This window comes from Bradyrhizobium sp. 33ap4 (assembly GCF_032654765.1).
Classification (GTDB): Bacteria; Pseudomonadota; Alphaproteobacteria; order Rhizobiales; family Xanthobacteraceae; genus Bradyrhizobium; species Bradyrhizobium australafricanum.
Genome location: NZ_JAUMTJ010000006.1, coordinates 1 through 54,360, shown reverse-complemented (window position 1 = coordinate 54,360; position 54,360 = coordinate 1). Strand labels below are relative to the sequence as shown.

Below are 54,360 nucleotides of genomic sequence, written 5' to 3'. Positions count from 1 at the left end.
AAGATCGCCGATACGCTGACGAAAGAGAAGGCGCAGCTCTGGATCAACCACGACAAGGCGCAGCGCGACGGGCTGAAGCTGTCGCCGGAATTCTACGACTGAGCCGCCGTGGCGGTGTTCGCTTTCGACCAGTTTCGAAAAATCTGCGCGGTCTCCTCGTCCATCGGAAAGAAGCTCTCGATGCGCAGCTCCTGCAGCGTGACGTCCTGCGGCGTCCCCAGCGTCGCGATCGTGGTGAACAGCTGCAGGCTGACGTCGCCCTTGCGGAACAGCATCGGCAGCACCGGTCCGGATGCGGGACTTGCCGGCGCGGCCAACGCGGCCTCGACACCGTCATAGGCCAGCAGGCGCTTGAGCAATTCCGCCGTCGCAGTGGTGCCGTCGGCGGCGGCATCGGCCTCGACGCTGCGGACGAAGTAGCCGGCAACCTCGGTCCAGTTGGTGAGATAGGGGCGCAACACACCGGGCGCGACCAGCGCATCGGCGAGGTTGACCGCCGTGCCTGGCGCCAGCGGCCCGACCAGGAATTCCACCAGTTGGCTTGCGCCTGCATTGGCGAGCAGCAGATTCCAGTGCCGGTCGACCACGACCGCCGGGAAGGGCTCCTGCTGTGCCAGGATGAAATCGAGCGCGTAGCGGATCTGGGCGAGCTCCGGCGCGGCGAGGTCGGTTTGCCGCCAGACCGGCGCGAAGCCGGCCGCCACCAAGAGCGCGTTCTGCTGGCGCAACGGCACGTCGAGCGCCGCGGCAAGCCGGATCACCATGTCGCGGCTCGGCGCGGCGCGGCCGAGCTCGAGAAAGCTGAGATGCCGCTGGGAGATATCCGCGCGCCCGGCGAGCTCGAGTTGCGAGTGCCCCTTGCGCTGCCGCCACCAGCGCAGGCTGGCCGAAAAATCGCGCTGCTGCGACATGAATACCTGTGAAGTAGTTGCCGGAATGATCTCGCCGGGCAAGATGCCACAAGCGAACCGAAAACGCATGGGGATCGGGATGGGCGAATGGATCGGCGTTGCGATTGCACTGGTCTCGAGCTGCCTCGGCGGCACCGCCGCGGCGATCACCCGTTACCTGGCGGGCAATGCCGACCCGATCACGCTGGCGATCCTGCGCTGGGTGATCGGCTTTCTCTGTGTGCTGCCCGCCGCGGTCCTGCTCGGGGCGAAGTGGCCGCGGCGTGACGACTTGCCGGCGGTCGCGGCGCTCGGCGTCGCCTTCTTCGGCGTGTTCTTCGTGCTTTATAATCTCGCGATGTCCTACACGACGGCGGCGCGCGCCAGCCTGGCGCTGGCGACCTTGCCGCTCTCGACGATGGTGGTCGGCGCCTTGCTCGGCTTCGAGCCGCTGACGATGCGCAAATCGATCGGGGTCTCGATCGCGGTGCTCGGCGCGGCGGCGGCGCTGGCATCCGGGCTGGCGGCGGCGCCAGTGGGCGCATGGCGCGGCGAACTGATCATGGCCGCCGCAGTGCTCTGCATGGCCTTCTACAACGTGCTGTCGCGGCCGTTCATCCGCCGCTCCAGCGCGCTCGGCTTCCTTGCCGTCGGCATGGGCGCCGGCGCGGCCGCGCTGGTGGCGGTGGGATCGTTCACCGGCAGCCTGGCGACGCTGCGCGAGTTCGGCACGTCGCAATGGATCGCGGGGCTCTATCTCGGCATAGCCGGCGGCGCGCTGGCTTTCATCCTGTGGGTGCTGGCGCTCGAGCGGGCCTCGCCGACCCGCGTCGCCAACACCATGACGGTCAATCCGATCGCCGCCGCGCTGCTTGCGAAGCAATTGGTCGGCGAGCCGATCACGGCCAATCTGGTCGTCGGCCTGATCGCGGTCTTCGCCGGGATCTGGATCGCGACGTCGGAAACCAAATCGGTCTGATCAGCCGCGCGGCGCGGCAGGCGCGGCCGCCGGCGGGGCAGGCGAGTGCGTCGGCTTCAGCGTGCCGGCGTAGAACGACAGGACGAACACCAGGATAAGGCCGACAAGATAGACCCCATAGGATTGCGGCGGGGTGATCGCCCATTGCATGAGGCGTCGGATCGGGTTTGGCGGGCCAGCGTCGTTGTCCATGCGCTGTTGTGCGCGAAGGCCCGGACAAAAGGAAGCGGAATCGGCGCCATTCGGCGGCCGTGTTCCGCGCGAAATGGTGAGGCGGGCGGCCTTGCAATGCCGCATTGGCGTTCGCATCTGTCACGCGACGACCAACCCTTCCTCCCGCACCAATTGCCCGGCATAATCCAGCTTATGGAACTGACGCCCCGTTTGCGCCTCATGAATTGGCTGGTCCGCCAGGGTTTGACGGGCCTGCCGGAAAACGACCTGCTGCGCGGTTTCTGCGAGCGCTGCCGGGCCGCGGGCATGCCGCTGTCGCGGGCGATCGTCTTCATCGATACGCTGCATCCGATCTTCGAGGGACGCGGTTTCCGCTGGAACGACGGCGAGAGCAACGAGGCCGACATCTTCGAATACGGCTCGACCAGCACCGGCGAGGCCAGCCAGACCTGGCGGCGGTCGGCCTTCTATCACATGCTCGAAAACGGCCATGACGAGATAGTGATCGATCTCGCCGACACCTCGCACGATTTCTCGATGATCGGCGAGCTGGCGGAGAAGGGCCACAAGCATTTCGCCGCCTTCGTGCATCGCTTCGGCGAGGCCGGCACGATCGGCGAGATGGACTGCTTCTACTCCTACTACACCACCCGCCGCTCGGACGGGTTCGACGAGAACCATATGGCGGCGCTGCGCGACCTGGTGCCGGTGCTCGGGCTCGCGATCAAATCGGCTGCCCAGGTCGAGATCGCCCGCACGCTGGGGCGGGTCTATCTCGGCCGGGACACCGCGGAGCAGGTGCTGCGTGGACGCATGCAGCGCGGCATCACCGAGAAGATCAAGGCCGTGCTGTGGTACTCCGACGTGCGCGGCTCGACCGCGATCAGCGAGCGGATCGGCCCGGACGAGATCATTCCGTTCCTCAACGATTATGCGCAGGCCTCGATCGATGCGATCCACGACGCAGGCGGCGAGGTGCTGAAGCTGATCGGCGACGGCGTGCTGGCGATGTTCACCGGCGAGAACGTGGCAGGCGCCAAGCGGGCCGCGCTGCGGGCCGAGCACAGATTCCGGCATAACATCCGCGTGCTGAACGACCGCCGCGAGAACGAGGGCCGGCCGACCACCACGGCCTATGTCGGGCTCCATGTCGGCCAGGTCTTCTACGGCAATATCGGCAGCGAGGACCGGCTGGATTTCACGGTGGTCGGACCGGCCGTCAACGAGGTCAGCCGGATCGCCTCGATGTGCGCCTCGGTCGATCGGGAGCTGTTGACCTCGACCGATTTCCGCACCGGGCTCGACGCCGCCGGCCGCAACTATCTGGTCTCCACCGGCCGCTTCGTGCTGCGCGGCATCGGCCATGCGCAGGATCTCTACACGCTGGATCCGGCGATTGCCGCCGACGAGGTCGTCGGCGGCAAATACGAGCGGTACTTGGCGAGCTAGGGTCTCTCCACCGTCCTTGCGAGCGCAGCGAAGCAATCCATTCCTCCACAGGTGGCGACATGGATTGCTTCGCTGCGCTCGCAATGACGGCTGAGAAGACCCGGGATCAGCACCGCGCGGGTTCGCCGACCATGTCGGGCTGCCGCGTCAGCGCCACCGCGGGCGACATCAGGATCACCAGCGCCTGGGCGGCGAAGATCGCGGCCGCGAGATAGAGGCAGGCTTCGGCGCCGTAGAGGCCGCCGACGATGGCGCCGAGCGCGGAGCCGAGCGGGCGCGCGCCGTAACTCATGATGTTGATCGCCGAGACGCGCCCGAGCAGCGAGGGCGGCGTCACCGACTGCCGCAGCGTGGTGGTCGAGATCACCCACAGGATCGGCCCGACGCCGAGCAGGAAGAAGCTGAGGCCGGCGAGCAGCGGCGTCGCAAACCAGGTCGTCAGCGCCATCACGGCCGCGGCGACGAAGCCGGTAACCGGGCCGAGCCCGATCACGGTGCCGAACGCCAGCCGCTTCATCACGCGGGTCGCGAACAGCGCACCGACCACCATGCCGACGCCGTACATCGCAAGCGTGGTGCCGACGCCGGTGGCGCTGAGCCCGAGATGGCGCACCGCATAGGGCACGAACACGGCGAGCAGCAGGAACGACGCGGTGTTGAAGATGAACTGGGTGATGAACACCGGCCGCAGCAAGGCGTGGTGCATTACGAAGGCGGCGCCTTCCTTGATGTCCTGCAACGGATGGCGCCGCGGGGCAGGCTGCCGCGCCGGCTCGTAGATGCCGGCGAGCAGCACGACCGCGATGGCCGACAATGCCGCGGCGAAGCCGAATGCGGGCGCGGCACCGACCCAGCCGACCAGCACGCCGCCGAGCGCGGGGCCGCTGGCGAACGCGACGGTACGCGCGAGCTCGATGCGGGCGTTCGCCGCCGGCAATTGCTGTGACGTCACCAGCGAGGGGACCAGCGCCGGCGCAGCGACGCTATAGGCGACCGTGCCGCAGACCGCGATGAAGCCGAGCAAAGCGAGCAGCGGCAGCGTCATCGCGCCCAGCCACAGCAACAGCAGGATCGCGGCAAGCGCGGCCGCGCGCAGCGCTTCGGAGCCCGCCATCACCCAGCGCCGCGACACGCGGTCGGCGAGCAGGCCGGCGGGAATCGCAAACAGGATGAAGGGCAGCGTCAGTGCGGTCTGCAACAGGCCGGTCTGGCCTTCGCCGACGCCGAGCAGCAGCACGGCGACGATGGGCGCAGCCGCAAGCGCAACCTGTTCGGCGGATTGCGCGGCGAGATTGGACCAGGCCAGGCGGTTGAAGGTGGCTGGCAGGCGAGGCGTATCGGCGGACATGACGGAATCCTTGATCATTCGACTGCCCGGTAGTGTGTGGTTGGAAGAGGCCCGATCCCACCCGTTTCCCGATAACGCCAAAAGCAGAAGCCCGCCGAAGGGGATCGGCGGGCTCTTCCAGAGTCAGACTTGGCTGAAAGCTGTCACTGCGGTTTGGGAGCAGGCGCCAGTTGGCCCGTAATGGTGCCGACCAGCGCGGTTGGCGCGCTTTCGATGCCCACCGTCGGTGTTTCGGTGACCTCGGCCTTGCGCTGCGCCAGCGCGCTGGTCAGGCTGGTGAGTGCGTCGGAGCCGGCGGGGAAGCCGGCCTCCGAGAGGATCTTGTCGATCATCGGCTTGAATGCGGAGACCGACAGCAGCTGCGCGGCGAGCCCGTCGCCGAGCCCGAGGCCGCCATTGCCGTTGGCGTGGCCGTTGGCGCCGCCGCGACCGAGCATGCTGCCGGTGTCGAAGATCCGGATGTCGGAAATCTTCTCGATCGGCTTCACCGCCTCGGCGAGCGCGCTCGGGATCACGTTGATCCGCGCGAGGTTGAGATCGTAGGCGATCATGTCGGCGCTCAGCTTGTTGCGCGCCTCCGCCTTCATCGTCGCGACCTCGGCTTCGGCCTGGCCGAGCGCCTTGACGCCGGCAGCGCGGGTGGTGGCAGCCGCCGCATCGGCCTTGGCGAGCACGTTGGTGGCTTCCGCCTTGTTGGCGGCGGCCTGGCGTTCCGCCTCGGCCATCACCGTGATCGGCATCGCGTCAGTCTCGGCCGCCTTGCGCGCCGCGATCACGTTGATGATCTTGTCGCGCTCGGCGATCTCGGTGGCGCGGGCGGTGGTGACCTTTTCCTCGGCGGCGATCGCAACGGCACGCGCGGTCTCGGCGATGGTCTGGGCCTCCGACTGCTCCTTGCTCTTGGCCGCGACCGCGATCGCGCTTTCCTGCGCGACGATCTGAAGGTCGCGCTCCATCTCGGTGTTGCGGCGCTTGACCGCGAGATCGGCCTCGATCTTGCGCGTGTCGCGGGCCTGGTTGGCCTCGGTCTGCTTGTTGGCGACCGCGAGCTCCTGCTGGATGCGGTATTCGGCCTCGTTCTGCAGCGCGGTCTGTTCGACCTGCGCCGTCTGCGCGCGCATCGCGGCGGTCTTGTTGGCGATGTCGCGCTGCTGGGCGAGCTCGGCCTCGCGCTTGGTGCTTTCGATCGTCAGCGTGGTCTGCCGCGCCACCAGATCCTGCTGGGCGATGTTGACCTCGGTGGTGCGGACGATCTGGTTGCGCTCCTGCTCACGCTCCTTGGTGATCTTGGTCAGCGTGGTGAGACCATGCGCATCGAAGAAATTGCTCGGGTTGAAGTGCTTGATGTCGCTCTGGTCGAGCTTCGTCAGCGACACCGATTCAAGCTCGAGACCGTTGTTCTGGATGTCGGCGCCGACCGCGTCCTGCACCGCCTTGACGAAGGTGGCGCGCTGCTCCTGCAATTCCTCGAGGTTCATGGTCGCGGCGACCGAGCGCAGGCCGTCGACGAACTTGGCCTCGACCAGCTCGCGCAGCTCGGCCGCGTCATTGGTGCGGTTGCCGAGGGTCTGCGCCGCGAGCGCGATCGACGACGCGTCGGGTTTGACGCGCAGATAGAACTCGGCGCCGATATCGACGCGCATGCGGTCCTTGGTGATCAGCGAGTCCGGGCCGCCGCGCGCGACCTCGAGCCGTAGCGTTTTCAAGTTCACCGCGGCGGTGGAGTGGAAGATCGGCAGCACGAGCGAGCCGCCGTCGAGCACCACCTTCTGGCCGCCGAGGCCGGTGCGGACATAGGCCTCATCGCGCGTCGAGCGCTTGTAGAGCTTTGCGAACAGGAGACCGATAACGAGGATGACGATGACGCCAATAACGACGGGTACAGCAAGTTCCCACATGTGTTATGCCCTGTTGGAAGATCGTTGTTGTTCGACGAGGTCGGCTGGAGCGGCAATCGCGATGAAGCCCTTGGCATCGCGATCGACCAGCAGCACGCTGGCGCCGACCGGCAATGCCTCGGACTCCGCGCTGGCACGCGCCGACACGGTGTGCCAGTTGCCGAAGACATCCTTGAGACGGACCCGGCCGGGCAGGCCCTGATCGAGCGGGCCGACCGACACGGTTGCGACCTTGCCGACAAAGTCGCTGTCGTTGACCGCATAGCTCTCGTCGCGCGGAATGACGCGGGCGAGGCCGCGGCTGGTATTTCTGATCACGGGGATGCTGCCTGCGGCAGCAACCACCGCGGCAAGCGAGACCGGGATGGCGGTGCCTGCGGCATGCGCCAGTCCCTGAAGCAGGAAGCCTCCGATCGAGAAGATGCCGAGGATCAGGATGATCAGGATCAGGAGGGGAAGCCGTCCGGCGTTGATCCAGAGAAACAGGCCACTGAGAGCATTGTGGCTCTCGGCCTCGACCGCGAAATCCTTGCCGATCAATTCGCTGATCGAAAGTCCGATCATGGTGCTGAGCAGTTCGATACCGCCAAGTGCCACCATGATCGCGGCCGCGACCGCGAAGGGCCGCACGTCGGGGGCGAGCAGAATGTCGCCAACTGCACTCATTTTTCTGACTTGATCCTTTCAAGCCGCGCCGCGATTTCCTTTTCGCGATGCAGGCGATCGAGTTCGTCAAGCTCCTTGTCGCCGAGCACGCTGGAGGCGGGAACACCGGTGACCCGGGCGATCGCCGCCATGGCGCGCTCAGCACTCCATGTATTGGTCGTCGATGGGCCCCGGCTGGTTTCGTCCTGGGCCTCGCGGATCAGGCTTTGTTCGAGATCGGCCAAGCGCGTCTCCGCCTCGCGGCGCGCGCCGAGCATGGCCTGCAGCGCCTTGGTCTGCTCGTCGATTTCGAGTTCGATGAAATCCATCGCGCGTTCCAGCGCGATCACCTGCGACTCCAGATCAATTTGCCGTGCAACGCCGGCGCGCGCGAGATCCTCGCGATTTTCCGCAAGTGCGAGACGAATCTTTTCGTTCAGATTGGTCGTTTCGGTATCCAGTTCTTCGCGCCGCTTCTTCAGGCGGAATTCTTCGGCGCGCGACTTGCCGAGCGCGTAGCGCGCTTCGTCGGCGCCGGCGTCGATCTCGCGGATCGCCTGTTTGACCAGCGCGACCTTGTTGTTGTTCTCGACATTGTCGATGGTCTGGCTCGCGATGGCGGCAAGAAGCCGGCCCATGCGCGCAAGGATGCCTTCGTGAAGCATGGTCTTCTCCTCCGGTTGTGCTGATTTCGATTTGACGGCGATGTGGATTTCGTAGCCGCGTCCATCCGAGATCAAATGCGCCGGGAAGGGGCTTTCCCAGCCTGAGACATATCCCGGCACATCGAACGGCACCAAGACGCGTCCGCTAACAGTGCTAATGGTCAGTGAAGTTGGGCCCTTGATCGCAAACAACTTGTCGTCGAGCGGTATCCGGCGGACGGCGGCGCCTGCGATGTAATTGGCACGGTCGCGCAGGCCGAGCGTCACCAGCCGTGCGGGGAGGCCGGTCTCCTTGCGGATCTTCTCGTAGGCCTGGGCGTGCAGCGAGACGAGGTTGGCGCCGACGGGGGCGACCTCGGCGAGGATCGCCATCATCCGGTCATAGGCCGCAAAGGTCGCCTCGATCGCCTCGATGCCTGAAGGGTCAGGGGCGAGGGCGTAACGCAGGGTTGCGGTGGGCGTCTCGACGGGCAGCTTAATCATGCATCTAACGTAAAGCGCTTCCTTAGTGCTTTACAAGGAGGGCGGTGGTATCATTTTCGTGAGCCTAGATGCAGTTGCAAATGAGTTGCAATAACGGGACAGATCGGCCATCCTTGTCGGATGGATGCTCGGACCCCTGAACTGTCTTCCGTTTCGGTTCCCAATGCAGTGCCAAGTGGCTGGCGGGGCGATGCCGGACATGTGCGCAGCCTGCCTGAGGTGAACGCGACCGTCGCGGTGCCGTCAGGCGGCCTGTGGTGGCGGCGGCTGCTGGCCTTCGCCGGGCCGGGCTATCTGGTTTCGGTCGGCTATATGGACCCCGGCAACTGGGCCACCGACCTCGCGGGCGGATCGAAGTTTGGCTACACGTTGCTGTCGGTCATCCTGCTCTCCAACCTGATGGCGATCCTGCTGCAGGCGCTTGCCGCGCGGCTTGGCATCGCCACCGACCGCGACCTGGCGCAGGCCTGCCGCGCGACCTACTCGCGCCCGGTGAATTTGCTGCTGTGGCTCGCCTGCGAGGCCGCGATCATCGCCTGCGACCTCGCCGAGGTGATCGGCACCGCGATCGCGCTCAAGCTGCTGTTCGGCATTCCCCTGATCGGCGGCGCGCTGCTGGCGGCGCTGGATGCGTTCCTGCTGCTGCTCCTGATGAATCGCGGCTTCCGCTTCCTCGAGGCCTTCGTCATCGCGCTCTTGATCGTCATCGCGGTCTGCTTCGTCGTCCAGATCGCGGCCGCCGCGCCGCCGGTGGCCGCCGTGCTCGGCGGCTTCATCCCGTCGCGCGAGATCGTCACCAATCCGGAGATGCTGTACATCGCGATCGGCATCATCGGCGCCACCGTGATGCCGCATAATCTCTATCTGCACTCCTCGATCGTGCAGACCCGCGCCTACCCGCGCACCGAGGAGGGACGGCGCGACGCGATCAAATGGGCGACCACCGATTCCACCATCGCGCTGATGCTGGCGCTGTTCGTCAATGCCGCGATCCTGGTGCTGGCGGCCGCGACCTTTCACAAGAGCGGCCATTCCGATGTCGCCGAGATCGACCAGGCGTTCGAACTGCTGTCGCCGCTGCTCGGCCTCGGCATCGCCTCGACGCTGTTTGCCGTGGCGCTGCTCGCCTCCGGCCTCAACTCGACGGTGACGGCGACGCTGGCCGGCCAGATCGTGATGCAGGGCTTCCTCGACCTCAAGCTGCCCGACTGGCTGCAGCGGCTGGTGACCCGCGGCATCGCGATCGTCCCTGTCATCGTGGTCGCCGCGCTCTATGGCGAGAGCGGCACGGCGCAGCTGCTGGTGTTCAGCCAGGTCGTGCTGTCGATGCAGCTGCCGTTCGCGGTGATCCCGCTGGTGCGGTTCGTGTCCGACAAACGCAAGATGGGCGCGTTCGCGATCTCACGCCCCGTCGCGGTGGCGGCGTGGATCGTCGCAGGGTTGATCGTGATCCTGAACGTGAAGCTGCTGATCGATACGTTCTTCGGCAGCTAGTCCTGCGGCTCGGCGAGCACCTCGCCTGATGCGTCGACGCGCAGCCAGCCCGACGGCGCGAGCCGCTGCTGCGGCAGGAAGCGGCCCTTGTAGTCCATCTTCTTGGAGCCCTCGATCCAGTACCCGAGATAGACGTAAGGAAGGCCCTGCCGGCGGGCGCGGGCGATGTGGTCGAGGATCATGAAGGTACCGAGCGAGCGGGCCTCCAGCCCGGGCTCGAAGAACGAATAAACCATCGACAGCCCGTCGCTGAGCACGTCGGTCAGCGCCACCGCCATCAGCTCGTCGCCGCGGCCGGTGATGGCGCTGTCGCCATTGCGCTTGCGGTACTCGATGATCCGGGTCTCGACATGGCTGTCCTCGACCATCATGGCGTAGTCGAGCACGGTCATGTCGGCCATCCCGCCATTGCGGTGGCGGCGGTCGAGATAGGCGCGGAAGACCGAATATTGCTCCGAGGTCGGCACCGCGGTGCGCTGCTCGCCGATGATGTCGGCGTTGCGGGCCAGCACCTTGCGGAAGTTGCGGGAGGGGCGGAATTCGTTGGCGATCACCCGGACCGAGACGCAGGCCCGGCACTGGTCGCAGGCTGGGCGGTAGGCGATCGACTGGCTGCGGCGGAAGCCGCCATGGGTCAGCAAGTCGTTGAGATCGCCCGCTTTGTCGCCGACCAGGTGCGTGAAAACCTTCCGCTCATGTCGGCCCGGCAAATACGGGCAAGGCGAGGGCGCCGTCAAATAGAACTGGGGAGTATCACGCGAATGCTGGGTCACGTCAGATCGTCGGGCTCCACAAACAATACAGGCAGCCGAGTGAGCATCGCCCCCCTGAGGCTAACGGTCAATTGGTTTAGGCGGGCCTAATAGGAGGTCCGCGCGGCCGGGGCGACGGGGGTCCGGACCGAGCTGTTGATAATGACGGTTCCGAGGACGATGTCGTGCAGCAGCCGGCGGCGGCCGTTGAGCAGCCCGATCAGGAGCACTAGCGGCGACAGGAACGAGATCGTCACCCAGAACAGCACCGCATGGGTGGCGCCGAGCACGAAATAGCCGCGCGCACCGTACCAGGTCCGCAGTTCCAGATCCATCATGCGCATGCCGATGGTGGCCGAGTGCTGCCCGCCGATCGAGGCGCCGTAGTAGACGATCGCCCAGACGATCGAGGCCGGCGAGACCAGCCAGAACAGCGCCCAGCCGAGACCGAGCGTGACGAGGCCGAACACCGCGATGAAAATCACCGCCAGGATCACCGGCACCGACAGCACGAACAGGTCGATCAGGAACGCAAAGACACGTCGCGTCAGCACGCCGCGGAACAGGTCCGGCTGCATCATTGGGTCGAACGCATGCGGAGGAACGCCGCCGTCGTTGCGCCAGGCCTCGTTGCGCCAGGTGCCGCCGTCATTGCCGTAAGACATGACCAACCTCCGATGAAGTCCCGCGCAGGACATGGGAACAGGAGGCGCATTCGCCAAGCCTGCGCGAACATTAACTAGCCGAAATAATCCGGCGATTCGGGGGCTGGATTGAGCGGTTCTACCTTCACGCCGTCATTGCGAGCGGAGCGAAGCGATCCACTTGTCGCAATAACGGGCGGCGGCCGTCAGCTCTCCGCCTTGATCTTTTCGGCGGCCTTCGGCGCGAAATAGGTGAGGATGCCGTCGGCGCCGGCGCGCTTGAAGCCGACCAGGCTCTCCATCATCGCGCGCTCGCCGTCGATCCAGCCATTGGCGGCGGCGCCCGCGATCATCGCGTACTCGCCGGACACCTGGTACACGAAGGTCGGCATCGCGAAATGGTCCTTCACGCGGCGGACGATGTCGAGATAGGGCATGCCCGGCTTCACCATCACCATGTCGGCGCCCTCGGCGATGTCGAGCTCGACCTCGCGCAGCGCCTCGTCGGAATTGGCGCTGTCCATCTGGTAGGTGCGCTTGTCGCCGGTCAGCGTCTTGGCCGAGCCGATCGCGTCGCGGAACGGGCCGTAGAAGGCGGAGGCGTATTTCGCCGCATAGGACATGATCTGCACGTCGCCGAAGCCGTTGTCGTCGAGCGCCTCGCGGATCGCGCCGATCCGGCCGTCCATCATGTCCGACGGCGCGATCACGTCGCAGCCGGCCTCGGCCTGGGTCAGCGCCTGCTTCACCAGCACCGCGACTGTCTCGTCGTTGAGGATCCTGCCGTCCTCGATCAGCCCGTCATGGCCATGGCTGGTGAAGGGATCGAGCGCGACGTCGCAGAGCACGCCGATGTCGGGAAACTCCTTCTTGATCGCGCGCACCGCCTGGCAGACCAGATTGTCGGGGTTGAGCGCCTCCGAGCCCTGCTCGTCGCGCAGCGACGGCTCGGTGAACGGGAAAAGCGCGATGCAGGGAATGTTGAGCCTTGCCGCGCGCTCGGCGTCGCGGACGATCTGGTCGACGGTGAGCCGGTCGACGCCGGGCATCGAGGCCACCGGCGTGCGGGTGTTGTGGCCATCGACCACGAACATCGGCCAGATCAGGTCATTGCTGGTCAGCACGTTCTCGCGCACCAGGCGTCGGGCCCATTCCGACTTGCGGTTGCGCCGCATCCGGATCGTGAGGTCGAGCGAGGGGGAGGCGAGGGCATCGCTCTGCCGCCGGGGCGCATCACGCAGTTCAATCGGGCGCCCGAATTTGATCGCCATGTCTTCTTCTCCTCGACGGACGGCATTCTGGACCTGATAAGGTCTGGACCTGATATAAGTCCGTTTCTAGCACCTGTCAGGGCCGCCGTCATTGCGCCGCTATTGCATCCGTGGCGCCCTTGATTTGCCGCAACGGCAATTGATTTTGCGTCCCCGGCGGGCCAAGACTGCGCCCATGAACCCCATTTTGCAGCCGCTCTGCGGCGATTCGGATGTCTGACACCTCTGCACGCGATCAGGCGCGGGACAATGCCATCTCGGTGAGCGCGATCTCGTCCGACCGGATCGAGCCGGACGACAATGCGTGGACGCGGCGCCTCGTCATCTTCCTGCGCATCATGGCCGTCGTCTCGGTCGCCAAGGGCCTCTATCACTGGGCCCAGGTGACCGGCTTCGTCGGCGGCGAGGAGGAGGCCTTCGAGAACCAGTCGATGGCCTGGCAGACCGCCACGATCTATTTCGCCGTCATCGAGCTCGTCGCCGCCGTCGGGCTCTGGCTCGCGACGCCCTGGGGCGCCGTGGTGTGGCTGACCACCGTGGTGTCGATGGCGGTCATCGAGCTGATGTTTCCCGGCATCTATGGCGGCAGTCTCACCGTGGTCGGGCTCGAGGCGCTGATGCTCGCCGCCTATCTCGCGCTGGCCTGGATGTCGGCGCGCGAACGCCCGCCATAGGCCGGCGTGCAGCGATGGCCTGATGCACTGTTGCCCCGTGGCGACAGCGCCACGAATAGCCGGCCGCGGCCGGCAATATTTGCCAGCCGTGCGCGCAACGAGAAGACAGCTCTGCTGGTTCTGATAGGTGGGTGCCGACAGATCGCATCCGTTTGAGACACTCCCTTGCGGGACCGTCTCTACGGGACCTGCCGTCGGGGCCCATTTCACCGGACCTCGGCGCGTGTGCCGGCCGGCTTTGCGCGGGCCGACGGCGGAACCGGTCTGGCCCCCACAACAGATCGGCACCGCTGCGCGCATCGCGTGCACGTCCCGCCGCTGCACTCCGATAAAATTTTCAAAGAATTTTCCGGTAACCGATCGGTCACCGTAAAGGGTTCCCTCATACCCGTTACGCCACCGTTTCGAATTCAGACGATGCTGTTTCCGAATGTGACAGGGCAGGCAGACGAAGCGTGAACAAGGGTCCGCCACCGTCAATGAAAAGTTGCGAAAAGCCTTTGATCCATGGGCTTAATCCACGATTCACTGTCTTAAATTCATGATCTCTTTATTCTCTTATTTAAGCGGATATTCAAACGGCCCCCTTACGTTGGACCTATCAGGCGGGACACAAGTTTCGTCGAATAAAGTCGATAAAAACGACAAACAGGGGAAGTGTCATGATGAAAGCCGTTGCGACAACGGCGGCGGATGCCGCTGATCGCGCTACCGGTCAAGCTCCGGTGCAGCCGCTCTATCTCGAAGCCCTGACTTTGGTGGAGCGGCTGCATCGCCGGCTCCTCGACGTCATCAAGGACGAATTCGATCGTCGTGGCCGCGCCGACATCAACTCGGTGCAGGCGCTGCTCCTGTACAACATCGGCGACAAGGAGTTGACCGCCGGCGAGCTGCGCACCCGCGGCTACTATCTCGGCTCCAACGTCTCCTACAATCTGAAGAAGCTCGTCGAGCTCGGCTTCCTCGATCATCAGCGCTCGCGCGTCGATCGCCGCTCGGTCCGCATCCGGCTGACCCCGCAGGGCCAGGAGGTCCGCAAGATCGTCGACGCACTCTATCAGAAGCACGTCAAGACGGTGGAGCAGGTCGGCGGCATCTCGAACGAGGAGTTCGCGAGCCTCAACAAGTCGCTGCATCGCCTCGAGCGGTTCTGGACCGACCAGATCCTGTATCGCCTCTGAGCCTTCCCGTTTTCGCCTGATGGCCAAGCCGGCCGCGCGAGAAGACCGGCAGCCTTCCTTCAGTCCAGCCTTGCTCCGGTCCAACCTTGCTCCAGTCAACGCATCGGTCATGCCCGGCCGATGCGTTTTTCATGCTGCACCTGCGAAAATAAATGGGCCCCGGCGAGGAACCAAGGCGTTCCCTGCGGCTTATCCGTTAGCCAACGGAGAGGCAGGGATATGTTGCTCGAACGCGGGATTGAGGTGCTGAATGTCGAGGTCGTCGGTGACGCCTACGCGATCGCCTCGAACTATCTGCGCAAATCCGGCGCCATCGCCGACAATTTCGCCACCAATGAGCGCCTGCTCGGCATCATCGTGAAGCTGTTCCAGCGCGGTGAGATGAACCGCCTCCGCCTCGCCAACAAGGCGATCGCGAAGTTCGAGGCCGAGACGCTGGTGGTCGCCTGAGCGTCAACCCGGAGACTTCAATGGAAGCCGCTATCGATCGGATCATGCAGACGTATGATCTGCTGCTCAACCGCACGCCCGCTGCGAGCGACGAAGCGCGGGCGAAGGTGACAGAGTACGTGCAGACGCTGTTCGACGCCGGCGAGCGCGATCCGCATCGGTTGACGGTGTGCGGGCTGACCTATCTGCGCCAGCTCGACGGTAGTACCGACCACGTGAAGGCCGGCTATACCGGGCTGTAGCGGCGCGCCTGGCTTCGCGGTCTGATTCCGCGTCGTCGGCAAGGCTTCCTCGGCGGCGATTTGCTTTGCTCGCAACGACGCGATGACGGTGCAGGTTCCTCGCGCACGATCGTCGTCCTGAAAGCAGGACCTATAACCACCGCATTTGGCGATGAGCGGGATCGCGGCCCCAGCGTCGCGCAACAATAGTGATTTGGGGTAATGGGTCCTGGCTTTCGCCAGGACGACACTGAGTTTGTCGTAACTCAAAACTGAAATGGAGCAACCGAAACCGCCAACTTTCCGTCGCTCGATTTCTGCACGGTGAATTCGACTTCCTTGGAAGCCTTGATGTCGCCCACGGAAACCGAGATGCCGCCGCTGCATTGCAATGTTCGCTTGTCCTCACTTGCCGAGGTCGTGACGATCTTTTCACCGAGGAGGTATTGTGGATTTGCGTTTTCCGCAGTGGGCTTCGCCGTCGATTCCCTGGCGGCGAAATTGACAAGCGGATTGCGGTGATCGTTGGAGATGGTCTGGAGCACGGCCTTCCGGGTTTCGATTGAATCGCACTCGAGTTGATCGCCGCAACCACCCAGAACAACCAGAACCGGAAACCCCAGAAACCAAAGCAGTCGTGACGGCATGCCAAGTGACTTCTGTGGGATGGATGGTTTCCGACAACCGACCCAACGGAGCATGGTTCCTGCGCTCGCGCTCGGCGCGGCCGCTCCGGCTGCGGCTTGCGATCTTGCCAACCGGCCACTATCGAAGGGAACGCTAATCTTGCCGCTCCGTTGGTCCTCGATTGCTTGCGAGGACCCGATCATGCGCGCAACCGTCCTATTCGCTGTCCTGGCGTTCGTCCTGGCGTTCGGCGTTGCAGGACTGGCAAGTGTGAGCCCAGCCAGCGCCCGGGATTATCGCTGGTGCGTGCAGGGGCGCGGCGTCGGCTATCCCGGCGATTGCATGTACCAAACCCGCGCCCAGTGTCTCGCGTCAGCTTCCGGAAGGAACGTGACCTGCGGGATCAATCCTCGTGCCGCATATGGGCAGCAGCGGCGGGGATATCGCGACCGCTATTGATTGTCGCGCCGATGGCGCGCGCGAGGCGGTTGGGGAAGGGCGCACCCTAAGGGTGATGCGGTTAGCCGGGGCCGCTTTTTGAGCCTGCCGTTTTGAAACCTCTCCTGCCCTATGGATAGGTGTGGCCTTTCTGAGCAACGCGCACAGCTAGTGGCGTGCGGGGAAGATCCCCAAACTCGGACGAGTCGTAGTCTCGGCCTTCAGGTGTCACGATGTGGATGTCGTAACACTGCGACCGTGAAAGCTCTTTTGCCTTGCGTAGAGCTGCTTCGGCCGTGCCACGACGGTGCACGATCTCTCCAAACTTGCACCTAGCTTTTACGGTGAAGCTCATCTTTCTTCTTTTTCTTGTTTCGTTTGACGACCTCGGCCTGAGCCCGGAACGCTTGGGCGAGACTCTTCATTTGCTCGGCCGCGAATTCGTCAGCCGTCCGCACCGCCGCCTGCTCGGCGGTCTTGGCCTGTTTCTTCAGGTCCTTGGCCATGCCCATGCCCTGTAACGTCCATGCCGTTTCGCCAGTTCCATCCGTCTGATCTCATTGACGCGAAGCTGGCAGGAACTTTTTAGGCTTCCCGGGCTTTTTGATTTTGCTTTTGGGGCAGCCAAACGTCAGCGTTGGAGAGAGGAGCCATGAAGCGACGACGCCGGGTTAGGCAGATTTTCCCTCTTGAAAAACGCCTCGCCCAAGAAGCCGAACGGCTACGTCAACGGGCCAAGAACCTTCCTCCCTGTCGAGAGCGAGAGACCCTGTTGAGGCAGGCGCGGCATGACGAAACCACCGCCAATTTGGCGGCGTGGCTACTGTCTCAAGGTCCGCGGGCACCCATCTAGGAGGACGCTCAATGCATACAAACCACCACCATATCGACGGTGTGGAGATTGCCTTTGTCAGCGCTGCGACCGTGTCGCTTGTGGCTCTCATCGCCTCCATGGCCTGGCTTTTGCTAGGGTGAAATTCCGAACCAGGGCTCCGATCCGAGACCTTCGATCGGGATCGTAAGGCGGAGCCCATGGAATGAAAGATCTTCTCCAGCGTGACCAATGAGCCAAAGACTGCGCCGGTCACAGCGAGGAAGACAGCGAAATAGTAGATCAGATACATAAGGCAACGTCTCCCGGATGCGTACCAAGCCTCCGGATAACGGACGCGTCCTTTGATGGTTCGAAGGCACGCGGGTGGTTTTGCGGCCTTCGCGCGAGGCGAGCGGCGGGCATCACGAGCGGATTTGCTCTCCCGCCGCCATGAATCGCTCACGCCGCGCGTGACGACCGATCGGAATCGTCGAGCAACCGGCCTAGTATCCGGCGTTCTTCCTCGATCCTCCGTCGATAGCGTTCGCGCTCTTGTTCCGAGGTCGCGCTATCCAGCAGGAATTGATAGTGACCGATGACTTTTTCGCTGCCTCTTATGAGCAGTTGTTGCAGCCCATTCATGGCGCGATCTCCTCGCAAGCTGCGCGATCGAACGAGGAGGGAAGGGATGGAATGTCGGCCGCGAGGCCTTGCATTGCCGTGGTTTCTTCGGACAGCCGTCTTTCGATGAATTCGCGCTCGAGGTCGGAGAGCTGGGTCTGCAGCAATCGCCGATACCGATGAATATTGTTGCGATGAGCGCGCAACTGTTCAAGCCGGTGGTCGAACAGTTCTGAGCTCCGGCGCCTTGCCTGTCCAAATCTTGACCGCCAGCGTCCCTCGAGGCGGTCGATGACCTGCTTCGGTAGCCTGATGTCTGTCATCTCGCGCTCCTATGCAGCCAGGCAGCGGTCGACGGAGCGCAGGCGGGCAGGCCGGCCGCCTGGCGGATGGTGCGGATCGCTGTCGAGCGCGCGAAGCGCTTCGAGGATGTCGCTGACAGGAACGGGCGCTTTGAGCCCCTTGGGTGCGCGCAAAGCGGGATTGGACGCTACAGCGCTGGCGTCCGAGGCCCAGGATGCCAGGAGAGCGCGTTTCTCGGCCAGGCTCAGGCGAGAATCCCGCACCACATCGTGCGGGACCTCATATTGGTGGTGATCGCCAATCGGCAGATGAAAGCCAATAACGTTATGAGCAGGCGCGGTCGTCGGCCGCATGGATACCTCCGTTCGAAAGACGAGTTGCTGAGAAGAGTGAGAAGACGAAGCCGCGACCTGTTCGTCGGACGCGGCTTCGCCGGTTCAATCAGGCGGCGACGTTTTCGAGCTGTCGGGGCGCCGTGTTCGATGCCGCGTTGATCGCGATGCGTCGCGGCTTCATCGCCTCCGGCACTTCGCGCGCCAGCTCGATCCTGAGAAGCCCGTTGTCGAACGCCGCGCTCTTGACCTCGACGTAGTCGGCCAGGCTGAACTGGCGCTTGAATCTGCGCGTCGAGATGCCCTGATAGATGTATTCGCGCTCGGCCTTCTCGACCTTGACGCCTTGGACAGTCAGAACGTTCTGCTCTGCCGTGACGGAAATCTCATCCGGCGCAAAACCGGCGATCGCGAGCACGATCTGATAGCTGTCTTCGGACAGCCGTTCGATGTTGTAGGGCGGGTAGTGATCTTCGCCGGCCCGGTGGGCTGCTTCGGCGAGATCAAAGAGCCGGTCGAATCCGATGGTCGACCGGAACAGGGGAGAGAAGTCGTATGTGCGCATAGCCAAATCCTCCATAGAGCAAGATGGATATGAACGGCACCGGACACGACCGGTGCCCGTCTCGCCTGGCCCCGAGGGGCGACCAGGCCCCAGCCTCCGCGTTGGGGGCTGGCGCGAAAGAAAATAAAAACCGGAGATATCGTGTCAAGAACCCGGCCGAAAAATTTTTGCGGTTGATTCTCCGCGTCAGAACCGCGGCTGAAGCGGCGGCGGATCAGCGCCGCTCGAGGGAGGCCTGTTGCAGACAAGACATGCCGGTGGAAAATTAGGTCGCCGATTTACATAGGCTAATGCCGGAACCGCGGGGGCGTTGATCGATTGGACTGCCTGGCTCCAACAGCTCAGCCCCGGATCAGGCAACCGGCCCCAGCACCGGCCTCCAGGCCCCCAAAGGTGCTGGGGCCGTTTCGTTGCGCGACCCTGGTCCGTTCCGGCGAGCTTGGATAGGGCCGCCATCACTTGCGTGAATAGCGCCCCGTCTGCTCTGAGCGAGCAGACGGGGCGTCGATGCTACTTATTCTCCGGCTTCCAAGTCGTGCTGGCGCGATCGTATTTGAAACCAGGTGCGGCCTTCAGACTGTCCTTGGTCTCGTCGAGCGTAAGCCACCACTTGTCGTCTTTCTTTTGAGACTTGACGGCCGTGAACGGCACGATCACGTCCTTTTCGCCGGCGCCGAGGAAGCCGCCGACACCGACGACGAGACCGGTCACCTTGCCGGACTTGTCGACAAGCACGTCGTCGATCGTCCCGATCTTGGATTCCTTCGGGTCGTAGACATTCTGCTTGTAGTAGTTGGTGATGGTCGAACTGTCCGCCGGCGCGGCGGGCATGGTGGTTGCTGCATGCGCGGCGGTAGCGAACGCCGCAGCCATGATGCAGCCGATAGCCAACTTCTTCATAAGAGGTCTCCTTGCTTCAGTGCATATGGCCGATCAGGTAGATGCCGCCGCCGATGACGATGATCGCCGGCACGGCCCAAAGAATGATGACTGGCATGCGATCGCCTCCTAGTCCGAGGTACAGACCTTGACGCTCTTCATGCCGGTCTCGGCCTCGGAGCGCGTCTTGTAGACAGTGCCTGACGGGCTGACGACGGTGGTCGTCGTGTCGACGGGCTTCTTGTCGACGATCGTGCACTTCTTCGTCTTCACATCCTGGACGACGTAGAATTCATCCGCTGCGAATGCCGGCGAGACGAAAGCGGCAAGCAAAGATGCCGCGACAATGGTCTTAAACTTCATGTTCTCTCCTCCAATAGCCGTACCAATCGGCGGAGTTGGAACGGGAGAAAATGGCGAAGGTTCCTAGAACCGAACTTGCGTTGGCGAGCCGTGCCGAATCAAAGCAAGCGAAAAATGACCGGAGATGGTGCGGCGATTTGCAGCACTGGCTAGCTGCGCCCTCCGGCTTGCCGAAGGCTGTGGCGAATGGTCGCTAGGGACACGCAGACGCGAGATCGGCGAGCGATTCCTGACCCGAAGGGACCGCGCTGTCCGAGTGGCGATGCGATCACGTGACCGGATGCAGCCGGCGATCCGCAGGCTGCTTTCCGAAAATTCAGGAGGAAGCCCCATGATCTCGTCCCACATGCGCCTGTTCGGCGCGGTCGTCGCGCTGTTGCTCGGGGCGAGCGGTCCGGCGCCCGCGCAGCAGCTCGAGCTCAAGCTGATGGCGCCGGCGGCGCCGGGCGGCGGCTGGGATCAGACCGCGCGTTCGATGCAGCAGGCGCTGGTCGCGGCCGGCATCGCGCGCAGCGTCCAGGTCACCAACGTTCCTGGCGCCGGCGGCAGCGTTGGCATCGCGCAGTTCGTCAACGGCGCCAAGGGCGACGGCAACCAGATGATGGTGAACGGCTTCGTCATGGTGGGCGCACTCGCCATGAACAAGTCGCCGGTGACGCTGGATCAGGTGACGCCGATTGCGCGCCTCACCGAGGAGACCCAGGTCATCGTGGTGCCGGCGAACTCGCCGATCAAGACGGCGCAGGATCTTGCCGCCGCGGTGAAGGCCGATATCGCCAAGGTGACCTTTGCCGGCGGCTCGGCCGGCGGTGTCGACCATGTGATGGCAGCGCTGTTCGCGGGCACGGTCGGCGCCGACGCCAAGAAGATCAACTACATTCCGTTCTCGGGCGGCGGCGAGTCGCTTGCAGCCATTCTCGGCGGCAAGGTCACGGCCGGCATTTCCGGCCTCAGCGAATATGAAGGCCAGATCAAGGCCGGCAAGTTGCGCGCGCTCGGCGTGACGTCGGCGCAGCGTCTGCCCGGCGTCGACATCCCGACCTTCAAGGAGCAGGGCATCGATCTCGTGCTGGCCAATTGGCGCTCGGTGGTCGCTCCGCCCGGCATCACGCCGGAGCAGCGCAAGGTGCTGAGCGATGCGGTCGAGAAGATGGTGAAGTCCGATTCCTGGAAGGAGATCCTGAAGCAGAAGGGCTGGGATGACGCCTATCTCGGCGGCGACGCCTTCGCGGATTTCCTGAAGAAGGAGATCACGCGCGTGACCGAGGTGCTGAAGTCCGTCGGCCTCGTGAAGTCATGACGCCGGACGCGGCGTCTGAAAACCTCCGGCCGGCGCCGGCGCGCCGCGTCGATCGCGCCGGCGTGGCCATCGCGGCCGCGCTTGCCGGGCTTGCTGCGGTGCTGGTGTGGGACGCCAGCAAGCTGCCGTCGACCACGATGTACGGCATGGGGCCGGAGGCGATGCCGGTCGTCATCGCGATCGGCCTTGTCATCCTCGCGGTCGGCAATCTGATCGACGCGCTGCGCGGCAAGCTGCCGCCGCGCGAGAGCATGGATCCGAAACCGGTGTGGCTGATCATCGGGGGCCTGGCGCTCCTGATCGCCATCATCGGCTTTGGCGGCGGCTTCATCCTCGCCACCTCGGCGCTGTTCGTCACCACGTCGGCGGCGTTCGGCCGCCGCGCCGTCCTGGCCGACACCGCCATCGCGCTCGTGATCACGACGCTGATTTATCTCGCGTTCGACAAGCTGTTGACGCTGAGCCTTCCCGCCGGCCCGCTGGAGCGACTGCTGTGATGGACACTTTCGCCGCGCTGGCGCACGGCATGGCGGTCGCCATGCAGCCGATGAACCTGCTCTACGCCCTGATCGGCGTGTTCCTGGGCACCGCGGTCGGCGTGTTGCCGGGCATCGGACCGGCGCTGACGGTCGCGCTGCTGCTGCCGGTGACCTACAAGCTCGATCCCGGCGGCTCGCTGATCATGTTCGCCGGCATCTATTATGGCGGCATGTATGGCGGATCGACCACCGCGATCCTGATCAATACGCCGGGCGAGAGCGCGTCGATGGCGACCGCGCTCGAGGGCAACAAGATGGCCAAGGCCGGCCGCGGCGGCCCGGCGCTGGCGACCTCGGCGATCGGCTCGTTCGTGGCCGGCACCATCGCCACCATCGGCCTCGCATTCCTCGCGCCATGGCTGGTCGATTTCGCCGTGCGCTTCGGGCCGGAGGATTACTTCGCGCTGATGTGCGTCGCCTTCGTCACGGTGTCGGCGACCTTCGGCGACTCGCCGGTCCGCGGCCTCACCAGCCTGTTCATCGGCCTCACGCTCGGGCTGGTCGGCATCGACAAGCTGACCGGTCAGGCGCGGCTTGCCTTCGGCATCCCCGAACTGCTCGACGGCGTCGAGGTGACGACGCTCGCGGTCGGCCTGTTCGCGGTCGGCGAGGCGCTCTATGTCGCCTCGCGCCGGCATCACGCCGAGGAGAAGCTCGAGCCGGTGCGCGGCTCGCTGTGGATGACGCGGGAGGACTGGCGGCGGTCGTGGAAGCCGTGGCTGCGTGGCACGCTGTTCGGTTTTCCGATCGGGGCGCTGCCGGCCGGCGGGGCGGAGATCCCGACATTCCTGTCCTATTCCACCGAGCGGCGGCTGACCAAACATCCGGAGGAGTTCGGCAAGGGCGCGATCGAAGGCGTCGCAGGGCCGGAAGCGGCGAACAACGCGTCCGCCGCCGGCACGCTGGTGCCACTTTTGACGCTCGGGCTGCCGACCTCGGCAACGGCTGCAATGATGCTGGCGGGCTTCCAGCAATACGGCCTCAACCCGGGGCCGCTGTTGTTCGCGGAGCGGCCCGACCTGGTGTGGGGCCTGATCGCGAGCCTGTTCATCGCCAACGGCATGCTGCTGGTGCTCAATCTGCCGCTGGTCGGCCTTTGGGTGCGGCTGCTGGCGATCCCGCAGCCCTGGCTCTATGCCGGCATCCTGGTGTTCGCCACCATGGGCACGATCGCGGCGAAGCCGTCGGTCGTCGAGCTGTCGATGCTGGCGGCGTTCGGCGTCATGGGCTTTCTGATGCGCCGGTTCGACTTCCCGATCGCGCCCGTCGTGATCGGGCTGATCCTCGGGCCGATCGCCGAAAGCCAGTTGCGCCGCGCGCTGGCGATCAGCCTCGGCGATCCCATGGTGCTGCTGCAAAGCCCGATGTCGGCGACGCTGCTCGGCATCGCGCTGATCGCGCTGCTGGCGCCGTTCGTGCTCAAGGGATTGGGGCGATTCAAGGCGAACGAGGATTAGGACGCGACCAGACCGTAAAAGGCCCGCTCCGGGGCTCGCATTTCGGAGCGGGCCAGTCTGGGCACGGCAAATATCGCCGCGACGCAAAACCTAGCGTGACAAGCTGACACCACCCTGACGACAGCGAAAAAAGAAAGGCGGCCGGATGCCGCCTCTCGGTCACATGATTTTCCGTGAACTGAAAGTTCAGCTCACCATTTGTAGGCGAGGCTCGCCGTGATGCGGCGGCGATCGCCGTAGTAGCAGGAGCTGATGGTCGCGCAGCTCGCGACATAGATCTTGTCGGTGACGTTCACGACATTGAGCGCCGCGCGCCAGTTGTTGTCCCATTCGTAATGCAAGGCGAGATCGCCCAGCACGACCCCCGGGACGCGTGCGGTGTTCGCGGTGTCGGCAAAGGACGAGCCGACATAGCGCACGCCGCCGCCGAAGCCGAAGCCCGTGAGCGGCCCGTCGCGGAAGGTGTAGTCGGTCCACGCCGATGCGAGCTGACGCGGCGCGTTGGTCGGCACGGTGCCGATCAGCGCGGGATTGAGGTCCTTGCTGACGAACAGCTCGTAATTGGTGTAGCTCGCCACCAGCTTGAAATCGCGCGTGATGTTCGCGACCGCCTCGAGCTCGACGCCGCGCGAGGTGACTTCGCCGTTCTGGGTCTGGAACAGCGGGTTGTTGGGATCGGTGGTCAGCGCGTTCTTGCGCTTGAGGTCGAAATACGCGACGCCGAACCGTGCGTTGAGCCCGACCGGCTCGTACTTGACGCCGACCTCGGTCTGCTCGGAGGTTTCCGGCAGCAGCAATTGGCCGGCCGCGGTGGTGCCGATGACCGGATTGTAGCCCGTCATGTAGGAGACGTAGGGCGCAACGCCGCTGTCGAAATTGTAGATCGCGCCGACACGGCCGGAGAACTTGCTGTCGTCGCGGCCCTGGGAGGCGCCGATCCGGTTGTTGTTGGTGAGATCGACCCAGTCCTGGCGGCCGGACAGCACCACAGTCAGGCGGTCGAGCTTGACCTGATCCTGCAGGTAGAGCCCGGCCATGCCCTGGGCGAGATAGCCGTTCTGATAGAGCGGGCCGCTATACGACAGGTTGGTGCCATAAACCGGATTGAGCACGTTGAGATTGGTGCCCATGCCAAAACCCTGGCGGTCGTCGATGCCGTAATATTTCAGATCGACGCCGACCAGCGCGGTGTGCTGCAGCGCGCCGGTGGTGAAGCGGTATTCGAGCTGATTGTCGAGGTTGAGCTGGGTGGCGATGCCGCGGGTGTAGAAATTGCCGCGGGTGATCTCGGCGGCGGCCGGCGTCGTCGCGTAGCCGAGCCCGTAGAGGCCGGCATAATAGACGTCGACATGCGCCATGCGCGCGTTCTGGCGGAAATCGACGCTGTCGGTCACGCTCTTCTGGAACTGGTAGCCGACCATCTGCTGGTCGCGGCGGAACTGGTCGGCGCTGGGATCGCCGACGAACAGGCTGGTCGGAATCCGGCCGAACGGCGCGTTGGTGACGGTGCCGACATAGGGCAGGAAGTTCAGCGCGCGGGTGTTGCTGTGCGAGGCCATGCCGAACACGGTGAGGCTGGTGTCGGCATCGGGCCGCCAGGTCACCGACGGGGCGAAGAAGAAATTGTTGTCGTAGACATAGTCGGTCTGGGTGCCGCCGCCCTGGGCCTGGCCGACGAGGCGGTACTGCACCTGGCCGTTGCCGGGCTGCGCCGTCGCGCCGCCGATGTCGAACTGGGTATAGGCGTTGCCGAAATTGTTGACGCCGGTCTCGATGTAGCGAATGGGCTCGGCCTGCGGCAGCTTGCTCACCGCGTTGACGAGGCCGCCCGGCGCCGAGCCGCCATACAGGATGCCGGACGGACCGCGCAGCACCTCGACGCGCTCGAGATTGAAGGGCTGCAGCTTCCAGCTCGCATAGGAGGTGTAGAACAGCTGCAGGCCGTCGAGGAACAGCGACTCGTTCTGCGCCGGGAAGCCGCGGATCATGAACCAGTCGTTGCGGAAATCGGCGCCATAGGTGCCGCCGATGACGCCCGGCGTGTAGCGCAGCACCTCGTCGAACTTGCTGACGATCTTCTGGTCGCGGATCTGCTCGGCGCTGATGACCGACACCGATTGCGGCGTCTGGATGATCGGCGTGCTGGTCTTGGTGCCGCTGGCGCTCAGCCGCGCCAGATAGCCGGTGACCGGGCCGTTGGCGCGTTCGTGCCCGCCGCTGGCGCCCGCGGGCTGCTGAGCGGTCTGTGGCTGCGCGCCCACCGGGGCGGCCGTCGCGCGGCGTGAGGCGCTGCGTGCGCGCGTGGTCCGTTGCGAAGGCTGCTGCGATCGCGCCGCTTGCCGCTGCGGCGCCTCGACTGTCACGGACGGCAATTGCGTCTGGGCGAAGACATCGTCCGCACCAACAACCGAAAACACAACGACAGCCGACGCAGCAAACCGCTGCGGCCGAATCCACCTGCACGACATTTATTCCACGCTCCGTAAAAAAATCTTGAGCGAGTCGTTATCACGGTGATTTTCGCGAGCAGCCTGCACGGGGTTAGAAGCTGTCGAAGTTGCACGCAAAGCTTGGCTGTGTGACCGGGAGACAACGGCGTATGACGCGCAATTGCACGCATCGCGTGAGAGCCTTGAATCGATCCGGTGTTGAACGATTCAAAAATCGAACGATTCAAAAATTGGCTCGTCATCTCGTGGGTCGATGCATCGCGATCGCGCGCGACATGATCAAGCGAGTCCGATGTCGCGCGGTTGCGCGAGCAACGCGTTGAAACCTCGAGGCGATAGTTGTCTCGTCCGCGGTCCCCGCGCGGTCGGGAAGGGGAGTCACGTTCCACTCGGCGGCTGCCACAGCCGTGCTGGCCGCGCGGCGGGAACCGGGTGGCGGGGGCGGCCGTCCGGCCGGCTGGCAATCCCCGCCATCCCCACCATATCTGGCATAATTGACCGGCAGGGACCGCAACCGCTTGGCCATTTTGGGGCGATGTGATAACGCTCTGAAACCAGCTTCGACCGCCACTCGTGACCGTCCGCATCCTGCCTAAAGGCTTGCGGCGGTGGAGATATTTCGCCGATGACCTCGTCCAGCAAGACCGCTTCCGCGCCCGATTCCTTCTTCACCGCAACCCTCGCCCAGGCCGATCCCGAGATCGCCGCCGCGATCAAGGGCGAGCTCGGCCGGCAGCGTCATGAGATCGAGCTGATCGCCTCGGAAAACATCGTCAGCCGCGCCGTGCTGGAGGCGCAGGGCTCGGTGATGACCAACAAATACGCGGAGGGTTATCCGGGCGCGCGCTACTACGGCGGTTGCGAGTGGGTCGACGTCGCCGAGACGCTGGCGATCGAGCGCGCCAAGAAGCTGTTCGGCGCCGGCTTCGCCAACGTCCAGCCGAACTCCGGCAGCCAGATGAACCAGGCGGCGTTTCTGGCGCTGCTGCAACCCGGCGACACCTTCATGGGCCTCGACCTCGCGGCCGGCGGCCATCTCACCCACGGTTCGCCGGTCAACATGTCCGGCAAGTGGTTCAAGGCCGCGCATTACACCGTGCGCCGCGAGGACCAAATCATCGACATGGACGCGGTGCAGAAGCAGGCCGAGCAGGTCAAGCCGAAGCTGATCATCGCGGGCGGCTCGGCCTATTCGCGCGCCTGGGACTTCAAGCGCTTCCGCGAGATCGCGGATTCCGTCGGCGCGTATCTGCTGGTCGACATGGCGCATTTCGCAGGCCTCGTCGCCGGCGGCGTGCATGCCTCGCCGGTGCCGCACGCCCACGTCACCACCACCACGACGCACAAGTCGCTGCGCGGCCCGCGCGGCGGCCTGATCCTCACCAATGACGAGACGCTGGCCAAGAAGCTGAACTCGGCGATCTTCCCGGGCCTGCAGGGCGGTCCGCTGATGCACGTCATCGCCGCCAAGGCGGTGGCGTTCGCAGAAGCGCTGCGGCCGGACTTCAAGGTCTACGCCAAGAACGTGGTCGAGAACGCCAAGGCGCTGGCGGAGACGCTGCGCGGCCATGGCCTCGACATCGTCTCGGGCGGCACCGACAACCATCTGATGCTGGTCGACCTCAGGCCGAAGGGCCTGAAGGGCAACATCTCCGAGAAGGCGCTGGTGCGCGCCGCCATCACCTGCAACAAGAACGGTATCCCGTTCGATCCCGAAAAGCCGTTCGTCACCTCCGGCCTGCGGCTCGGTACGCCGGCGGCGACCACGCGCGGCTTCGGCGTCGCCGAGTTCAAGCAGGTCGGCGGCATGATCGCGGAAGTGCTGAACGCGCTGGCGCAGTCGCCGGACGGCAAGGCGCCGCTGGTCGAGGCCGCGATCAAGGAGCGCGTCAAGGCGCTGACCGATCGCTTCCCGATCTATCAGTAAAAGGTCGTTGCTAGAGGTCCCGTCGGATGCGCTGCCCGAGCTGCAATTCTCTCGACACGCAGGTCAAGGACTCGCGTCCGACCGAGGACTCCGCGGTCATTCGCAGGCGTCGCGTCTGCATGGCCTGCAACTTCCGCTTCACGACCTTCGAGCGGGTGCAGCTGCGCGAACTGACCGTCATCAAGCGCAACGGCCGCCGCGTGCCGTTCGACCGCGACAAGCTGGTGCGCTCGCTGCAGATCTCCTTGCGCAAGCGCCCGGTGGAATCCGAGCGGGTGGAGAAGATGGTGTCCACCATCGTGCGCGAGCTCGAAAGCGGCGGCGAGGCCGAGGTCTCCTCTGAGGCGATCGGCGAGATCGTGATGGAGCATCTGCGCCAGCTCGACGACGTCGCCTATGTGCGCTTCGCCTCGGTCTACCGCAATTTCCGCGAGGCCAAGGACTTCGAGGCCGTGCTCGACGAATTGACCGGCGAAGAGGACCCGCGGCTCGCGACGCTACGCAAATGATCTTCCGCATTCTGGAAGACCAGTTCGCGCAGAAGGCCAGAGAGGCCAAGGAAGCGGCAAAGGCGGCCGATCTGCGCTTCATGGAGCTGGCGCTGGCGCTTGGCCGGCGCGGGCTCGGGCGCACCTGGCCCAATCCGGGGGTCGGCGCCGTCATCGTCAAGGACGGCGTGATCGTCGGCCGCGGCTGGACCCAGTCGGGCGGCCGGCCGCATGCCGAGGTCGAGGCACTCAGGCGCGCCGGCGATGCCGCGCGCGGCGCCACGCTCTACGTGACGCTCGAACCCTGCTCGCATTTCGGCCGCTCGCCGCCCTGTGCGAACGCCGTTGTGGCGGCCGGGCTCGCCCGCGTCGTCTCGGCGATCGAGGATCCCAATCCGGAAGTCGCGGGGCAAGGGCACGCCAAGCTGCGTGCCGCAGGCATCGCGGTCGATGTCGGGCTGTGCGCGGAAGAGGCCGCGCGCGACCATGCCGGGCACTTCCGCCGCATCCGCGACCAGCGCCCGCATGTGATCCTCAAGCTCGCGGTGTCCGCCGACGACAAGATCGCTGCCAGCGGCCGTAAGCCGGTTACGATCACCGGAGAGGCCGCGCGGACGCGCGTGCATCTGCTGCGCGCGCAGAGCGATGCGATCCTGGTCGGCATCGGCACGGTCAAGGCCGACGATCCGCTCTTGACCTGCCGGTTACCGGGGATGGCGGCGCGCTCGCCGGTGCGCCTGGTGCTGGACCGCGCGCTGCGGATCTCTGGCGACAGCCGCCTGGTGCATTCGGCGCGCGAGACGCCGCTCTGGGTGCTGAGCTCGGATATGGCGGAGGCGCCTGCCGCGGTGAAGCTAGGTGCCGCCGGCGCGCAGGTGATCCGCGTCGCCGCCGGCGCGTCCCAAGGGCTCGATCTGCCGTCCGTCCTGCATGCGCTGGCGGAGAGGGGGATTTCGCGGCTGCTGGTCGAGGGCGGATCGCGCGTGGCAAATTCTTTCGTGGCAGCCGGCCTTGTCGACGAGATCTGGCTGTTGCGCGGACCCGATGCGATCGGTGCCGGTGGTGTTCCCGCGCTGGACGCAATGCCGCTCGACGCAATCACGCAGTCGCCCGCCTTCCGGCTTCGTGCTAGCGAAGCCTTGGCCAAAGATGTTTTGACTATCTACGATCGATCCTAAGTCGTCATGCCCGGGCTTGACCCGGGCATCCACGTCTTGGTCGCCAGCAGTGAAGTAAGTCGTGGATGGCCGGGTGAAGCCCGGCCATGACGAAGAGTAAGAGGTTTGTTGTGTTCACGGGAATTGTCACCGATATCGGTGAGATCACCAGCCTGAAGCAGGTGGCGCAGGGGCAACTGCATCGCATGCGGATTGCCTGCGACTACGACCAGACCACGATCGCCAACGGCGCCTCGATCGCCTGCAACGGCGTCTGCCTCACCGTCGTCGCCTCCGGCACCGCCGATGGCAAGACCTGGTTCGATGTCGATGCGGCGGCCGAGACGCTCGGCATGACCACCGCCAAGCATTGGGCGCAGGGCGGCCGGCTCAATCTCGAGCGCGCGCTCAAGATCGGCGACGAACTCGGCGGTCACATCGTGGCCGGGCATGCCGATGGCATCGCCACCATCGTCAAGCGCGACGACCTGCCCGACATGGCGCGCTTCGAGCTGCGAACCAGCCGCGAACTGGCGCGTTTCATCGCGGCGAAGGGATCGGTCACGCTGGACGGCGTGTCGCTGACCGTGAATACGGTCGGCGACGTCAGCTTTTCGGTGCTGATCATCCCGCACACGCTTTCCGTGACGACCCTGAGCGCCTGGAAGGCCGGCAGCGAGGTCAATATCGAGGTCGATCTGATGGCCCGCTACGCGGCGCGGCTGTCGGAGATGAAATGACGGCATAGCCGTCAAGCGGCAGTCATTCCGGGGCGATGCGAAGCATCGAACCCGGAATCTCGAGATTCCCCGGTGCACTATTGTGCACCTGCGGTCTGGTCCTTCGGACCATCCCGGAATGACAGTGCCTGAGGCATTCGTGCTTGGCTTCAGTCGTCGGGGCGACTACAAACTCGCGAAACGTTGACATCCAACGTTATCGGTAAATGTCAACAATATGAAATGGATACGTAGATGGCTGACGCGCGGCGCGCACCCCTGAAGGACCAGACCGACATTACCGGCGCACGCGTGCTGATCGTCGAGGCGCGGTTCTATGACGACATCCAGGACGCGCTGCTGGAAGGCGCGTTGGCCGAGATCAAGGCCGCGGGTGCGACGCACGACGTGATCACGGTGCCGGGCGCGCTGGAGATTCCGGCGGCGATTGCGATCGCGATCGATGCGGCTGAAGCGAACGGCAAGCCGTATGACGCGGCGATCGCGCTCGGCTGCGTGGTGCGCGGCGACACCATCCATTTCGAGATCGTCTCGCAGGAGTCCTCGCGCGGATTGATGGATTTGGCCATCAGCCGGAAATTCCCGCTCGGCAACGGCATCCTCACCGTCAACACCGAGGCGCAGGCCTGGGCGCGGGCGCGCGCCAGCGAACTCAACAAGGGCGGCGACGCGGCGCGTGCGGCGCTGGCGATGCTGCGGATCAAACGCCGCCTGGCAAAGGCCTGACCATGGCAGACAACAAGAAGCCCGCGAAAGCCCCCGACAGAAAAGCCAACCGCCGCGGCGCGGCACGGCTCGCGGCGGTGCAGGCGCTCTATCAGATGGACATCGGCGGCGCCGGCATCAACGACATCTTCGCCGAGTTCGAGAGCCACTGGCTCGGCAACGAGGTCGAGGGCGAGAAATATTTGCCGGCGGAAGCCGCGTTCTTCCGCGACGTGGTCTCCGGCGTGGTGCGCGACCAGGCCCGGCTCGATCCTTTGATCGACGAGGCGCTGTCGAAGGGCTGGCCGCTGAAGCGGATCGACGCCATCCTGCGCGCGGTGCTGCGGGCAGGCTCCTACGAGCTCGAGCACCGCAAAGACGTGCCGGGCCGCGTGGTGGTCTCCGAATATGTCGACGTCGCGCATGCCTTCGTTGAGAAGGACGAAACCGGCATGGTCAACGCCGTGCTCGACCAGATCGCGCGCCAGTTCCGCGGCGACGAGTTTGTGCGGAGCTAGGTGCCGCGATGCCGCCCACCTCCGTAGCCGTCACCCTGAGGTGCCGTAGCGAAGCGGAGGCCTCGAAGGGCGACGGCGTGGCGCTACGGTCGCATCGGGGCCGTGCATCCTTCGAGGCTCGCTTCGCTCGCACCTCAGGATGAGGGTTGATGACCCAAGCAAGCAAACATACCTCCGGCGAAGACTCCCTGATCGCGCGCTATTTCAAGCCGCTCGCGACCGAACCGGGGGCGTTCGGGCTCGACGATGACGCCGCCGCGCTGAGGGCGGCCGGCGAGGACATCGTGGTCACCACGGACGCCATCGTCGAGGGCGTGCATTTCCTCGGCGATGATCCGCCCGACATGCTGGCGCGCAAGGCGCTGCGGGTGAACCTCTCCGACATCGCCGCCAAGGGCGCGGTGCCGGCGGGCTTCGTGCTGACGCTGGCGCTGCGCAGCGCCGAGGAGGCCTGGCTCAAGCCGTTTGCCCGGGCGCTCGGCGAGGACGCCGCGCATTTCGGCTGCCCGCTGCTCGGCGGCGACACGGTCTCGACGCCGGGGCCGCTGATGATCTCGATCACTGCGTTCGGTCGGCTGCCGCAGGGCAAGATGGTGCATCGCGCGGGAGCACAGGCGGGCGACCGTGTGTTCGTCACCGGCACGATCGGAGACGCCGCGCTCGGCCTCGATGTGCTCCGGGGTGGCCCGGTCGCCGCGGCTCTGGCGGACGATGTCGTCGGGCGGGATTTTCTTGCCGCCCGTTACCGTGTTCCGCAGCCGCGCAACGCCTTGGCCACGGCCGTCCGCACCCACGCCAGCGCCGCGATGGATGTGTCCGACGGTCTTGCCGGCGATCTGACCAAGCTTTGCGCAGCCAGTGGTGTGGCGGGCGTGATCAACGTGCCGAGCATCCCGTTGTCGTCCGCGGCCGCAGGGCTGCTCGCGCGCAGGGCGATCGGTATCGAGACCTTGGTGGCCGGCGGTGATGATTACGAGCTGTTGTGCGCGGTCCCGAGCGATCATGTCGACGCTTTTCTGCGCGACGCACGGCGGGCCAAGGTCGCGGTAACCGCAATCGGCGGCCTGATCGCAGGCTTGTCGCCACCGAGCTTCCTCGACGGGCAGGGCCGGGAACTGAAGCTGAGGCGGCTGTCCTACAGCCATTTCTAGAGCTTTTTCGAGCGAAGCGGGCACCGGTTCGCGTTAAGAAAACGCGTCGGAACGGAAGCAGCTCTGGACTTCCCGCGCCTGATCGCGCCGATTTTCCTTCTAAATAGCTGCCGATATCGGCGTTTTCGGCCACGGGTGGCGTTGCACAGCGGTAACGATTTTGGCAAGGTCGCGCCCGATTTGAGGCAATCCGTTTTTGGGGAGGATTGTCCTCGCAAAATAAGCGCCTGCCGCCCCCTAGCGGCACAAGAAGGCGCGGGGGTTACATCAAGGATCTGAGGCAACATGACAGCTTTATGGTTGATTGTGCTCTGCGGGGCGCTTTCCATCGTCTACGCGATCTGGGCGACGCAGTCGGTCTTGAACGCGGATGCGGGTAATCCGCGCATGCAGGAAATCGCGGCCGCGGTGCGCGAGGGCGCACAGGCCTATCTGCGGCGGCAGTACACCACGATCGGCATGGTCGGTATCGTGATCTTCGTGGTGCTGGCCTACTTCCTGGGCCTGCCGGTGGCGATCGGCTTTGCGATCGGCGCCATCCTGTCGGGGGCTGCCGGCTTCATCGGCATGAACGTCTCGGTGCGCGCCAACGTCCGCACCGCGCAGGCGGCAACCACCTCGCTCGCCGGCGGCCTCGAACTCGCCTTCAAGGCGGGCGCGATCACCGGCATGCTGGTTGCGGGGCTCGCGCTGCTCGGCGTCACCATCTATTTCATGATCCTGGTCAAGTTCATGGGTCTGGAAGCGGGCAGCCGCACCGTGGTCGACGCCATGGTGGCGCTCGGCTTCGGCGCCTCGCTGATCTCGATCTTCGCCCGTCTCGGCGGCGGCATCTTTACCAAGGGTGCGGACGTCGGCGGCGACCTCGTCGGCAAGGTCGAGGCCGGTATCCCCGAGGACGATCCGCGTAACCCGGCCACCATCGCCGACAATGTCGGCGACAATGTCGGCGACTGCGCCGGCATGGCGGCGGACCTGTTCGAGACCTATGCGGTGACCGCGGTCGCCACCATGGTGCTCGCGGCGATCTTCTTCGCCAAGACGCCGATCCTGGTGAACATGATGACGCTGCCGCTCGCGATCGGCGGCATCTGCATCATCACCTCGATCATCGGCACCTTCTTCGTCAAGCTCGGTGCCAGCCAGTCCATCATGGGCGCCCTCTACAAGGGCCTGATCGCCACCGGCATCCTGTCGCTGGTCGGCGTCGCGCTCGTGATCAATTGGCTGGTCGGCTTCGGCAAGCTCGACGGCGTCGACTATACCGGCATGGCGCTGTTCTGGTGTGGCGTGGTCGGTCTCGTCGTCACCGGCCTGATCATCTGGATCACCGAATACTACACCGGCACCGACTATCGCCCGGTGAAGTCGATCGCCTCGGCCTCGGTCACCGGTCACGGCACCAACGTGATCCAGGGCCTCGCGGTCTCGATGGAAGCGACCGCGCTGCCCGCGATCGTGATCATCGCCGGCATCCTCGTCACCTACAGCCTTGCCGGCCTGTTCGGCATCGCGATCGCGACCGCCACCATGCTGGCGCTGGCCGGCATGATCGTCGCGCTCGACGCCTTCGGCCCGGTTACCGACAACGCCGGCGGCATCGCCGAGATGGCGGGGCTGCCGAAGGAGGTGCGCAAGTCGACCGACGCGCTCGACGCGGTCGGCAACACCACCAAGGCGGTGACCAAAGGCTACGCGATCGGCTCCGCCGGTCTCGGTGCGCTGGTGCTGTTTGCGGCCTATAATCAGGACCTCAAATTCTTCATCAGCGACTCCAATGCCCATGCCTACTTCAAGGGCGTCAACCCGGACTTCTCCCTGAACAATCCTTACGTCGTGGTCGGCCTGCTGTTCGGCGGCCTGCTGCCGTATCTGTTCGGTGCGATGGGTATGACCGCGGTCGGTCGCGCCGCCGGCGCGATCGTCGAGGAAGTGCGCCGTCAGTTCCGCGAGAAGCCCGGCATCATGCAGGGTACCGACAAGCCGGACTACGGCAAGGCGGTCGACCTGCTGACGCGGGCGGCGATCAAGGAGATGATCATCCCGTCGCTGCTGCCGGTGCTGTCGCCGATCGTGGTCTACTTCCTGATCTACGCGATCGCGGGCGGTGGCGCAGCCGGTAAGTCGGCCGCTTTCTCCGCGGTCGGCGCCATGTTGCTCGGCGTCATCGTCACCGGCCTGTTCGTCGCGATCTCGATGACCTCGGGCGGCGGCGCGTGGGACAACGCCAAGAAGTACATCGAGGACGGCCACTACGGCGGCAAGGGCTCTGACGCCCACAAGTCCGCGGTGACCGGCGATACCGTCGGCGATCCCTACAAGGATACGGCGGGCCCGGCGGTGAACCCGATGATCAAGATCACCAACATCGTGGCGCTGCTGCTGCTGGCGATCCTGGCGCACTGAGCGGCGGACACGACTGAAACGAGGCCCCGCGGTGAAAGCCGCGGGGTTTTATTTTTGAACCAGACGCGAACAACACGGAGATCAATCGATGTCGCTCTCATCCGCACGGAACTACGCGCTCCGCGCCTCCAAATCGCAGGATCAGAAGGAGGCCATCGAGCTGCTCTCGAAGGCGATCATGGAACTGGCGATGTCGATTGAAGCGACCGACGCCAAGGTCAAGAAGATCAACAAGTCTTCGTAGCGTTGGCCGCAACGTGCTCAGGAAACGTCGTGACGGCGGCTGTTACTTGACCTCCATCTGCAAGCCTTCCTTCTCGATGATCGCCGCGAACTTCTTCGTCTCGGCATCGACGAAATCGGAGAATTGCTGGGGCGTGCCGTAGTCGGCGCGCGCGCCCATGCCGGCGATGTTCTTCTTGACGTCGTCGCGCTCCAGCATCGCCTTGACTTGGCGGTTCAACTCGTCGAGCACCGGGGCGGGCGCGGTCTTCGGCAGGAACACGCCGAACCAGGACGAGACGTCGAACTTTGCCAGTTCCGGCGCGCCCTCGCGCATCGTCGGCAGGTTCGGTGCGGAATCGCTACGCTCCGGCGTGGTGACACAGAGGCCGTTGAGCTTGCCGTCCTGCACCTGCGGCAGCGACGGATAGAGATTGTCGAACAGGATCTGGATGTCGCCGGCGAGCCCGGCCTGCAATGCGGGACCGGCGCCGCGGAACGGCACGTGCGTCATCTTCAACCCGGTGAGCTGCAGGAACCAGGCACCGGTGAGGTGAGGGCTTTGTCCGGTGCCGGACGAGCCGTAGGTGAGCTTGTCCGGATTCTTCTTCAGAAAGGCGATCAATTCGGGGATCGACTTGAGACCGGTCGACGGATGCGCCGACACGATGTTCGGAATCCGGATCATGTTGGAGACCGGCTGCAACTGGTCGGCCTTGTAGGTCAGGTTGCGGAAGATGCTGTAGGCGATCGCGTTGGGGCCGGGATTGCCTATCAGGATGGTGTGGCCGTCGCCCTTGGCGCGTGTGACCTCGGATGTGCCGATGGTGCCGCCGGCGCCGGAGCGATTCTCCACCACCACCGACTGGCCCCAGAGCGGCTGCAAATGCGCCGCGAGCAGCCGCCCCATCACGTCGGTCGAGCCGCCGGCCGCCGCCGGCACGATGATGCGGACGGTCTCGGTCGGCCGCCAGTCACCGGCGCCGAGGCTCGCGCGCGGCAGGATCGCCGCGGCCGTCAATGCGGCCGTGCCCGACAATACCGTACGACGGGAAAATCTCTTGGCTGTCATGCGTTTACCCCCTGCTCAGGCTCTTGTTTGCGAGCAAACTAGGGGACCGCTTGCCCCTCGGGCAAGCGACAACTTGGCGCAGCGGCTTATGCTCTGGACTCCGGCTTGACGCGTTGTCTCACGCGAACCGGAGCCCACTTCGCTCGAAAACGCTCTAGTTGAAGCTCAGCAGCTTGAAGAGCGGTGTCAGGTAGGACATTTCCTGGCCCGACGTCGGCGTGGACCGGCTGACGAAGTCGAAGATCTTGCCGTCCTTCAGGCCGTAATTGGCCAGTCGGCGCACCTGCCGGTTCTTGTCGAAATAGACCGCGATCACGCGCTGGTCGATCACCCGCTGATTCATGAAGGCGACCGGGCGGGAGGTCCGTTGCGAGATGTAATAAAACACCTCGCCGTCCAGCGTTGCGACCGTCGAGGGCGTGCCGAGCACGATGAGCACCTGGTCCTGGCTCGCGCCGATCGGGATCTGCTCGAGCGCCCCCTCGGGCAGGATGTAGCCCTTCTGGAATTGTTCCCCGGCGCAGCCGCCGAGTGCGGCGCAGACGAGGCCAATCGCCGCGACGGCGCGGAGACGCGAAAAGAACCCGCGCGCGGAAGCGGCGCGAGACTGTCGTGAAAGAATGTGGTTCATCGGCGGAACTGATCCGTCCCCTTGCATCGGCCGAGGCATTGACGTACCGGGCAGCTCAATGGATTGCAATCATGCCGAGCTCCAATGGGCGACCTCTCAACAGGCGACCCTTTGGGGGACCGGCAGCCGGAACCCGTCATGCTTTGGCCGTTCAATCACTTCAGAAGACCCCGGGTGCCCGCGCGCAGCACCATTGAGACCATCTATGGCATGATCGTGACGCAGGCGCGAGAACCGTTGTTTTACCGTGACTTGGGCGTTCCGGACACGGTTAATGGCCGTTTTGACCTGCTTCTGATGCATCTGTGGCTGGTGCTGCGGCGACTGAAATCCGTCGAGGGCGGCGTCGCGCTGTCCCAGGCCCTGTTTGATCATTTCTGCATCGATATGGACGACAATCTGCGCGAAATGGGCGTCGGCGACCTCACGGTGCCGAAGCGCATGCAGGCGTTCGGTGAAGCCTTCTACGGCCGCACCGCGGCCTATGATCTGGCGCTGACCGACAGCGAGGCAGCCTTGGCCGAGTCGTTCTGCAAGAACATCCTCAACGGTCAGAACATCGACAAGGCCCGCGAGCTCGCCGCCTACGCCAAGGAGGCGATCAAAGAGCTGGCGCGCGCCGATCTCGCGGCGTTGGCCAAGGGTACCTGGCGTTTTCCGGCACCACAGCCTGCGGGGACGGCGGCATGAGCGGCGGCAGCACAGGGCAGCCCGATGCACGGCGCGACCGCGACCCCTGGCGGGTTCTCGTCAATGTCGCGCAGATTCCGGAGACCGGCCTGCATCGCGAGATCGCGGCCGACGAGGCGGCCCGCAAGGCGATGGCCGAAGTTGCCGAGTTGAGGGAGCTCGTCTCCGCGCGTGCAGAGTTCGACCTGCAGCCCAAACGCGACGGCAGCTACCACGTCACCGGCAGAGTTAAGGCCAGGGTCGGGCAGACCTGCGTGGTGACGCTCGATCCGATCGAGAACGAGATCGATGAGCCGATCGATGTGGTGTTCGCGCCGCCCGAGCAGATCCCGCAAATGGCCGACCTGGTCGACGACGCCGACGACAGCGATGAGGAAACGCCGGACCCGCCGGAGCCGATCGTCGGCGGCTTCATCGATATCGGCCGGCTTGCCACCGATGCGCTGTTTCTCGGCATAGACCCGTATCCGCGCAAGGTGGATGCGGTCTTTGAACAGAAGGCTGAAGCGCCTGACCCGGAAAATCATCCTTTCGCGGCGCTGAAGGCGTTGAAGGAAAAGCCGGACGGCAAGAAGCCCAAGGGAAGTTGAGGGCGCCTGGCGCCACATTTGCGGGGATGGCTTGCCTGCAAGCTTGCGCGAGCGGTGTTCCTAGTTACTTCAAATACGTGTCACAATACATTGAAATACAATGTATTTCTGGTATGCTCCGATGTGTTGCGTGACGGTTCGGCAGCTGCCTCATTTGCGGTCAAGAGGTTGTGTCGGACCGAGGACACGCTATTGTCGCGGCCCGGCCGGGACGCGAGTTGGTGTTTCGCCGCGCGCCGTTGACGGCGGTGACTTCAAGCTCGCGGTCTTCGTCTGAAGGCTGCGGGAAAGCAGGCTTCCGGGACGTTCATGCCTCAAAAGGTTCGAATAGCGCTTGACGCCATGGGGGGCGATGTCGGCGCTTCCGTCGTCATTCCCGGCGCCGCGATCTCGTTAAGCCGTCATCCCGACAGCGAATTCCTGCTGGTCGGGGACCGGGCCCAGATCGAGCCGGAGCTCGCCAAGCATCCGGCACTGAAGGCGGTATCGAAAGTGATCCATACCGACGTCGCCGTGAAGAACGATGAGAAGCCGAGCCAGGCGCTGCGGCGGACCCGAAGGGCGTCTTCGATGTGGCTCGCGATCGACGCCGTGAAGCATGGCGAGGCCGACGTTGCGGTCTCCGCCGGCAACAGCGGCGCGCTGATGGCGATGGGCAGCCTCAATCTGCGGACGCTCCCCGGTGTCGACCGCCCGGCGCTTGCGGCGGTGTGGCCGACGCTGCGCGGCGACTCTGTCGTGCTCGACCTCGGCGCCACGATCGGCGGCGACGCCCGCCATCTGGCGACGCTGGCGGTGATGGGCAGCGCCATGGCGAGCGTGCTGTTCAACCTCGAACGGCCGACCGTCGGCCTGCTCAACATCGGGTCCGAGGAGATGAAGGGGCACGGGGAAATCCGCGAGGCGGCGGAGATGCTGCGTGCGATGAACTCGACGCAGTTCAACTATATCGGCTTCGTCGAGGGCGACGCGATCGGCAAGGGCCTCGCCGACGTCATCGTGTCGGAAGGTTTCAGCGGCAACATTGCGCTCAAGGCCGCCGAAGGAACCGCGCGCCAGATGTTCACGCTGCTGCGCGAGGCCATGTCATCTAGCTGGCTAGCGCGGATCGGCTATTTGCTGGCCCGCGGCGCGTTCCAGAAGCTGCGCGACAAGCTCGATCCCAACAAGTCGAATGGCGGCCTGCTGCTCGGCCTGAAGGGCGTCGTGGTCAAGAGCCATGGCGGCACCAACGCGGAAGGCTTTGCCTATGCGGTGGATGTTGGCTATGAGATGGCCCACTTCGATCTCCTCACCAAGATCAATCAGATGCTTAATCGCGACGGCAGTGCGCTGGTGCAGGCGCAGACCGCGCAGGAGGCTGTCTCGTGACTGCTATACGTTCGGTAGTGCTCGGCTGCGGCTCATATTTGCCGGAGCGGGTTTTGACCAATGCCGAACTGGCCACCCGGATCGACACGTCGGATGACTGGATCGTGCAGCGCACCGGCATCAGCGAGCGCCACATCGCGGCCGACGACGAATTCACCTCGCATCTGGCGATCAAGGCGGCGCAGGCCGCGCTCGCCCACGCGCAAGTCGATGCGCAGTCGATCGACCTGATCGTGCTCGCGACCTCGACGCCCGACAACACCTTTCCCGCCACCGCGGTCGCCGTCCAGCACGGGCTCGGCATCAACCATGGCGTCGCCTTCGACCTGCAGGCGGTCTGCTCCGGCTTCGTCTTCGCGCTGGCCACCGCCGATAATTTCCTGCGCGCCGGCACCCACAAGCGGGCGCTGGTGATCGGTGCCGAGACCTTCTCACGCATCCTCGACTGGAACGACCGCGGCACCTGCGTGCTGTTCGGCGACGGCGCCGGCGCGGTCGTGCTGGAGGCGCAGCAGCATTCCGGCACCACCAGCGACCCCGGCGTGTTGACGACGCATCTGCGCTCCGACGGCCGCCACAAGGCGAAGCTGTTCGTCGATGGCGGGCCCGGCTCGACCAGGACGGTCGGGTATCTCCGGATGGAGGGCCGCGAGGTGTTCAAGCACGCCGTCGGCATGATCACCGACGTGATCGTCGACGCCTTCAACGCCACCGGCTTTACCGCCGAGGACATCACCTGGTTCATCCCGCACCAGGCCAACAAGCGAATCATCGATGCGTCGGCGCACAAGCTCCATATTGCGCCGCAGAAGGTGGTCCTGACGGTCGACAAGCACGGCAACACGTCGGCGGCCTCGATCCCGCTCGCGCTGTCGGTCGCCGTGAAGGACGGGCGCGTCAAGAAGGGCGATCTGGTGCTGTTCGAGGCGATGGGCGGCGGCTTCACCTGGGGCTCGGCGCTCGTGCGCTGGTAGCGTATCGCCAAACAGTATCGACAGGTTGCCGGTATCTTTCCTGCGCCTGGGCGCTGGTCACTGTTGACCATTGCGCGCTAAGCTTTTAATTTCAGTCAAGAAATTGTTCGCCGAGAGTGCGGGGCAGGCGATGACCACGGGAACCGGAAAAACAGTTACGCGCGTCGATTTGTGTGAGGCGGTCTACCAAAAGGTGGGTCTGTCGCGCACGGAATCGTCGGCATTTGTCGAGTTGGTGCTGAAGGAGATCACCGATTGCCTGGAAAAGGGCGAGACAGTGAAGCTGTCCTCATTCGGCTCCTTCATGGTGCGCAAGAAGGGCCAGCGTATCGGCCGTAATCCGAAGACCGGCACCGAGGTGCCGATTTCGCCGCGGCGGGTGATGGTGTTCAAGCCGTCGGCGATCCTGAAGCAGCGGATCAATGGCCATGTCGTCACCAATGGCGACGGCAGCAAGGCCGACTAGAGCGTTTTCAAGCGAAGTGGATACCCGGTTCGCGTGAAGAAAGCGCGGCAAACCTAGAATCCGGAGCCCCGTTCCGATTCAATCGGAACGGAAAGGCTCCAGGCATTGAGCTCAAAGGAGCGGGCATTTGGACAAGGCGCCGGATGCGTTCCGTACCATCAGCGAGGTCGCTGATGAACTCGATATTCCCCAGCATGTGCTGAGATTCTGGGAAACGCGCTTCGCGCAGATCAAGCCGATGAAGCGCAGCGGCGGACGCCGCTATTATCGCCCCGACGACGTCGACCTGCTCAAGGGCATCCGCCGGCTGCTGTACGGCGAGGGCTACACCATCCGCGGTGTGCAGCGGATCCTGAAGGAGCACGGCATCAAATCGGTGCAGGGCATCGCCGACCAGACCGCGGCGGTCTCGTTCGGCGCGGTCGAGGAAGCCGTCGGCAACAGCATGGCCGAGCCCGACGACCTCGAGAGCAGCGACGGCCTCGATTTCGACGGCGAGGAGGGTGATGGCGACGAGAAGGGGATCGACTACCGATTCGTCGATCCCGACGAGGATCCGATCCTGTCGACCTACAAGGCGCACGCCCAGCCGGGCAAGGCGCCCGCCGCGCCGCCGGTTCGTCCCTCCGTTCCGTCAGTCGATCGGGAGCGGCTCGAACGCGTGCTGCAGGAGCTGGTCGCCTGCCGACAGATGATCGACGCGGCGATGAAGGACGGCTGAGGCAAGGAAGCCTGCCGAGGAAACCTGCCAAGGGAACCGGCCTCGGAATACAGTCTTTGAGAGCCTGCCCCGCCTTGCGCGAACGCAGGATCGCAGCTAATGGAACGGCATCGGAGCGTGGCGCAGCCCGGTTAGCGCACTAGTCTGGGAGACTAGGGGTCGGAGGTTCAAATCCTCTCGCTCCGACCATTTTTCTCAAAATTCGTTCGGTGTGGCTTGAAGCGGGCGCGCATCGCTCGCCGTCGGCTTGCGATTGGTTGCCAATGCTGTTCGCCCGTCGCGGAAAGCTGAGCGCGGAAGCCAACACGCTGTCGTTAATATCGAGCAAACGCTCGTTGAAGAGGCAGCACCAAGCCGATCGCATCGGCGGCTGTCGTTGTCGATGAACAATCGTTCATGGAACGCCACTGATTTCAGGCGGTTAGTTGCGGGGCGCATTTTGGAGGACAAAATGAAGCACGCAATCATCGTCCTTTCCGCGGCATGCCTGATGGCTTCCGCCCCGGTTGCTTTTGCACAGGGCGTTTCGAGCAAATCACCTGGACAAGAGATGCAAAAGAAGGGCTCCAAGAAAGGCAGTCACGGCGCTTCGGGCTATGCACCCGGGCACGAGATGCAGGCACGAGGATCGAAAGCCGGGAGCCCAGGGGCCTCTGGCTACGCCCCTGGTCAGACGACGGGGTCGGGCAGCGGTATGACCGGAGGCAGCTCGACCAGGTCCAGATAGTTACACTGTAAGTTTTTCGGGGCCCCGGCCTTCAGCGCCGGGGCTCCTTTTCCATAGCCCGTTCACGGATCGACCGCGGCTTGGCCCGTTTCATGCTTTCCATTGAGGGGCAAATGGGGGGCCAACATGATTGCTGAACACTTTCTGGTCTGGGCTGCGCTGCTGAGCGTTCTCGCCTTCCTGGCGTTCCAGTCGCCGGGGCGCGGACACCGATAAGTCTCCGCTTCCAACGCTTCGCGAGGTGAGCGGCGCGATCGTGCCGGTTGCCAGTCGTCCCGTCCGCTGCAGAGCCGGTCGCCTCAGGCCTCGGCTTCCATCGAAACAATCAGGCAGGCCTTTTCGAGGCGGTTGGTGAGCATCGAAAGCTTGGCCGTGAACTCGGCCAGCTCCGGCTCGCTGAACTCCTCGAAAACGGTTTTCTTGAACGCCTTGTGCTGTTCGGCGAGGCCCGCGAGGTGCTTTTTGGTCTTGTCGGTCAGCGACAGCCGGACCACTCGCGCATCGGCCGGGGAGGGCGCGCGCCGCAGCAGCTCCTTCTGCTCGAGCAGCTTGGACTGCGTGGTCACGAACGACGGATCGACGTGCAGCAGCTTCGACACCACGTTGATCGGTACGCCGTCATCCTTGTCGAGATCCGAGATCGCGATGAGAATCATCCATTGCGGACCGCTGACGCCAAGCGACTTGCCCCAGAACTGACGGACGCGCTCCAGATGCGAGTTGATGGCCGAAATCTCGAGCGTGAACCGCTTGATGATGTCGAGATGTTCGATGGCGCGCTGGCGCGTCGAATCCTTCCTTGTCACTGACACAGCTTCCTCTTCCCTCGGGCGCCGACTCAGCTTTGTGCTGATTTATTTCTTGTTTTCCGCGCTGCAGTAGGTTTTTTCCCGCAAGCCGCCAACGAACGCAAGTGAACGTAAAGTAATTATGATGGTCGTGTGACGGTTGGACTATTTGGGATGTGACAAGTTTTCTCAGGTAGGCAAAGGGCTTACAGGCAGCGTTGCCGGCGAGACACAGTGTGGCCGCATTCGCATTCCTGACTTTATAAACTATTTTGATTGGCGAACTCGCCAATGCATATTGAACCCGGCGGTAGGGGAATCTCGATCGTCCCGTTGCGGTGATCGTTCAAGTCCGTCGCACACCACAGATTGATCTGAGGGTGCGGGGTTTGGGGAAAACGGTCTTGGACAATGCGGGAGGATCACGGGGCGCTCGCGGCCTCGGACTCTCCGCATATGAGCAACTTGGAGGTTTAATATGAATTTGAAGAGCCTTATCCTGGGCTCGACGGCTGCGCTGGTCGCGGTCGGCGGGGCACAGGCGGCCGATCTTCCCGTCAAGGCCAAAGCGGTCGAGTACGTGAAGGTTTGCTCGCTTTACGGTCCGGGCTTCTACTACATCCCCGGAACCGACACCTGCATCAAGCTGGGCGGCTATGTGCGTGCTGACGTCGTGGTGAACGGCAACAGCGTGTACGGCGCGAACTACAACGGCGCCAGCGGTGCCAACAACCGTTTCACGAACGGCTACACCTGGCGTTCGCGTGAAGACTTCAACATCGATACGCGCACCGCGACCGAATACGGCGTGGTCCGCACCTATTTCGATGCGGTGTTCACCTGGACCTCCGACACCTATGCCGGCCAGGGCAACGGCTCGACCGTGTACTCGGCGATCGGCTCGTCTTCCGCGCCGAACAACGCCGGTTCGGGCAACGTGGCTGCCGGTACGGTCGGCGTCTACTACGCCTTCATCCAGTTCGCCGGCTTCACGATGGGTAAGGCGGTTTCGCAGTTCGCTGCCCCCTGGAACGGTTATCCGGGCAACAACTACGACGCACTCGTCGGTGGCGTGAACACCACCAACGGCATCAACCAGTTCACCTACACCGCGCAGTTCGGCAACGGCGTGTCGCTCGCTCTGTCGGCGCAGGACCAGGTTGCCTACATGCAGGCTGGCGTGAACAACCTCGGCGTCGGTGGTGCTTACGGCTCCAGCGATTACGCCGGCACGATCGCTCCGGACTTCGTCGCTTCGCTCAAGGTCGACCAGGCTTGGGGTATCTTCCAGGCGTCGGTCGCCGCGCATGACAACCACGCTGCCTACTATGGCGGCACCGAGTTGACCGGTCATCCCGACGACAAGTGGGGTTGGGCTGGTGCGTTGGCCCTGTCGATCAAGAACATCCCGACCGGACCCGGTGACACCATCAACATCCAGGGCGTCTACACCGACGGTGCGACCCGTTACAACATCCAGGAACTGGCCAGCCAGGCTGGCGCGATCGCCATCTTCGGCGGTTCGAGCCTGCCGGGCGTCTATGGCAGCGTTGGCTTCGGTACGGCACCCGACACGGTGTTCGGCCCCGGCGGTCAGCAGCAGTCCATCAAGACCTGGGGTATGCGCGGTGCGTACACCCACAACTGGGATCCCTACTGGAACACCAGCTTGTACGGTGCGTTCGCCGCTGTTTCGTACAACGACGCGGCTAAGTCGCTCATCTGCGGCGTTGGTGGCGTCGGTGGTTCGTTCCGTGCCGCATTCGCTGGCGGCGCTGGCGTGACCGCCTGCAACCCCGACTACAACATCGCGCAGATCGGCGTGATCACCCGTTGGACCCCGGTCAAGAACCTGACCTTCTCGGCCGACGTGACCTACTCGCACCTCGATCAGAAGTATGCCGGTATCATCACGACGTCGTCGACTGCTATCGGCAAGCCGACCGCGACCTACGAGCTGAAGGATCAGGACACTGTCCAGATGCTCTTCCGCGCTCAGCGCAACTGGTAATTCCGGTTGATCTGATCACGATCCAACAGAACCCCGGCAGGCAACTGCCGGGGTTTTTCTTTGCGAAAGATTCTAAGGAGAGCTGCGCTGCGTCAATTCGGTCCACGCGAACGACGAAGACGAGCCATGCGATTCATTCGCCGCAGACTTATTTACTTACCTGATCTACTAAACTATATACGCAACGGCCAACACATTGAATGATGGCTCTTAGCTAGCTGCTAAGCCTCCCAAACCTCCGGCAATGCCCTGCCGGAGGTTTTTGATTCAAGGCCCAGCCGTCGCCTTGCCGATTCGATGCCGTCAAGATTTGACGGAATCGATCCGCAGTGCATTCTCGCCATTGATGGGACGCTTCAAGAACAGCCGCCTGGCGCGCATGAGCAGCGGCCACTATTGCCTGATCCGGGATCTCGGGCTGGTGAAGGGCGGCAAGGGATTGCGGCACCATGAGGTAATCATCGATTTCTCCTGGCGCGGCCTGCTCAAGCTGGCCCTGAGCGCGGGTGCCGGCGTCCTGCGGCGGCGCGCGTCCGTGCGCATCGAGACAGCCGAATAGCACGGGGCCGCGTCATGACGCGGCTTGGCCTGCGGCCAGGATGCGCGCGATCATCGCGTGAGTCTCACGCTTCGTGAACAAGCATTCGAATTCGAGCGACGTGATCGCAGCATTGTCAGAGCTTCGCCCATGACGATCGCACGCTGTGCCACGCCGCGCGCTGCGCTGTGCGCCGATTGCGATCAACGTAGTTCATCTGTGCAGGTGCTGTCGCGCTGCTTCGCTGGTTTTACCTCGGCAGCTGCGGCCGCGGTGGAAATTTCGGCCGCGATCGCCATCAGCGTTGTCGCGACCAATCTGTTCAGGATGTGCACGATCATGGTCTCCGATTGTCGATGTCGGATTGTTCGCAACGCGGAATGATTTCGTTACGCGGCCACCGTCTCAACCCGCTGCAGGCGGCTCACTTGCGCGTGAGGCGGCGCCGTTGCTGGGCGACAATTCGGTGATGTAAGGTGCCGCAGCCAAGCGGTTGGGGCTGCGATCCGCGCTCCGGCCGAAACAAAGAAGAACAGGGCAAGAAAAATAAGGGAAGGAACGGATCTCACATGAAGGATTTCGCCGGAAAGATTGCCGTCATCACCGGTGGCGGCACGGGCATGGGGCGCGAGCTGGCACGGCAGCTCGTTGCCGAGGGCTGCAATGTCGCGATGTGCGACGTCTCGGCCGAGGCGATGGCCGAGACCAAGCGGCTGTGCGAGGTCGAGAAGCTGCCGCAGGGCCTGCGCATCACGACGCACGTTGCCGACGTCTCGATCGAGGATCACTACAAGCGCTTCCGCGACGAGCTGATCGAGCAGCAGGCGACCGACAAGATCCACCTGCTGTTCAACAACGCCGGAATCGGTGGCGGTGGCAGCCTGTTCTCCAACACGCGCGAGCAGTGGGAGCGCACCTTCAACATCTGCTGGGGCGGCGTCTATCTCGGCGTCCGCACCTTCCTGCCGCTGTTGGTGAAGGCCGACGAGGCGCACATCGTCAACACCTCGAGCGTCAACGGCTTCTGGGCCTCGGTCGGCATGGGCGTGTCGCACACCGCCTACAGCGCGGCGAAATTTGCCGTGAAGGGATTCACCGAGGCGATGATCAATGATCTCCGGCTCAACGCGCCGCATGTGAAGTGCTCGGTCGTGATGCCCGGTCACATCGGCACCTCGATCGTGTCGAACTCGCGCAAGGTCCAGAACGGCTCCGACCAGCTCAACGCCGACGAGCTCAAGCAGGCCCGTCAGCGTCTGCAGGGGCAGGGGATCGACGTCGCCAAGATGTCGGACGCCGACATCCAGCAGCTCGCGCTCGATCGTGCCCGCATCTTCCACGACGAGGCACCGACTTCGGCCGCGGCCGCCGCCAAGATCATTCTCGACGGTGTGAAAGCCGAACGCTGGCGCATCCTGGTCGGCGACGATGCGCATCTGCTCGACGAGCGCGTGCGCAAGACGCCGGAACAGGCCTACACGCCGGAGTTTTATCAGGACCTCGTGGCAGCGACCGGGTGGAAGGTCGGCTGAACGGCCGTCCCGCATCGCGTGCGGGACGGCTTCACTCAAGCGCTATCCGCGCATCGCGCGTTGGCGCGATCCCGCTTGATAGGCGAGGCGGTAATGCCCTGAGCAATAGGGCATCCCGCCGAGCGGTGTGTTGCCGCAGAAGCAGAAATCATCGGCGCCCGGGGTGCTGATCGGCCAGCGGCAGCGCTGCTCGCTCAGCTCGAGCAGCGAGCAGCTGTTGGCGCTGACGATCGGGGCGTCGTCGGGCTCCTGCTCGTAGACCGCCTGGAGCAACCGGAGCTGCTGCTTGGCAGTCGCCCGTTGCGCGGCGTGGGCGGCGGATTTCTTGCGCCGCGCCCGACGTTCGTCCGGCGTCGTGCGTGTGAGGTTCAGCCGCGACAGCTTGCCGATCACCGCATTGCGGCTGACGCCGATATTGACGGCGATGTCGCGGCAGGAGAGGCCGGCTTCAAAGTAGATCTTGAGTTGGTCGACGCGCTCCGGCGTCCAGGTCTCTTGGATGGCAATCATCTGACGGTTCCACGTTCTGTGTTGAACCGCCGCGCCGGCACACGCGCCCTTAGTTCTTGAGCATGATCTGTTCGGAAAACCGGTTTCCACTTTTCCGGATCATGCTCTCAGGGCGTGCGGCCGTTGTCGCGGATTGCAAGCAACCCGTCCTTGATGGCGAGCCGAATGCCTTCCTCGATCAATGTCCGTGCGACGCCCGGGACGCTCGTGCCGTGGGTGCCCTGTCTCACCAGCTTCTCGAGGTATCCGATGGTCGAGAGCGCCAGCGTGACCGGGACGCGGTCGGTTTCGGCCTTTTCCGTAGCCATGGTGAAACGCTTAACCCCGAACGCCTGTACTGAAAAGTATCTATTTAGAGTCTATTTAGGAATAAGGCGGTTCGTCAAGCCGTGGGCGGCAAGAAACAGCCAGCCGCGTCCAAGCGCGCTGGAAGCGAGTTCCAGCGCGCGGGTGTCATCGAATTATTGAGGTAGATGAAGGTGTTAGGGCCGTAACTCGACCTTGACCGGGAACTTCTTGAGAAGCCGCTCAGCCTTCTCGGCCTTGTCCGGAGGCGCGCTCACCCTCAGGTACAGTCCGCGCGACGGGTCGGTGATCGCGTCGACAGTGACCTCGCCGGACAATCCTTCCAGCGCCAGCAACTCGCGCGCGGCCTCGCCGGCGGCGATCTCGCGCAGCTTCGGCTTGAAGATCTTGCCGACCGGAGTCACCGGCATCTCCGGAATCACCGACACCACGCGCGGGCGCGCCGGCGGCTCCAGGATGTTGTCCTGCACGAAGGCGGCGAGCGCGTTCGGATCGATATGGGTGCCGGGCTGCGCCGAGACGAACAGCATCGGCACTTCGCCGGCGTAGGTGTCGGGACGTCCGACGGCCGCGGCAAGCGCCACGCCCGGAAACGCCAGCGCGGCGTCCTCGATCGCGCGCGGATCGATGTTGTGGCCGCCGCGGATGATGACGTCCTTGGCGCGGCCCATGATGTAGACGAAGCCGTCGGCATCGATCCGGCAGATGTCGCCGGTGCGCAGCCAACCGTCGCGGAACGCCTCCTCGGTCTGCTTCTTGTCGACATAGCCGGCGAACACCTGCGGGCCCCTGGTCAGCAGTTCGCCGACCGGCGAAGGCCACGGTCCCGTGTGGAGCTTGCCGCCGTCGAGGATCGCGAGTTCGACCAGCGGATTGCGGGTGCCGACGCTCTCGGCGCGCGGCTTCACACCGTGCACATCGTGAGTGATGGCACCGGCGAGTTCGGTCATGCCGTAGAGCTGCTGGATGCAGGGGCCGCCCCAGGTCGCAAGATAACGCCGCTCGATCTCCGGCGGGCAGATCGAGGCGCCGGTGGCGGTGACGCGCAGGGTCGAGATGTCGCTGTCCGCGACCGGGATATCGGCGAGGGCGCCAAGTATCGTCGGCACGTTGCCGGCGATGTTGATGCGGTACTGCTCGATGATCTGCCAGAAGTGCCGGACCAGCGCCGGATCGCGCGCGCCGGCGGGACCGGGGATGACCATCGTCGTGCCGGCCGCCAGGGAATTGGCCGTGGTGCAGAAAAGGCCGCCGACATGGAACAGCGGCATCGTGATCATCGCGCGCTCGCCGCGATGGAAATCGAGCGCCATCCGCGAGGATACGGTGGAGGCGACCATCGCGCGGTTGGTGAGCCGCGCCACCTTGGGATGGCCGGTAGTGCCGCCGGTCGGGAGCATCACGGCGACGCGGTCGGCCTCGCTCATGTCCTTGGACTTGCCGTAGTCGTCGCGCCAGGCGGGATCAGGCCGCAGCACCTCACCGTCGAAGGCGATGCTGCCGTCGAGCGGCACGATCACAATGTGCTTCAGGGAAGGTACCTCGCGCTGCAGGCCCTCGACCCTCTCATAGAGCCCGCCTGGCATGCCCGGCGGCGGCGCCAGCAACAGCTTCGCGTGGATCGCATTGAGCTGGGCGACGATCGCTTCGCGCGTGAACAGCAAATTGAGCGGCTCGGCGACGCCGCAGGCGGCTGCGCCGAAGATCGCGACGACGGTCGCGGGGCACGCCGGGAGCAGGACAGCCACCGCGTCGTCCTTGCCGATGCCGTGCTTACGGAAATAGGTTTCAGCGGCCTTGATGCAGCCCATCAAGTGATCGTTCGAGATCACGACCGGGTTGGGATCGAGCGGCGAGCGCAGATAGATCGCGGCTTCAGCGTCCGGAGCGCCCTGCGGGCCGCGGGCAATGAGGTCGAGGATGCGCGGGCATGCCGCGAGCGTCTCCTGCATTTCCCTGTCGCGCGCAGCCTCGTCGGCCGGCGAAAGCCTGTCCTTCAGCATATCCGTCCCCGTCCATTCTTGTTCGTTGGGACGGGGATTGTATCGAGCCGTGCTCGCGGAACACAAGTGCGGCCATAGCACTCAGTCATTCCGGGGCGGCTCGCCGAGCCGAACCTCAGGTGCGCGAATTGCGCACCGGGGAGTCTCGAGATTCCGGATTCGATGCTGCGCATCGCTCCGGAATGACGTGCGTGGTTACCCGTGGACCACCGATTTGGCGATCATGCAGTGGATGCCCTTGGAGCCGTTGACCGTCTGCGTCACGCGCAGGTCGGCGGCCAGGCTGCACAGCGTGTAGGCGTCCTCGCGCGACAGATTGCGCTTCTCGCCGAGCAGCACGATCATGTCGCGCAGCGCCCGCACCACGCACTGGTCGAGATCGGGATCCATCGCCATGGTCATGTAATGATCCGCGGTCTCTGCGCGCGGATAGGCGAGCTTGATATCCTTGCGCAATGTGAGGCGGAAGCGGCCGGTCAGCGCGGTCTCGATCGCGGTGACGCAGACCTCGCCGTCGCCCTGCACGCCATGGCCGTCGCCGCAGGAGAACAGCGCGCCCGGAACGAACACCGGCAGATAGAGCTTGGCGCCGGCGCCGAGCTCCTTGTTGTCGAGATTGCCGCCCATCGCGCGCGGGATCAGCGAGGAGATCCGGCCCCAGGCCGGCGGCGGCGACACGCCCATCACGCCGAAGAACGGCTTGAGCGGCAGATCGAGCCCCCAGGGCATACGGCCGACCATGCGCCCGCGATCGAGCGGGATGTTGAGGACGCGTGTTTCGTGGAAATCGTCGGGCAGGGTGCCGGACAATGGCTTGATCAGATTGTAACCCCAGTCCTGTCGCAGCTGAACGTCGAGAATATCGACCTCGAGCACGTCGCCGGGTTCGGCGCCGGCAACCGCGATCGGGCCGGTCAGAATGTGTCCGGGTACCATCCGCTCGCACTTCGCATGGATCTCGTCGAGCTCCGGCGGAACGAAGAATTTGCCGCGGTCGGGCACCACGTCCGGGCCGCCGCTGACGGTTTCGATCGTGATCTCGTCGCCGCTCGCAACGGTCAGAACCGGTTTCAGCTTGGCTTCAAAGAAGCCCCAATGGCAGGTTTCAGGGCTCGACTTCAGATGGTGATGGGTCATGTGACGGCTTTTGATTGGTTTCCCAGCAGCGTATGACGCTGTAGCAGAACTTCGCAGGGGCTTCTCTTGTTTTTTGTGCTCTCCAAGACGCTCGGCATCGTGCTGCTGCCGATCAACTTCCTGATCGGTATCGGCGTGATCGGCACCGTGCTGCTGTTGACGCGGTTTGCGCGCCTCGGCCGCAGGTTGATGGTGACCGCGCTGCTGCTGCTCGCGATCTGTGGCTTCTCGCCGCTCGGCGATGTCCTGATCTCCATTTTGGAGCAGCGCTTCCCGCCATGGGACGCCTCGCGCGGCGTGCCGGACGGCATCATCGTGCTCGGCGGCTCGATCGATGCCGATCTGTCGGTTGCGCATGGCACGCCGGTGGTGCGCAGCGCGGCCGATCGCGTCATCGCGGCGGCGGCGCTCGCGCGCAGATATCCGAACGCGCGCCTTGTGTTCACCGGCGGCAGCGCGAACCTGATCTCGAACGATGCGCGCGAAGCCGACTATGCCGCCGAGATGTTCGAGGGGCTCGGCATTGCCAGGTCGCGATTGATCATCGAGCGCCGCTCGCGCAACACGGTGGAGAACGCCGAATTCTCCAGGGCGCTGGTCGATCCCAAGCCGGGCGAGCGTTGGCTGCTCGTCACCTCGGCCTACCATATGCCGCGCTCGGTCGGGCTGTTCCGCAAGGCGGGATTCAATGTCGAGGCCTATCCGGTCGATTGGCGCGTCGGCGATGTCTTCAGCTTCGCGACGCTTGCGATCGACGGCCTGTCGCGCACTGATCTCGGCGCGCGGGAGTGGATCGGGCTTTTGGCCTATCATCTGGCCGGCAAGACCGACGATTTGTTGCCGGGACCGGCTGCACGTTGAGGCGTAGGCACTTGTCGCCTCCAACGGCCAATCCTAACATCAAATCAACAGGCGGCGCCAAGCCGCCGATCACGGGAGTTTTCGCCATGCAACAGCAGACACCGCCGGAACAGTTCGACCTCGGCGCAATCGTCGCCGACCTGAACAACCTGCTGCGGCTGAAGACCACGGTCATCGGCATCAAGATGTTCGCGCGGGTCGAGGAGATGGAGGCGATCCCGAAGATCCGCCGTCCATCGGCGGTCCACACCACGGACCAGATCGTCAGCATGGCCTCGCGGCTCGGCTGGACCGTCGGCATTACCGGCGACGATCTGGTCGGCGCGCAATGCCGCGCCGTGATCGGGCTCGCACCGCAGGACGAGAAGTGGCTTGCCGGCGAGAACTATGTCGGCGTCTGGCATGGCACCGCCGAAGACGCGCGCAAGCGCCAGGAGGCGCTCGACGTGGTGCCTTACGGCCAGTACCAGGCGATGGCGGTGAGCCCGCTGACCAGCGGACGGCTCAACCCGCCCGACATCTGCCTCGTCTATGCGACGCCGGGACAGATGATCATCCTGATCAACGGGCTTCAGTATACCGGCTACAAGAAGTTCGAGTGGGGCGTGGTCGGCGAAACCGCCTGCGCGGATTCGTGGGGGCGGGCGCTGAAGACCGGCGAGCCGAGCCTGTCGCTGCCATGCTTCGCCGAGCGCCGCTATGGCGGCGTGCCCGACGAGGAGATGCTGATGGCGCTGCCGCCGGCCTATCTGGTGAAGGCGATCGCCGGCATGAAGCAGCTCGCCAAGAACGGTTTGCGCTACCCGATCGCGCCCTATGGCATCCAGGCCGACGTGCGCGCCGGCATGGGCGTCTCGTACAAGAAATAGCGCATTGCGTTGCCGCGCCCGCGATGACAAAAGGGCGCCCATTCGCTGCGCAGGGAGCCTGATGCATGTCCTCGTCGAAACTCGACATCGTCGTCTATGGTGCGACCGGCTTCACCGGCCAGCTTGTCGCCGAATATCTCGCGGCGCATTATCGCAACAGTAGCCTGACATGGGCGATGGCCGGGCGCAGCAAGGACAAGCTCGCCTCGGTACGCGACGCGATCGGCGCGCCCGCCGACACGCCGCTGATCGTCGCCGATGCCGGCGATGCCGCCTCGCTGAAGGCGATGCTAGCGCAAACCAGGTCTGTCATCTCGACCGTCGGACCGTATCAGCTCTATGGCAACGAGCTGATCGCGGCCTGCGTGGAAAGCGGCACCGACTATTTCGATCTCTGCGGCGAGCCGATCTGGATGCGGCAGATGATCGACAAATACGAAGCCGCCGCGAAGGCCAGCGGTGCGCGCATCGTGTTCTCCTGCGGTTTCGACTCGGTGCCGTTCGAACTGGGCGCGTTCTTCGTGCAGGAGGAAGCGAGGCGCGTATTCGGCGCGCCGGCGCCGCGCATCAAGGGCCGCGTGCGCGACATGCGCGGCACGCTGTCCGGCGGCACCGCGGCGAGCGCCAAGGCGACCTTCGATGCGGTCGCCAAGGACCTCAGCCTGGTTGCGATCCTCAACAACCCTTTCGCGCTGACGCCGGGCTTCGAGGGTCCGAAGCAGCCGCGCGGCAGCAAGCCGGCCTATGAGGAGGATTTGCACTCCTGGACCGCGCCGTTCATGATGGCGCTGATCAACACGCGCAACGTGCACCGCTCCAACATGCTGATGGGCTTTCCCTACGGACGGGACTTCGTCTACGACGAGATGGTCCTGACTGGCCCGGGCGAGAAGGGCGAGGCCAACGCCAAGAAGGTCATGGCGTTGAATTCCGAGAAGACCGGCCCAAGCGCGCCGAAGCCGGGCGAGGGGCCGTCAAAGGAGGAGCGCGAGAACGGCCGCTACGATCTGCTTTATCTCGCGGTCGCGCCTGACGGCCGCATGGTCCGCGCCGGCATCAAGGGCGATCGCGATCCCGGCTACGGCTCGACCTCGAAGATGATCTCGGAATGCGCGATCTGCCTGCTGCGCGATACACCCGACGTCGCCGCCGGCTTCTGGACGCCGGGAGCCGCGATGCGGCACAAGCTCATCAGGCGCCTGATCGATCACGCCGGGCTGACCTTCGAGGTCGAGAAGTAGCTTCGCTTACCTCGCCCCGCTTGCGGCAGGGGTGTCCGGGGAATGATTCACTGTGTCGCGGTGCATGCTCGGCAGGACCGAGGCAAATCGGTCTTTTCTGGT

At 64.5% G+C, this 54,360-nt stretch carries 59 protein-coding genes and 1 tRNA gene (1 of these 60 only partly in view); 35 read left to right on the top strand and 25 right to left on the bottom strand.

The window, feature by feature from the left end; all coding sequences use genetic code 11:
• On the top strand, positions 1–102 hold the 3' end of the coding sequence (locus tag Q2M23_RS06410) for an N-acyl homoserine lactonase family protein (protein ID WP_076834411.1). The gene continues 702 nt to the left of window position 1, outside the view; 102 of the gene's 804 nt are visible here — the last part of the coding sequence; its start codon lies off the left edge, out of view; the stop codon is at positions 100–102.
• Here Q2M23_RS06410 and Q2M23_RS06405 read toward each other — a convergent pair.
• Entirely contained in the window at positions 93–911 is an 819-nt protein-coding gene (locus Q2M23_RS06405; protein WP_076834395.1) for a helix-turn-helix domain-containing protein, read from the bottom strand. The two genes, Q2M23_RS06410 and Q2M23_RS06405, sit on opposite strands and share 10 nt — an antisense overlap.
• Before the next feature lie 79 nt (positions 912–990).
• Between Q2M23_RS06405 and Q2M23_RS06400 the strand changes: the two genes are divergently transcribed.
• Complete coding sequence (locus Q2M23_RS06400) at positions 991–1,869, top strand: DMT family transporter (protein ID WP_076834393.1); 879 nt, start codon at positions 991–993, stop codon at positions 1,867–1,869.
• Here Q2M23_RS06400 and Q2M23_RS06395 read toward each other — a convergent pair whose 3' ends face one another.
• Positions 1,870–2,061, bottom strand: coding sequence for a hypothetical protein (locus Q2M23_RS06395; protein ID WP_057020744.1), 192 nt, complete (start codon positions 2,059–2,061; stop codon positions 1,870–1,872).
• 174 nt (positions 2,062–2,235) lie between these two features.
• Between Q2M23_RS06395 and Q2M23_RS06390 the strand changes: the two genes are divergently transcribed.
• Positions 2,236–3,492 carry an adenylate/guanylate cyclase domain-containing protein gene (locus Q2M23_RS06390; RefSeq protein WP_076834391.1) on the top strand — a complete coding sequence of 419 codons (1,257 nt, stop codon included), beginning with the start codon at positions 2,236–2,238 and terminating at the stop codon, positions 3,490–3,492.
• Between the two features lie 106 nt (positions 3,493–3,598).
• Here the strand turns inward: Q2M23_RS06390 and Q2M23_RS06385 are convergent, their stop codons facing one another.
• The 4 genes from Q2M23_RS06385 to Q2M23_RS06370 form a co-directional block, all read right to left on the bottom strand.
• Positions 3,599–4,840 carry an MFS transporter gene (locus tag Q2M23_RS06385; RefSeq protein WP_076834409.1) on the bottom strand — a complete coding sequence of 414 codons (1,242 nt, stop codon included), beginning with the start codon at positions 4,838–4,840 and terminating at the stop codon, positions 3,599–3,601.
• A gap of 143 nt (positions 4,841–4,983) precedes the next feature.
• On the bottom strand, positions 4,984–6,738 hold the full coding sequence (locus Q2M23_RS06380) for a flotillin family protein (protein ID WP_141342651.1): 1,755 nt from the start codon (positions 6,736–6,738) through the stop codon (positions 4,984–4,986).
• 3 nt (positions 6,739–6,741) lie between these two features.
• Entirely contained in the window at positions 6,742–7,404 is a 663-nt protein-coding gene (locus Q2M23_RS06375; protein ID WP_076834388.1) for an OB-fold-containig protein, read from the bottom strand.
• Complete coding sequence (locus Q2M23_RS06370; RefSeq protein WP_253623801.1) at positions 7,401–8,531, bottom strand: PspA/IM30 family protein; 1,131 nt, start codon at positions 8,529–8,531, stop codon at positions 7,401–7,403. The genes Q2M23_RS06375 and Q2M23_RS06370 overlap by 4 nt, the downstream gene beginning before the upstream one ends.
• A gap of 120 nt (positions 8,532–8,651) precedes the next feature.
• Here Q2M23_RS06370 and Q2M23_RS06365 point away from each other — a divergent pair, with 120 nt between their 5' ends.
• Positions 8,652–10,025, top strand: coding sequence for an Nramp family divalent metal transporter (locus tag Q2M23_RS06365; RefSeq protein ID WP_076834384.1), 1,374 nt, complete (start codon positions 8,652–8,654; stop codon positions 10,023–10,025).
• On the opposite strand, the gene Q2M23_RS06360 is transcribed toward Q2M23_RS06365, so the two are convergent.
• The 3 genes from Q2M23_RS06360 to hemB form a co-directional block, all read right to left on the bottom strand.
• Positions 10,022–10,798 carry an arginyltransferase gene (locus Q2M23_RS06360; RefSeq protein ID WP_076834382.1) on the bottom strand — a complete coding sequence of 259 codons (777 nt, stop codon included), beginning with the start codon at positions 10,796–10,798 and terminating at the stop codon, positions 10,022–10,024. The two genes, Q2M23_RS06365 and Q2M23_RS06360, sit on opposite strands and share 4 nt — an antisense overlap.
• Before the next feature lie 86 nt (positions 10,799–10,884).
• On the bottom strand, positions 10,885–11,442 hold the full coding sequence (locus Q2M23_RS06355; protein WP_057020739.1) for an RDD family protein: 558 nt from the start codon (positions 11,440–11,442) through the stop codon (positions 10,885–10,887).
• A 185-nt stretch (positions 11,443–11,627) separates the two neighbouring features.
• Positions 11,628–12,692, bottom strand: a complete 1,065-nt coding sequence (gene hemB, locus Q2M23_RS06350) for a porphobilinogen synthase (protein WP_076834380.1) — start codon at positions 12,690–12,692, stop codon at positions 11,628–11,630.
• Between the two features lie 212 nt (positions 12,693–12,904).
• Between hemB and Q2M23_RS06345 the strand changes: the two genes are divergently transcribed.
• From Q2M23_RS06345 to Q2M23_RS06330, 4 genes are all read left to right on the top strand, one after another.
• Positions 12,905–13,366: a DUF6163 family protein gene (locus Q2M23_RS06345; RefSeq protein ID WP_016845013.1), complete on the top strand. Its 462-nt coding sequence runs from the start codon at positions 12,905–12,907 to the stop codon at positions 13,364–13,366.
• A 662-nt stretch (positions 13,367–14,028) separates the two neighbouring features.
• Positions 14,029–14,547, top strand: coding sequence for a transcriptional regulator LdtR (gene ldtR, locus Q2M23_RS06340; protein WP_018271925.1), 519 nt, complete (start codon positions 14,029–14,031; stop codon positions 14,545–14,547).
• 219 nt (positions 14,548–14,766) lie between these two features.
• A complete protein-coding gene (locus Q2M23_RS06335) occupies positions 14,767–14,997 on the top strand; it encodes a hypothetical protein (protein WP_141342653.1) in 231 nt (76 codons plus the stop codon).
• A 20-nt stretch (positions 14,998–15,017) separates the two neighbouring features.
• Positions 15,018–15,239: a hypothetical protein gene (locus tag Q2M23_RS06330; protein ID WP_016845010.1), complete on the top strand. Its 222-nt coding sequence runs from the start codon at positions 15,018–15,020 to the stop codon at positions 15,237–15,239.
• A 245-nt stretch (positions 15,240–15,484) separates the two neighbouring features.
• Here the strand turns inward: Q2M23_RS06330 and Q2M23_RS06325 are convergent, their stop codons facing one another.
• On the bottom strand, positions 15,485–15,865 hold the full coding sequence (locus Q2M23_RS06325; protein ID WP_141341081.1) for a hypothetical protein: 381 nt from the start codon (positions 15,863–15,865) through the stop codon (positions 15,485–15,487).
• On the opposite strand from Q2M23_RS06325, the gene Q2M23_RS43960 reads away from it, so the two are divergent.
• Positions 15,864–16,304: a DUF3551 domain-containing protein gene (locus Q2M23_RS43960; protein ID WP_410469696.1), complete on the top strand. Its 441-nt coding sequence runs from the start codon at positions 15,864–15,866 to the stop codon at positions 16,302–16,304. The genes Q2M23_RS06325 and Q2M23_RS43960 overlap by 2 nt on opposite strands.
• A 311-nt stretch (positions 16,305–16,615) precedes the next feature.
• Here the strand turns inward: Q2M23_RS43960 and Q2M23_RS06315 are convergent, their stop codons facing one another.
• From Q2M23_RS06315 to Q2M23_RS06285, 7 genes are all read right to left on the bottom strand, one after another.
• Entirely contained in the window at positions 16,616–16,789 is a 174-nt protein-coding gene (locus Q2M23_RS06315; protein WP_225158918.1) for a hypothetical protein, read from the bottom strand.
• A gap of 767 nt (positions 16,790–17,556) precedes the next feature.
• Positions 17,557–17,739 carry a hypothetical protein gene (locus Q2M23_RS06310; RefSeq protein WP_057020734.1) on the bottom strand — a complete coding sequence of 61 codons (183 nt, stop codon included), beginning with the start codon at positions 17,737–17,739 and terminating at the stop codon, positions 17,557–17,559.
• Positions 17,736–18,041, bottom strand: a complete 306-nt coding sequence (locus Q2M23_RS06305) for a hypothetical protein (protein WP_310885883.1) — start codon at positions 18,039–18,041, stop codon at positions 17,736–17,738. Before Q2M23_RS06305 ends, Q2M23_RS06310 begins: the two co-directional genes overlap by 4 nt.
• Before the next feature lie 9 nt (positions 18,042–18,050).
• The gene (locus tag Q2M23_RS06300; RefSeq protein ID WP_092078022.1) at positions 18,051–18,374 is read right to left on the bottom strand and encodes a hypothetical protein; all 324 of its coding nucleotides are present in this window, start codon (positions 18,372–18,374) and stop codon (positions 18,051–18,053) included.
• A gap of 88 nt (positions 18,375–18,462) precedes the next feature.
• Positions 18,463–18,918: an Hsp20 family protein gene (locus tag Q2M23_RS06295; protein WP_310885884.1), complete on the bottom strand. Its 456-nt coding sequence runs from the start codon at positions 18,916–18,918 to the stop codon at positions 18,463–18,465.
• 510 nt (positions 18,919–19,428) lie between these two features.
• A complete protein-coding gene (locus Q2M23_RS06290) occupies positions 19,429–19,818 on the bottom strand; it encodes a PRC-barrel domain-containing protein (RefSeq protein WP_028340955.1) in 390 nt (129 codons plus the stop codon).
• A gap of 108 nt (positions 19,819–19,926) precedes the next feature.
• Complete coding sequence (locus tag Q2M23_RS06285) at positions 19,927–20,160, bottom strand: hypothetical protein (RefSeq protein ID WP_057020731.1); 234 nt, start codon at positions 20,158–20,160, stop codon at positions 19,927–19,929.
• Positions 20,161–20,491: 331 nt separating this feature from the next.
• Between Q2M23_RS06285 and Q2M23_RS06280 the strand changes: the two genes are divergently transcribed.
• The 3 genes from Q2M23_RS06280 to Q2M23_RS06270 are packed head-to-tail and all read left to right on the top strand — an operon-like array spanning position 20,492 to position 23,456.
• Positions 20,492–21,460 (top strand): Bug family tripartite tricarboxylate transporter substrate binding protein, encoded by a 969-nt coding sequence (locus Q2M23_RS06280; RefSeq protein WP_253590078.1) that lies wholly within the window; start codon positions 20,492–20,494, stop codon positions 21,458–21,460.
• Complete coding sequence (locus Q2M23_RS06275; RefSeq protein WP_316394980.1) at positions 21,457–21,957, top strand: tripartite tricarboxylate transporter TctB family protein; 501 nt, start codon at positions 21,457–21,459, stop codon at positions 21,955–21,957. Before Q2M23_RS06280 ends, Q2M23_RS06275 begins: the two co-directional genes overlap by 4 nt.
• Positions 21,957–23,456, top strand: coding sequence for a tripartite tricarboxylate transporter permease (locus Q2M23_RS06270; RefSeq protein ID WP_057020728.1), 1,500 nt, complete (start codon positions 21,957–21,959; stop codon positions 23,454–23,456). The genes Q2M23_RS06275 and Q2M23_RS06270 overlap by 1 nt, the downstream gene beginning before the upstream one ends.
• Before the next feature lie 191 nt (positions 23,457–23,647).
• Here Q2M23_RS06270 and Q2M23_RS06265 read toward each other — a convergent pair whose 3' ends face one another.
• Complete coding sequence (locus tag Q2M23_RS06265) at positions 23,648–25,924, bottom strand: TonB-dependent siderophore receptor (protein WP_310885885.1); 2,277 nt, start codon at positions 25,922–25,924, stop codon at positions 23,648–23,650.
• A gap of 607 nt (positions 25,925–26,531) precedes the next feature.
• On the opposite strand from Q2M23_RS06265, the gene glyA reads away from it, so the two are divergent.
• From glyA to Q2M23_RS06220, 9 genes are all read left to right on the top strand, one after another.
• Positions 26,532–27,833 carry a serine hydroxymethyltransferase gene (glyA, locus tag Q2M23_RS06260; RefSeq protein ID WP_028333867.1) on the top strand — a complete coding sequence of 434 codons (1,302 nt, stop codon included), beginning with the start codon at positions 26,532–26,534 and terminating at the stop codon, positions 27,831–27,833.
• A gap of 26 nt (positions 27,834–27,859) precedes the next feature.
• The gene (nrdR, locus tag Q2M23_RS06255) at positions 27,860–28,342 is read left to right on the top strand and encodes a transcriptional regulator NrdR (protein WP_016844999.1); all 483 of its coding nucleotides are present in this window, start codon (positions 27,860–27,862) and stop codon (positions 28,340–28,342) included.
• On the top strand, positions 28,339–29,499 hold the full coding sequence (gene ribD / locus Q2M23_RS06250; protein ID WP_316394979.1) for a bifunctional diaminohydroxyphosphoribosylaminopyrimidine deaminase/5-amino-6-(5-phosphoribosylamino)uracil reductase RibD: 1,161 nt from the start codon (positions 28,339–28,341) through the stop codon (positions 29,497–29,499). The genes nrdR and ribD overlap by 4 nt, the downstream gene beginning before the upstream one ends.
• 110 nt (positions 29,500–29,609) lie before the next feature.
• Positions 29,610–30,218 (top strand): riboflavin synthase, encoded by a 609-nt coding sequence (locus tag Q2M23_RS06245; protein ID WP_168855964.1) that lies wholly within the window; start codon positions 29,610–29,612, stop codon positions 30,216–30,218.
• Positions 30,219–30,452: 234 nt separating this feature from the next.
• The gene (gene ribH, locus Q2M23_RS06240; RefSeq protein WP_076834363.1) at positions 30,453–30,944 is read left to right on the top strand and encodes a 6,7-dimethyl-8-ribityllumazine synthase; all 492 of its coding nucleotides are present in this window, start codon (positions 30,453–30,455) and stop codon (positions 30,942–30,944) included.
• Between the two features lie 2 nt (positions 30,945–30,946).
• The gene (nusB, locus tag Q2M23_RS06235; RefSeq protein WP_016844994.1) at positions 30,947–31,441 is read left to right on the top strand and encodes a transcription antitermination factor NusB; all 495 of its coding nucleotides are present in this window, start codon (positions 30,947–30,949) and stop codon (positions 31,439–31,441) included.
• A 149-nt stretch (positions 31,442–31,590) separates the two neighbouring features.
• On the top strand, positions 31,591–32,592 hold the full coding sequence (gene thiL / locus Q2M23_RS06230) for a thiamine-phosphate kinase (protein WP_316394978.1): 1,002 nt from the start codon (positions 31,591–31,593) through the stop codon (positions 32,590–32,592).
• Positions 32,593–32,877: 285 nt separating this feature from the next.
• Complete coding sequence (locus tag Q2M23_RS06225) at positions 32,878–34,998, top strand: sodium-translocating pyrophosphatase (protein WP_076834360.1); 2,121 nt, start codon at positions 32,878–32,880, stop codon at positions 34,996–34,998.
• A gap of 88 nt (positions 34,999–35,086) precedes the next feature.
• Positions 35,087–35,242, top strand: coding sequence for a hypothetical protein (locus Q2M23_RS06220; protein WP_167350400.1), 156 nt, complete (start codon positions 35,087–35,089; stop codon positions 35,240–35,242).
• A gap of 42 nt (positions 35,243–35,284) precedes the next feature.
• On the opposite strand, the gene Q2M23_RS06215 is transcribed toward Q2M23_RS06220, so the two are convergent.
• Positions 35,285–36,292 carry a Bug family tripartite tricarboxylate transporter substrate binding protein gene (locus Q2M23_RS06215; RefSeq protein WP_057020720.1) on the bottom strand — a complete coding sequence of 336 codons (1,008 nt, stop codon included), beginning with the start codon at positions 36,290–36,292 and terminating at the stop codon, positions 35,285–35,287.
• A gap of 154 nt (positions 36,293–36,446) precedes the next feature.
• Entirely contained in the window at positions 36,447–36,923 is a 477-nt protein-coding gene (locus tag Q2M23_RS06210; RefSeq protein WP_076834359.1) for an outer membrane protein assembly factor BamE, read from the bottom strand.
• A gap of 138 nt (positions 36,924–37,061) precedes the next feature.
• Between Q2M23_RS06210 and Q2M23_RS06205 the strand changes: the two genes are divergently transcribed.
• The 7 genes from Q2M23_RS06205 to Q2M23_RS06175 all read left to right on the top strand — a co-directional run bounded on the left by Q2M23_RS06205 (position 37,062) and on the right by Q2M23_RS06175 (position 41,924).
• The gene (locus Q2M23_RS06205; RefSeq protein WP_076834357.1) at positions 37,062–37,613 is read left to right on the top strand and encodes a ubiquinol-cytochrome C chaperone family protein; all 552 of its coding nucleotides are present in this window, start codon (positions 37,062–37,064) and stop codon (positions 37,611–37,613) included.
• Positions 37,610–38,203 (top strand): DUF177 domain-containing protein, encoded by a 594-nt coding sequence (locus tag Q2M23_RS06200; RefSeq protein WP_316394977.1) that lies wholly within the window; start codon positions 37,610–37,612, stop codon positions 38,201–38,203. Before Q2M23_RS06205 ends, Q2M23_RS06200 begins: the two co-directional genes overlap by 4 nt.
• A 309-nt stretch (positions 38,204–38,512) precedes the next feature.
• Positions 38,513–39,574: a phosphate acyltransferase PlsX gene (gene plsX / locus Q2M23_RS06195; protein ID WP_076834353.1), complete on the top strand. Its 1,062-nt coding sequence runs from the start codon at positions 38,513–38,515 to the stop codon at positions 39,572–39,574.
• Positions 39,571–40,548: a beta-ketoacyl-ACP synthase III gene (locus tag Q2M23_RS06190; protein ID WP_057020717.1), complete on the top strand. Its 978-nt coding sequence runs from the start codon at positions 39,571–39,573 to the stop codon at positions 40,546–40,548. Before plsX ends, Q2M23_RS06190 begins: the two co-directional genes overlap by 4 nt.
• Before the next feature lie 130 nt (positions 40,549–40,678).
• Complete coding sequence (locus tag Q2M23_RS06185; protein WP_035631661.1) at positions 40,679–41,014, top strand: integration host factor subunit alpha; 336 nt, start codon at positions 40,679–40,681, stop codon at positions 41,012–41,014.
• Positions 41,015–41,141: 127 nt separating this feature from the next.
• Positions 41,142–41,735: a MerR family transcriptional regulator gene (locus tag Q2M23_RS06180; protein WP_018271909.1), complete on the top strand. Its 594-nt coding sequence runs from the start codon at positions 41,142–41,144 to the stop codon at positions 41,733–41,735.
• A gap of 111 nt (positions 41,736–41,846) precedes the next feature.
• Positions 41,847–41,924 (top strand) — tRNA-Pro (locus Q2M23_RS06175).
• An 837-nt stretch (positions 41,925–42,761) separates the two neighbouring features.
• Here the strand turns inward: Q2M23_RS06175 and Q2M23_RS06170 are convergent.
• Entirely contained in the window at positions 42,762–43,274 is a 513-nt protein-coding gene (locus Q2M23_RS06170; protein WP_316394976.1) for a MarR family winged helix-turn-helix transcriptional regulator, read from the bottom strand.
• A gap of 454 nt (positions 43,275–43,728) precedes the next feature.
• On the opposite strand from Q2M23_RS06170, the gene Q2M23_RS06165 reads away from it, so the two are divergent.
• From Q2M23_RS06165 to Q2M23_RS06150, 4 genes are all read left to right on the top strand, one after another.
• A complete protein-coding gene (locus Q2M23_RS06165) occupies positions 43,729–45,261 on the top strand; it encodes a porin (RefSeq protein ID WP_057020678.1) in 1,533 nt (510 codons plus the stop codon).
• Positions 45,262–45,607: 346 nt separating this feature from the next.
• A complete protein-coding gene (locus Q2M23_RS06160) occupies positions 45,608–45,820 on the top strand; it encodes a hypothetical protein (RefSeq protein WP_018271906.1) in 213 nt (70 codons plus the stop codon).
• A 24-nt stretch (positions 45,821–45,844) separates the two neighbouring features.
• Positions 45,845–46,183, top strand: coding sequence for a hypothetical protein (locus Q2M23_RS06155; protein ID WP_229190287.1), 339 nt, complete (start codon positions 45,845–45,847; stop codon positions 46,181–46,183).
• 185 nt (positions 46,184–46,368) lie between these two features.
• Positions 46,369–47,331, top strand: a complete 963-nt coding sequence (locus Q2M23_RS06150; RefSeq protein ID WP_057020676.1) for an SDR family oxidoreductase — start codon at positions 46,369–46,371, stop codon at positions 47,329–47,331.
• A gap of 42 nt (positions 47,332–47,373) precedes the next feature.
• Here Q2M23_RS06150 and Q2M23_RS06145 read toward each other — a convergent pair whose 3' ends face one another.
• From Q2M23_RS06145 to Q2M23_RS06130, 4 genes are all read right to left on the bottom strand, one after another.
• Positions 47,374–47,841, bottom strand: coding sequence for a GcrA family cell cycle regulator (locus Q2M23_RS06145; protein ID WP_141341067.1), 468 nt, complete (start codon positions 47,839–47,841; stop codon positions 47,374–47,376).
• 107 nt (positions 47,842–47,948) lie between these two features.
• Entirely contained in the window at positions 47,949–48,149 is a 201-nt protein-coding gene (locus tag Q2M23_RS06140; RefSeq protein ID WP_016844973.1) for a hypothetical protein, read from the bottom strand.
• A 174-nt stretch (positions 48,150–48,323) separates the two neighbouring features.
• Positions 48,324–50,150, bottom strand: coding sequence for an AMP-binding protein (locus tag Q2M23_RS06135; RefSeq protein WP_168855930.1), 1,827 nt, complete (start codon positions 50,148–50,150; stop codon positions 48,324–48,326).
• A 195-nt stretch (positions 50,151–50,345) separates the two neighbouring features.
• A complete protein-coding gene (locus Q2M23_RS06130) occupies positions 50,346–51,287 on the bottom strand; it encodes an acetamidase/formamidase family protein (protein ID WP_057020673.1) in 942 nt (313 codons plus the stop codon).
• A gap of 66 nt (positions 51,288–51,353) precedes the next feature.
• Here Q2M23_RS06130 and Q2M23_RS06125 point away from each other — a divergent pair, with 66 nt between their 5' ends.
• The 3 genes from Q2M23_RS06125 to Q2M23_RS06115 all read left to right on the top strand — a co-directional run bounded on the left by Q2M23_RS06125 (position 51,354) and on the right by Q2M23_RS06115 (position 54,258).
• Complete coding sequence (locus tag Q2M23_RS06125; RefSeq protein ID WP_316394975.1) at positions 51,354–52,148, top strand: YdcF family protein; 795 nt, start codon at positions 51,354–51,356, stop codon at positions 52,146–52,148.
• Positions 52,149–52,234: 86 nt separating this feature from the next.
• Complete coding sequence (locus Q2M23_RS06120) at positions 52,235–53,017, top strand: DUF169 domain-containing protein (RefSeq protein WP_146985629.1); 783 nt, start codon at positions 52,235–52,237, stop codon at positions 53,015–53,017.
• Between the two features lie 65 nt (positions 53,018–53,082).
• Positions 53,083–54,258, top strand: coding sequence for a saccharopine dehydrogenase family protein (locus tag Q2M23_RS06115; RefSeq protein ID WP_316394974.1), 1,176 nt, complete (start codon positions 53,083–53,085; stop codon positions 54,256–54,258).
• Positions 54,259–54,360: the final 102 nt, after the last annotated feature.

Excerpts from the sequence above, each read along its gene's own strand:
- Q2M23_RS06405 (WP_076834395.1), bottom strand. The coding sequence starts at position 911 with ATGTCGCAGCAGCGCGATTTTTCGGCCAGCCTGCGCTGGTGGCGGCAG.
- Q2M23_RS06400 (WP_076834393.1), top strand. The coding sequence starts at position 991 with ATGGGCGAATGGATCGGCGTTGCGATTGCACTGGTCTCGAGCTGCCTC.
- Q2M23_RS06395 (WP_057020744.1), bottom strand. The coding sequence starts at position 2,061 with ATGGACAACGACGCTGGCCCGCCAAACCCGATCCGACGCCTCATGCAA.
- Q2M23_RS06390 (WP_076834391.1), top strand. The coding sequence starts at position 2,236 with ATGGAACTGACGCCCCGTTTGCGCCTCATGAATTGGCTGGTCCGCCAG.
- Q2M23_RS06385 (WP_076834409.1), bottom strand. The coding sequence starts at position 4,840 with ATGTCCGCCGATACGCCTCGCCTGCCAGCCACCTTCAACCGCCTGGCC.
- Q2M23_RS06380 (WP_141342651.1), bottom strand. The coding sequence starts at position 6,738 with ATGTGGGAACTTGCTGTACCCGTCGTTATTGGCGTCATCGTCATCCTC.
- Q2M23_RS06375 (WP_076834388.1), bottom strand. The coding sequence starts at position 7,404 with ATGAGTGCAGTTGGCGACATTCTGCTCGCCCCCGACGTGCGGCCCTTC.
- Q2M23_RS06370 (WP_253623801.1), bottom strand. The coding sequence starts at position 8,531 with ATGATTAAGCTGCCCGTCGAGACGCCCACCGCAACCCTGCGTTACGCC.
- Q2M23_RS06365 (WP_076834384.1), top strand. The coding sequence starts at position 8,652 with ATGGATGCTCGGACCCCTGAACTGTCTTCCGTTTCGGTTCCCAATGCA.
- Q2M23_RS06355 (WP_057020739.1), bottom strand. The coding sequence starts at position 11,442 with ATGTCTTACGGCAATGACGGCGGCACCTGGCGCAACGAGGCCTGGCGC.
- hemB (WP_076834380.1), bottom strand. The coding sequence starts at position 12,692 with ATGGCGATCAAATTCGGGCGCCCGATTGAACTGCGTGATGCGCCCCGG.
- Q2M23_RS06345 (WP_016845013.1), top strand. The coding sequence starts at position 12,905 with ATGTCTGACACCTCTGCACGCGATCAGGCGCGGGACAATGCCATCTCG.
- ldtR (WP_018271925.1), top strand. The coding sequence starts at position 14,029 with ATGATGAAAGCCGTTGCGACAACGGCGGCGGATGCCGCTGATCGCGCT.
- Q2M23_RS06335 (WP_141342653.1), top strand. The coding sequence starts at position 14,767 with ATGTTGCTCGAACGCGGGATTGAGGTGCTGAATGTCGAGGTCGTCGGT.
- Q2M23_RS06330 (WP_016845010.1), top strand. The coding sequence starts at position 15,018 with ATGGAAGCCGCTATCGATCGGATCATGCAGACGTATGATCTGCTGCTC.
- Q2M23_RS43960 (WP_410469696.1), top strand. The coding sequence starts at position 15,864 with ATGCCAAGTGACTTCTGTGGGATGGATGGTTTCCGACAACCGACCCAA.
- Q2M23_RS06325 (WP_141341081.1), bottom strand. The coding sequence starts at position 15,865 with ATGCCGTCACGACTGCTTTGGTTTCTGGGGTTTCCGGTTCTGGTTGTT.
- Q2M23_RS06315 (WP_225158918.1), bottom strand. The coding sequence starts at position 16,789 with ATGGCCAAGGACCTGAAGAAACAGGCCAAGACCGCCGAGCAGGCGGCG.
- Q2M23_RS06310 (WP_057020734.1), bottom strand. The coding sequence starts at position 17,739 with ATGAATGGGCTGCAACAACTGCTCATAAGAGGCAGCGAAAAAGTCATC.
- Q2M23_RS06305 (WP_310885883.1), bottom strand. The coding sequence starts at position 18,041 with ATGACAGACATCAGGCTACCGAAGCAGGTCATCGACCGCCTCGAGGGA.
- Q2M23_RS06300 (WP_092078022.1), bottom strand. The coding sequence starts at position 18,374 with ATGCGGCCGACGACCGCGCCTGCTCATAACGTTATTGGCTTTCATCTG.
- Q2M23_RS06295 (WP_310885884.1), bottom strand. The coding sequence starts at position 18,918 with ATGCGCACATACGACTTCTCTCCCCTGTTCCGGTCGACCATCGGATTC.
- Q2M23_RS06290 (WP_028340955.1), bottom strand. The coding sequence starts at position 19,818 with ATGAAGAAGTTGGCTATCGGCTGCATCATGGCTGCGGCGTTCGCTACC.
- Q2M23_RS06285 (WP_057020731.1), bottom strand. The coding sequence starts at position 20,160 with ATGAAGTTTAAGACCATTGTCGCGGCATCTTTGCTTGCCGCTTTCGTC.
- Q2M23_RS06280 (WP_253590078.1), top strand. The coding sequence starts at position 20,492 with ATGATCTCGTCCCACATGCGCCTGTTCGGCGCGGTCGTCGCGCTGTTG.
- Q2M23_RS06275 (WP_316394980.1), top strand. The coding sequence starts at position 21,457 with ATGACGCCGGACGCGGCGTCTGAAAACCTCCGGCCGGCGCCGGCGCGC.
- Q2M23_RS06270 (WP_057020728.1), top strand. The coding sequence starts at position 21,957 with ATGGACACTTTCGCCGCGCTGGCGCACGGCATGGCGGTCGCCATGCAG.
- Q2M23_RS06265 (WP_310885885.1), bottom strand. The coding sequence starts at position 25,924 with ATGTCGTGCAGGTGGATTCGGCCGCAGCGGTTTGCTGCGTCGGCTGTC.
- glyA (WP_028333867.1), top strand. The coding sequence starts at position 26,532 with ATGACCTCGTCCAGCAAGACCGCTTCCGCGCCCGATTCCTTCTTCACC.
- nrdR (WP_016844999.1), top strand. The coding sequence starts at position 27,860 with ATGCGCTGCCCGAGCTGCAATTCTCTCGACACGCAGGTCAAGGACTCG.
- ribD (WP_316394979.1), top strand. The coding sequence starts at position 28,339 with ATGATCTTCCGCATTCTGGAAGACCAGTTCGCGCAGAAGGCCAGAGAG.
- ribH (WP_076834363.1), top strand. The coding sequence starts at position 30,453 with ATGGCTGACGCGCGGCGCGCACCCCTGAAGGACCAGACCGACATTACC.
- nusB (WP_016844994.1), top strand. The coding sequence starts at position 30,947 with ATGGCAGACAACAAGAAGCCCGCGAAAGCCCCCGACAGAAAAGCCAAC.
- thiL (WP_316394978.1), top strand. The coding sequence starts at position 31,591 with ATGACCCAAGCAAGCAAACATACCTCCGGCGAAGACTCCCTGATCGCG.
- Q2M23_RS06225 (WP_076834360.1), top strand. The coding sequence starts at position 32,878 with ATGACAGCTTTATGGTTGATTGTGCTCTGCGGGGCGCTTTCCATCGTC.
- Q2M23_RS06220 (WP_167350400.1), top strand. The coding sequence starts at position 35,087 with ATGTCGCTCTCATCCGCACGGAACTACGCGCTCCGCGCCTCCAAATCG.
- Q2M23_RS06215 (WP_057020720.1), bottom strand. The coding sequence starts at position 36,292 with ATGACAGCCAAGAGATTTTCCCGTCGTACGGTATTGTCGGGCACGGCC.
- Q2M23_RS06210 (WP_076834359.1), bottom strand. The coding sequence starts at position 36,923 with ATGAACCACATTCTTTCACGACAGTCTCGCGCCGCTTCCGCGCGCGGG.
- Q2M23_RS06205 (WP_076834357.1), top strand. The coding sequence starts at position 37,062 with ATGCTTTGGCCGTTCAATCACTTCAGAAGACCCCGGGTGCCCGCGCGC.
- Q2M23_RS06200 (WP_316394977.1), top strand. The coding sequence starts at position 37,610 with ATGAGCGGCGGCAGCACAGGGCAGCCCGATGCACGGCGCGACCGCGAC.
- plsX (WP_076834353.1), top strand. The coding sequence starts at position 38,513 with ATGCCTCAAAAGGTTCGAATAGCGCTTGACGCCATGGGGGGCGATGTC.
- Q2M23_RS06185 (WP_035631661.1), top strand. The coding sequence starts at position 40,679 with ATGACCACGGGAACCGGAAAAACAGTTACGCGCGTCGATTTGTGTGAG.
- Q2M23_RS06165 (WP_057020678.1), top strand. The coding sequence starts at position 43,729 with ATGAATTTGAAGAGCCTTATCCTGGGCTCGACGGCTGCGCTGGTCGCG.
- Q2M23_RS06160 (WP_018271906.1), top strand. The coding sequence starts at position 45,608 with ATGGGACGCTTCAAGAACAGCCGCCTGGCGCGCATGAGCAGCGGCCAC.
- Q2M23_RS06150 (WP_057020676.1), top strand. The coding sequence starts at position 46,369 with ATGAAGGATTTCGCCGGAAAGATTGCCGTCATCACCGGTGGCGGCACG.
- Q2M23_RS06145 (WP_141341067.1), bottom strand. The coding sequence starts at position 47,841 with ATGATTGCCATCCAAGAGACCTGGACGCCGGAGCGCGTCGACCAACTC.
- Q2M23_RS06140 (WP_016844973.1), bottom strand. The coding sequence starts at position 48,149 with ATGGCTACGGAAAAGGCCGAAACCGACCGCGTCCCGGTCACGCTGGCG.
- Q2M23_RS06135 (WP_168855930.1), bottom strand. The coding sequence starts at position 50,150 with ATGCTGAAGGACAGGCTTTCGCCGGCCGACGAGGCTGCGCGCGACAGG.
- Q2M23_RS06130 (WP_057020673.1), bottom strand. The coding sequence starts at position 51,287 with ATGACCCATCACCATCTGAAGTCGAGCCCTGAAACCTGCCATTGGGGC.
- Q2M23_RS06120 (WP_146985629.1), top strand. The coding sequence starts at position 52,235 with ATGCAACAGCAGACACCGCCGGAACAGTTCGACCTCGGCGCAATCGTC.
- Q2M23_RS06115 (WP_316394974.1), top strand. The coding sequence starts at position 53,083 with ATGTCCTCGTCGAAACTCGACATCGTCGTCTATGGTGCGACCGGCTTC.